The following is a 57,671-nucleotide window of genomic DNA, read 5'->3' as shown; positions in this document are numbered from 1 at the left end:
CAATGCCATTGATAATGAAGTAAGCGCCAAAGCCGATTTTAAATACCAAACAATTGATAACAAACCGGTTGTAACTACCATATTATGCTATACCGATGCAAACGGGCAACCTCTTGCTGACAAGGAGGTTGAGTATACCGTAATCAATAATCAAAAAGTGTTGGAAAGGCGCAAGGCAAAAACCGACGCCAACGGCACAGTAAGTATCAATACCGTAAACAGCGAAAAGAGCATCCTGAAGGGCGCACGCGTTTTGGCAAGCATAATAACCGCCGCCAATAAAAAGTTCAGTAAAACCTTTACTATTAAAGTGGCTTCATCGCAAAGCGATGTACAGTTTTTTGCGGAAGGTGGCAATATGGTGACGGACATTAATACGCGGGTGGCATTTAAAGCTACCGGAATTGATGGCCTGGGTGTACCTATTAAAGGGAGTGTTGTGGATAACGATGGTAAAGAGGTTACCACTTTTGAAAACCTGCATGCAGGAATGGGCAGCTTTAACCTTAAACCATTATCTGGTAAAAGCTATATAGCCAAAGTTACCTTTCCCGATGGTTCGTTAAGCAGCATTGATCTGCCGAAGGCTAAAGAAAATGGTTATGTATTGGCAGTTTATAATTCTGGAGGTGATTCTTTATTGGTACGAATAAATGCCTCGCAAACCTTGCTGCAAACAACACAGGCGGTTAACCTTGTAGTGCAAACAGGCGGCGAAATGCTGTATGCATCACAAATAAAAATAAGCAGACCTGCAACTTCGGTATGGATAGCTAAAAAAGATTTCCCTACCGGGATAGCACAATTCACCTTGTTCAATACAACCGGAGAACCCATAAACGAACGAATAGCCTTTATTCGTGCTAAAGACCGGATGGAACTTAAAATTAACACGGCTAAGGCTGCCTATAAAAATCGCGATAAAGTGGAGATGGAATTGACTGCCGCGGATAAAAACGGGCAGCCTGTAATTGGTAGTTTTTCGGTATCGGTAATTGATGAAACCAAAGTACCGGTTAACGAAGCCGCAGAAACCAGCATACTCTCAAGCCTGCTTTTATCTGCCGACATTAAAGGCTATATCGAACAACCCAATTATTATTTCACCAATGAAAGCGATGAGGTAAACAAAGCACTGGACAACCTGATGCTTACGCAAGGATACAGGCGCTTTACATGGAAAGCCTTATTGGCAGCAGGGCCGGTAAAACCGCTGTATAAAGTAGAGAAAGTGAGCAGCGATATATCGGGCCGTTTATTTACACTTACCAAAAAGCCGGTAGTTAAAGGGAAGATCACCCTGCTATCCTTAAAAACAGGTATAGTAACCGATACTACTACCGATGCCGATGGTTATTTTAATTTTGATAAACTGGTACTAACCGATAGCATTAAATTTACGGTACAAGGTCGTGGAGCGAAAAACAGTTCACTGGTGCAAATACTGATGGATAAAGTACCCGGACAATCCATCAATACCAACCCCAACATTGCCGATGTAAATACCGACATCAGCGGCAGCAGTAAAATTTACTTGGCCAGTAACAAAAAACAAATTGAGGTGCTGGAAAAACTGGGGAAGTTAAACAGGGTACAACAATTGCAGGGTGTAAGCATAAGGGCTAAGCAGGTAAATAAATCAACCTTACGCGGAATACTTTCAGTACCTGATGCTAATGCAGATCATGTTTTTGTTTTAGAAAAAGCTGAAGCATGCGCCAATTTGGGAACGTGCCTGCAAGGTCGTTTAGCCGGGGTTATGATGATGCCTCGCGCAGGTTCTAACTTCTACCCCCATTTTTATGACTCAAAGGGCATGAAATACGTGCCCATGCAAGTAATTGTTGATGGGCGCAACGTTGACTCTACAGAAGTAGCAGATATTATGGATAATAATGGGATTGAACCGGTGAACGTAATAAAGGTACTGGTTGTACGAACCAGCGTAATGACATCAGTTTTAGGCTTTCCTTCAATAATTATCATTACCAAGGGTAACAATATTCGTAACACCCATCACCCGGAATTGGCGCAGATCAGTCCGCGTGGATTTAGCCGTGCGCGTGAGTTTTATATCCCAAAATACAATCACCCTAAAACGGTTACGGAGCTCCCCGACCTGCGATCAACCATTTATTGGAATCCCGAAGTAAAAACCGGCGCCGATGGCAAAGCTAAGTTCAGCTTTTTTAATGCTGATGACCCCGGCAATTACAAAGTAATAATAGAAGGCATCAACGCCGCAGGTGAACTGGGCAGGCAGGTATATCGTTATAAGGTAGAATAATACGAACCTTCGCTCTAAATCTTATTAGCATTAAGTACAGGGTTTTGGCTGGCGTTTACCTGGTAGGTGTAAATGGAATTATCCTCTCCTACCTCAACAACGCGGTAGCCTTTATAATCGGTGCCCCAATCGCCGCCGATGTGCGAATCGAAGAAGTGCGGTAGTTTATCGGTATAGCGCACACCATCCAAAGCATGATCGTGTCCGTGGAATACAGCCTTAACATTCGGGTAGCTGTGCAGTAATGTTACTGTTTCGGGGCAATCTAAAAAGGCTTCATTTTTAAGCCACATTACCGGCGGAATATGCAGTATAACGAAAACGATCTTCTTATCGGCAAATTTATCCAGAGAAGATTTGATAAAGACGTTATCAGGGCAAACGTATTTACCTTTGGTATCGGCAGTATTGGCCAGCACAAAGCCTATATCACCTTTGTCAATCACGTATTTATCTTCATAGCCAAACACTTTTTTCCATATCGCGGCATCGGCATAATCGTGATTACCGGGGATGGTATAAAAGGGAGCTTTCAGGTGTTCGAGGTAATCGGTTTTTACTTCGGTTAACAGGTCAGGGCGGTTATGTACCAGGTCGCCGTTGATGATCACCAGGTCGAGGTGGTTTTTGGCGTGGTCGTCATTCAGCCATTTGATCATGTTACCGAAATGCTGTTTATATTCCGTTCCCGGCTGGGCATAATGCGCATCGGAAGCCAGCGCGAAGCGTAATTTCAGTTTGCCTTTAGCTGTTTTGCGGTAACTGTTATCAATTGCTGCAAAACTGTTTACCGTAGGCAACAGGCTGATGGCCGCTATGCCCGCCAAACCCGAACTGATGAATTTTCTGCGTGTGCTCATGCGTATAAAGGTAGATGAAGGTTGTTAAGCCAGTGTTAAAGGATAATTGCTTAGTTAAAGAATGTTAAAAATAAGGCATAAGTCGATAATTATTTATTATTTCATACCGCAATCAATTAAAAACTAAACTATTACACAAATACCTCCACTATGCTGCGTAATTATTTCACCCTTGCCTGGCGCAACCTCCGTAAAAACAAGGTATTCTCCCTCATCAATATTTTCGGCCTGTCGATAGGAATGGCTTTCGTGCTGGTTATCGGCGCGTATATATGGGGCGAGTTGCAGGTTAACGCCGGTGTAAACGACAAGGTGTATATTATGCAAAGCAAATGGAAACAGCCCGATATGGGGCTGGAGTTTACCAGCCTTGCCCCGCTTGGCAAAGCCTTAAAAGAGAATTACCCAAACCTTATCACCTTCTATTATCGCCACGATGGCCTTTCAACCATTATATCAAAAGGCGACAAACACTTTACCGAAGGCATACAAAACGGGACGCCTTCGCTGCTCACCATGTTTGGCTTTAAGATGTTGTATGGCGATGCCAAAACCGCGCTTAGCACACCCAACTCGGTAGTAATTACCGAAAACCAGGCCATCAAATATTTTGGACGTACGGATGTAGTAGGGCAAACGCTTACCATTAACGCGTTTAACGGCAGCAAGCAAGATTTTGCCATAACGGGCGTATTAAAAAACTTGCCTCGTAACAGCGTTACCAACTTTGGCGGCAGTATAAACGAAATATTTATGAACGAGGCGAGCTTCAAATTCTTTGGCCGTGATGCCACTTTAGATGCCTGGAACAACCCGTACATGGTAAACTATATTCAGCTGAAACCGGGTGTAAAACCGAGCGACCTGGATGCAGCCATCAATCAACTGGCCCGCACCAACGCCACGCCCGACATTCAAAAGAACCTGAAAACTTACCTGGTACAAGTGAATGATTTTTACCTGCAAGATAATAAAGGCAGCGCCCGCAAAATGATTTACACACTGGCATTCATCGCCATGTTTATTTTGCTGATGGCTATTATTAACTTCATCAATATCTCGATAGGCAACTCGGTTACCCGCTTAAAAGAAATCGGCGTACGCAAAGTAATGGGCAGTTCGCGCGTGCAGCTCATCATCCAGTTTCTTACCGAATCGGTATTGCTGTCGCTGTTCTCCTTTATCATCGCGTTGCTGATCTATCTTGTAAGCAGGCCTTTCTTTAGCACGGTGATGGGTAAAGAAATCCCGAAGATCACGGAGTTTCCGTTGTATTTCACGGTGCTGCCATTACTGATCGTACTGCTCATTGGTATACTGGCCGGCATGTACCCTGCCTTTATTTTATCGGCCCAATCATCTATAGACTCATTAAAGGGAAAATTAAAAACGGTAAAGGAAAAGGTGGTATTCCGCCATTCGCTGATCGTGGTACAGTTTGTTACCGCCATTGTGGTTTTTATAGCCGCCCTGGTGATCAATAAGCAGGTATCCTTCTTTTTTAAATCTAACCTTGGTTATGATAAGGAGCAGGTGATTACAGCGAAAGTACCGCGTGACTGGTCGCCGGAAGGTGTAAAACATATAGAAAGCATGCGGAACGAATTTGCCGCTATGCCGCAGGTGGCTGATGCTACCGTTTCTTTCGAGATACCTAACGGACAAAGCGGTAATGCCAGCAACAACCTGTACAAGGCATCGCAAGATCCTTCGCACGGCATTATGGCTACCTCCATTATAGCCGACGAGCACTATACCGGCACCTACAAAATACCGCTTATAGCAGGGCAATTCTTCGGCGCGCAAGGCGAAGGTACCGATGTTACTAAACTGGTGATCAACGAAACTGCCGCCAAAGCATTGGGCTGGCAGAACCCGGCCGACGCGCTTGGTCAGCCCGTGCGGGTACAAAATGACCCGGCCCCGTTAACCGTTGGCGGCGTGGTAAAAGATTTTCATTTTGGCTCGATGCACGAGAAGATACAGCCCATTTTGTTTTACCATGTTAAACGTTCGCCGGTGTTCCGCTACCTGTCGTTCAAACTAAGGCCGGGTAATATGGCCAACAATGTAGCGGCCCTGCAAGGCAAATGGTCGGCATTGTTTCCGGGTGCGCCTTTTGAATATGTGTTTTTAGATGACACTATTGCCAAACTATACCAGCAGGAAATGCAAATGAAAAAAGCATCGCAAGCGGCTACAGTTATCGCCCTACTGGTGGTACTGCTGGGTGTATTAAGCATTGCTACCTTAAGCATTGCACGCAGGGTAAAAGAGGTAGGCATCCGCAAGGTACTGGGCGCTTCGGCCATGCAGGTGGTTTGGCTGTTTATTAAGGAGTTTGCCATTTTGGTATTCGTTGCCAACCTGATTGCCTGGCCCGTGGCATGGTTCAGTTTAAACAGCTGGCTCACCGGTTACGCGTATCGAATCAACTTGAATGCCCTGCCGTTTTTAAGTGTAACCTTGATACTGGCTGCATTAGTAGCAGTTGTGATCACCGTTAAAACTATTAAAACAGCGTTGGATAACCCGGTGAAGAGTTTAACCCCCTAACCCCCTGAAGGGGGAACTTTTGATGTGTGGATTTTACTCTGCTTATTAATAGTGTAGTGTTTTAGGTTTGACAACTTTTTAAAAGTTGTCAAACCTGTGAAGAAGACCGGGCATGTGGTGGGACTCATCCCGTCATCGCTGCGCTCGACACCCTTCTCTGCTGCGCAAAGAAGGGATTTTGTGAGTTATACACAGCCACTTTACCCCCTCTTTTTCGCTTGCGAAAGAGAGGGTGATCCAGCGAAGCGTAGATCGGGTGAGTTAAATTATGCTACTTCCCCACCCCGCTTACCACTACCACTTTCATCTCGGTTAATTCCCCATCACGTGTGGTTTTGTTTAAGAATTTCGGTTTTAGGCGGGTTATCCAGTAGCGTTTAAAGCTTTGTATAGTTTGCATTTGCCAGCCCTTGGCTTTTAAGCCGTTGATGATTTCATCGGGGGCGTAAAAAATGAAATGACCTTTAGGAATGTTACCGCTGCCATCGGCGTTAATGGTGGTCATCGGCTCATTTAGGTAGAACTCCATGGCAAAGTAAGAATCGTCGCCGCTTTGCAATACGGGTAACTTTTGCGGGTTGTTTTTATTGATCCATAAGGCGGCTTCGGTACCGGCCTGGTATTTTAATAACGAGGGATAAAAAGCCAGGTTAAGGTATACGTTCACAATCAGCGAGATCAGTATTGTGCCGTAGCCTATACTTTCGTACCAGATAGTGCTTGCTTTTTTAGGAATGATAACGAGCGCGATCAGCAGAATCACTTCTAAAAGCATCACCAGCCAGGTGAAATCATCGGGACGGAAAAAGTATTGCAGGGCTATGATCACTAACAGCAAAAGTGATGCTACTATAATTTGTGTGATACGTACTGCCCGGATACTCTTCAATCCCTGTATGGCACATATATATTGCGCGGTTAGTATAGCGAAGAACGGAAATACGATATTGAGGTAATGCGGCAGCTGGAACTTTGATGCCGAAAACATCAGGAAAGTGATCATAGCGCCACAAATACAGATCCACTCTTGCGATTGCACATTTTTGTATCCCTTCTTAATAAAGCGGAATACGGCCACAAACAATAGTAACGACCACGGCAAAAACGCCCAAAGCGTAGTATGCACAAAAAAGAAAGGATCGCCGCTACCTTTGATGGGGCCGGTATTGAAGAACCTGCCGAACTGGCTATCCCACAAAAAGAACTTAATGCCTGATACTCCCTGACGGTCAAACACCACCTTTTCGGGATGCGCGTCGAACTGTACATACAGGCAATATATTTCGGGCAGTATAAATATGGCTACTAATACCAATGCTACCAGCCAGCGGATATGGAAAAGTTGTTTCCACTGTTTGGTAATAATAAGGTGACCGATGATAGCTCCGCCGATGGTTATAAGGGCGAATACACCTTTGGTCATTACCGCGCACCCGGCAAACAGGCAGGCCAATAGTAGATCGCGATAGTTATTGCGGGTGTATGACCTGTAATAATGATATACCGACGCAATGATGAGGCCTGTCAAATAAGGCTCGGCCCGTACGTCGTTGTCCGATAGGATGATGTGTTGCGAGGTAAGCAATATCAGCACCGCCCATTGCGCTACCTTTTCGGTATATAATTCTTTAGCCAGCAGCCAGGTGTAAACGGCAGCCATCAGCATAAATACAATACCCGATAGCTTGTAGGCCCAGGTATTGATGCCGAATATTTTAAAGAACAAAGCCGCCACCCAAAACGGAAAATGTGGTTTATCCAACCAGTCGGTACCGCGGGCGTAAATGTTCACATAATCATTACGCAGTACCATGGTTTTGGCAATGGTGGCGTACAGCGTGGCATCGGGGTTCATGAGGTGCACAAACAGTCCGCTGAAATTAATGAGGACCGCCAGCAGGATAAAAAGATACAGCCATTTATTGGCAACAGTTATTTGAGGCATATACAGCAAAGGCTTGCGGGTAAAGATAAACAGATTTTGCGGCGCTTAATAGTTTTACCATCGCTTTGAAATAACCGCCCTATTTATTTAACTTCATTTAAAATTATCTCCCCATGAAACGACGTCATTTTTTAAGGAATACCGCATTGGCAGCGGGCTCGCTTAGCTTGCTAAGTAAAAGCAGCTTTGCATCGTGGCTGGCCCAACCGGCTTACCAGTTTAAACCCTTACGTAACAATGTTGGCATATTTGCCGAGCAAGGCGGTACCATAGCCTGGCTAAGCAATAAAGAAGGTATAGCGGTTGTTGATGCCGAATTTCCGGAACCGGCCACACACCTTATTGCCGAACTAAAAAAACAAAGCGAAAAGCCTTTCGAATGGCTGATTAACACCCATCACCACGGCGACCACACCGGCGGTAACATTTCGTTTAAAGGCATTGCCCAGCACGTGGCTGCACATGCCAACTCGCTTACCAATCAAAAGAACACGGCAGTACAGCAAAAGAAAGAAGACCAGCAGCTATACCCCGATACCACTTATACCACCAAGTGGAAAGCAAAGGTTGGCGATGAAAGCATACAGGCACACTACTTTGGCGCGGGCCATACCAATGGCGATAGCTTTATCCATTTTGAACATGCCAACATAGTGCATACCGGCGATCTGGTTTTTAATCGTCGCTATCCGTATATCGACCGTACAGCAGGTGCATCGGTAAAAAGCTGGGTGCAGGTATTGGCAAAAGCGCAAAAGGAATTTAATAAGGATACCCTGTTTGTGTTCGGCCATGCTTTTGATCCTGAAAAAGTTACCGGCACCATAGCCGACCTGAAAGCCATGCAAAACTACATGGAACGCCTTATAGACTTTGTTGGCGGCGCTATCAAAGCAGGCAAAACAAAAGAAGAGATACTGGCAGCCAAAGCCATCCCCGGTGTAACCGAATGGCAGGGCGATGGTATTGAACGCAGCCTTACCGCAGCTTACGAAGAGTTGAGCGCTTAAGCAAATCCACAAAACCAATTATAAACACAATTATGATCTCTAAAATAAAGCTCCTAAGCTTTGCAGTATTACTGTTAAGCTTAGGCTTACCCGTTAAAACAATGGCTCAATCAGCGAAACCAACCATTAACCACATTGCCATTTGTGCGCAGAACCTCGAAAAAAGCACTAAGTTTTATACCGAGGTAATGCAGTTTGAAATTGTGCCCAACCCGTTTAATGATAAGGTACATCAATGGATAAAGATAGGCCCGCAGGTTAATTTGCACATTATTGAGGGCGATTGCAAAGGCAACCCGCATAACCGTAATGATCATTTGGCTTTCAGTGTAGCCTCCATGCCCGATTTTGTAAAGCACCTGGATAAGCTGAACGTTACCTACGGCGATTGGGGCGGCACCAATAAAAAGATACAGAAAAGGCCCGATGGTATTTCACAGATCTATTTTCAGGATCCGGATGGTTACTGGATAGAGGTAAACAATGCCGACAAATAGGCAAATTATTAAAGTGTACCCGCCGATGACTTGCGGTACATGGCCATAATAAGCGATACCATTTGATTATAAGTGAGCAATCCCTGCGGCTGGTTGTTCACTTTTAAAAACTTATCGTAGAACAAACTGCTGATCACTTCCAGCTTGCCCTGGTAATATTGCCAGTAAGCGCGCTCGGCTTTAAGGTCGATGATCACTGCCGGGTTTATCCTGGCCCGCAGTAGTTTAAAGGCCACCGTATCTGTAGCCCGTAACGAGTACATACACTCCTGCATCCCCTCATAATAGGCAGAGTAACGGAGCAGCCTGTCGGCCGAACGGATGCCCGCCAAAAAACCTGCGAAGTTAGCTTCATCTTCCGAACCGAAACCTGCCTGGTGCGACATTTCGTGGCAAGCCACAAAGGGGCGTACATGCAGCGGCATCTGGTAATTGAACTGTGCCTCGGCCGTAAAAGGATTATAATAACCCGATGTGCCTATATAATTCAGCAACCACGATAATGAGGATGGCTTTATTGAAGGCTTGTAGGTATAAAATTCTGCCGAAGTACGGGCCAGCGCCACAACCGCCCTGATGGAACTGCTGTATATCGAATCGTTTTGCTGCCGCAGATCGGTATGGTTTAGTCGCCCGCGGGCCGCGTTGGCACTATCTATTAATATATTGGCTACAGTTTTCAGTTCATCGGTAGAGTAAACGGTATCCTGCAATTTCAAACGCGTAGCGGCAGGCAACCGAAAATAGTTCATCCCCCAAAAAAGATAAAATATAACTATCCCGGCCTCTACCCCTATCACAATACCAGATGCCAGCATACCCCACTCTTTAAACCTGCGTTTAATAGGTAATTTGATAAGCATTACCAGCGCGTAAATAAGATAAAGGATAACAACTGCGTACAGCACATCGCCAAAACTGAAAGGGAGCAGGTTAAATACCGGGTGCAGTATTTTACAGATGAAAGGATAAAAACCTTTGGAATAATAACGTTCTACCGTTGCCGGGTAATCTGCCAGCCAGGTAAGCAAAAAAATAAACAGCCCTAATATAACCACAGTGGCTAAGCGCCATTTTATTTTTTTACCAAAACGGTTATCCATTGCGTAAATATACAATCAAAAACCATTTTACAATAGCCATAAAAAAAGCCTTCCGGTAAATACGGAAGGCTTTTTTACAATACTTTAGGTATTTATTATTTTACTGAAACCGGTACCGAAAGTTTGTCCCAGGTAAGGTTAAAACCTTTTGAGTTTACAGCGTATACCAAACGCTCGCTTTTCTCGCTTTTTTCAACCGGTTTAACGGTCACGCGTAAAGCATCTTGTTTTTCATCGTATTTGTAAGCACCCCATTGTTTAGCTACCTTGTTAAAGATGATGGTCCACTCTTTTTCACCCGGAATGGTGAAGAAGCCGTAGGTACCTGCCGGTAATACTTTACCTTCTACCTTAATATCTTTATCAGTAGTAAAAACGGTAGCCTCGTTAGCGCCTGCACGCCAAACCTGCGCGTAAGGTACCAAAGTGCCCCAAACTTTACGATCTCTTACCGATGGGCTGCCATAGTTAATGCTGATGTTAGCTTTACCTGCTTTAGCGCTAACACTATCACGCGGACTTGCCATTGGTTTTGCATCCTGAGCTTTCGCAAAGCCCGCAATTAAAAGGGCCACTATCATAAATGATAACGACTTTAACTGAAATGATTTTCTCATAATATTATTTTTATAGTTTTTTGCTGTTGCCAAAGGTATAACGAAATTTTATTTAAAGCTTATTTTATTGATTTTTTGGATGATGTATCCATAACCCTATACTTTCCTGTGTAGAAAACAGAAAATATTATCGCCAGCACAAAACTATCTATTAATGTGCGTGTTATATACTACGGAATCACATTGCAGTTAGGAATTGACCGTAAGGTTAAACAATTGTTGTGAATTTTGCCCTTGTCTGCAATAGCAGGCAGGGGTTTTATTTAAACGTGTTTTAGCAAAGGCTATTTATAAGGTTAACCTGCGGGCTGGTCGTCTTTAATTTCTTCCCAGTAAACGGTGTTTATCATCAACGCGTTTTGCGTTGCCACCTGTGCCTTTACCTTCTCCAGTTCGGCTTTGGTTTCATCGGCACCCAAAGCACTGCTTAACGAGTAGTAATAAATGCAGTAACCTGTGCTGCTATTTATAAATTTATAGTGTTTATCTGCTGCTGTTGTCATAAAACCCCGGTTTAGCATATAAACATATCAACACGTTTGGGCTAAAATGGTTTGCCCCGCGGGCGCAATGGCCTGAAAGAATCTGCCGTGAGGGCCAGGTCATCATAAGTTATGGTTTCGGGGGCTTCAAACTGCTTGGTAACAAGCGGTATTAAAATACGCACAACGCCGCCGGTAGTTTTAACCAGCGTATAACCACTATGTACAGCATGACCTTTATAGTCGCCGATGTTAGGATTAAGATGTGCAAGACGGATCAATAGTTCAACTATAGCGTAAGCGGGTAACCTTTGTTTAGGCATGGCGCAAAGATATTGCTATTAACAGGCTTAGTTTAATTACCCTTTCGTAAATGGTTTACATTTAATTAACATGGAATTAACTTAAATGGCATTTAGGTAACAATTACTTAAACAACTGTTAACATATCATGCCTACCTTTACGCAAAAAAGCGCAACATTATGTTTACCGCACTTCTTGCAGGCATTATGCCTAATTACAACAAGATCTTTTTCGATCTTTTCAACGCTGCTTCGGCAGATATGGTTGAGATGGCAAAGCTCTTGTCACAGGTGATCAATAACCCATCGGCCGATCAGCCAAAAGTGGCGTACGATGAGATCACCAAGCTTAAACAAAATGTTTATGATATTACCCACAAGGTATTTGCCGAATCGGGCAAGGCGCTTGTTTCTCCTTTTGAACGTAACGATATGTGTAACCTCTCAACAGCTATTGATGATGTTGCAGGCCGTATCAATACCGTATCGCGCAAGCTGAACTTGTATAACATTGATTATATATCTGAACCTATTGTTAAACTGGCCGGTGCTATTATTGAAACCACCCGCGAACTGGACAATGCGGTAAGGGCATTAAACAACCTATCGCACCCTGAAGCTATAATAGCCCTTTGCGATAAAATTAAACTGGCCGAATACCATGCCGATTTAATTTACAACGATGCCCTGGCTTACCTTAACGATACCGAAAAGGATGCCATACAGCTGATAAAATACAAAGAGATACTGATAGCCATGGAAACCGTTACAGATAGCTGCGAGGATGCTACCGTTGTAATAGAAACCATACTGCTTAAAAACAGCTAATTATATCAACACAAAGGTGCCGGCAATAATTAGTGCCGCGCCTATCCCCGTTTTAAGGGTAAGCTGCTCACCCAAAAAGATAATGCTGAGTACAATGGCTATGGCCACGCTCAATTTATCAACCGGTGCCACTTGCGATACTTTGCCCAGCTGCAAAGCCTTAAAATAAAATATCCACGATAAACCGGTAGCACAACCCGATAGCAGCAAAAACAACCAATTGGTTTTACTTAGCGCTGTTATACCATGGCTACTGCCTTTCACAAATACAATTGCCCAGGCCAGCAGCATTATTACTACGGTACGTATGCCTGTAGCCAAATCGGTGTCCACATTTTTGATGCCAATTTTGGCGAAAATAGCGGTTAATGCCGCAAACACGGCCGAAAGCAAAGCGTATATCCACCACATTTTTATGAATGATTAATTGTTATTTAAAAGTTAATAAAGTTTTTTAAAAAAATTCTAATAAATAGGATTTTGAGACGTTATTTATATATTTACAAATATATGACCAAAAAAACCGACTTCGTTTACTCAGAATATTCTGAGCCACACCGCATCCGGACAAAGAAAATATTAAAGGAATTTCCGCATTTACGGAACCTGATAGGCAAAAACCCCATGACCATTTTTGCGATAACAGGCCTGGTACTTTTCCAGGTAGTTATGGCCTGGTTGCTTCGCGATCAGGCTTGGTGGGCAATAGCCATAGGCGCTTACTTATTGGGCGCGTTTGCTGATCACGCCTTATTTGTAATGATACATGAGTGCGCGCACCAATTGTTATTTAAAGGCCGTGCCGCCAACAGGTGGGCAGGTATGTTTGCCAATATGCCGCAAATATTTCCGAGCTCCATATCGTTTGAGCGTTATCATATTAAACACCACTCGTTTCAGGGTATCCATGAGCTTGATGCCGATTTGCCTAACCGTTGGGAAGCAAAACTGATCAACAACTCATTTTTAGGTAAAGCCATGTGGTTGCTGTTTTACCCGGTATTTCAATTGTTCCGCCTTTCACGTTTACGCGAGATACAAAACTTTGATATCTGGATTGTGGCTAACGTAGCCGTACAGATAGCTTTTACCGCTGCTATATGGTACTTTATGAGTGGCGCAGCCGTTGGCTATTTATTTTTAAGCTTTATGTTTTCGGTAGGCTTGCATCCGCTGGGTGCCCGCTGGATACAGGAGCATTATCTTACCCATACCGAAGAGCAGGAAACTTACAGCTACTATGGTAAACTTAATGCAGTAGCATTTAACGTAGGCTTTCACAATGAGCACCACGATTTTCCGTCGATACCATGGAACAAGCTGCCGCAGATAAAAAAGGCAGCCCCTGAATATTACGAAACACTGCACTACCATACCTCATGGACCGCGTTGTTCTTCAGGTTTTTGTTCGACCGCGAAATTTCCCTGTTCAACAGGATATTGAGAAAGGATCGTGGTAAAGTGCCTTTGAAAGATATTTCACGCCCGGATATGGAAATGAAGATAACCCCGGAACAGCCAAGCGCTGTACAATAAAACAAAAAGACCCGCTGCATTACGCAGCGGGTCTTTTTTTTGCAATATACTCACCTTTTGGCGCAATTAATGTACAAAGTCACAACTAACAGGGGCATTTTGTATCATTTTGTGCAAAATAACGTGTAGCAGAATGTACCTCCCGCCACGCTACAACTTTTAGGTGTTTGGTTATATTTACCGGACATTTTTACCACATTAATCACCTGAATATGAACAAAATAGTTACACACTTAGAGGTAAGAGATTACCTCGGAGTAAACTGGCTGGTTTATCTTGTTAAGATCAGCATCAGCGGACAAAAGGGCCAGTTTGTACTGGTTAAGCACCAGGGAATGCGCATACCCGAAGGCTTAGGCAGCATGCAAAATATCCCTTACAACCAACGAACAAATTAGTATCATATTCAGCATTTCACACATCAACATGCAATAAACCAAGCTTTTGGTTGTTAGATTTGTAACAGAACACAACTTTTAGTTACAACTTAACAATAAAGCAGGCTTTGAATGTTACAGAATTAAGAAAAGAATTGAGCAGACGTAAAAAACTCAGAGTATTGTTGCCCGTAGTGCTTACTGTATTTGTAGGCGCCTATGCCAAGCATCGATATGATGTGAGCAAGTTTGAGCTGACGGGCCGCCTGCAAAGCAAACATACGGCCGAAATTTCGGGCATCACGGCATCGGGCATTAGTAAAGATATTTTTTATATACATAATGATAGCGGCGATACCAGTCGCTTTTTTGCTATTACGCCCACAGGCGAACTCAAGTCAACCATTAACTTTACCTGGAGCAAAGGCGTTGTGCACGATTGTGAAGACATAGCCACTGGTCCAGGTCCTGTAAAAGGCAAAAACTATATTTACCTGGGCGATATAGGTGATAACGGCGGCACACGCAGCCAAATTTCGGTTTACCGTATTCTGGAACTACCTACTTTTGCTACCACACCCGAAGTACATACCCAGGCTACCACCCTGCACTTAACCTATCCCGATGGGCCTAAAGATGCCGAGGCCATGATGGTTGATCCTGTTGATAAGCTATTATACATTGTAAGCAAACGCCATGATAGCGTAAGCGTTTACAGCACTCCCTTAAGTTTCAAAACTCACGATAGTGTGGTGCTGCATAAAAAGGCTACGCTGTTCTTCCCCGGTTTAAAACCATTTAAATGGATCACCGCGGGCAGTATCTCAAAGGATGGACAAAAGATACTTTTAAAAAGCTATGAAAAGGTATACTACTGGCACCGCAAACCCGGCGAAGCGATATGGCAGGCGCTGAAAAGCAAACCCCTTGAACCCGCCTACCAGGCCGAAAGACAAGGCGAAGCCATAGGCTTCACGTTGGATGGCAGCAGCTATTATACTACCAGCGAAGGTGTATTTTCACCGATATACAAGTATAAAACACCGCTTAATTAATCTCTTTTAACTACAAAGTTTATTTTTACCGCAGAGAACACTGAGATAAAAAACACGGAGTTACGGGGAGTATTTTTATTGTGTGTATAAAAGAAAAACTCCCCGTCCTCAGCGGAAGCCTCTGCTATCTCTGCGGTAAAAAACTTTAGTAAATAGTAAATGCTATTCTCAAATAACTTAGTTACGTGTCAGGTCGCCCTCGTTGGGGTTTAGTATGTATTCGAAGTTTTCGTGCCCATTATGAAATATAAACTTCAAGCGCTCTTTGGCCGCGTGGATATCAAGCGTTAGCGCGGCTATGGTTGATGGCACATTGTCTTTTATCAGTTTAAGATCGGTAATGTTGGGCATCTCAATCAATATACCCTCGGCAACGTCAGTTACCTTCCATCCCTGCAAATTTGCCCGGTTTAAAATATCAAGCCATTTCTGTTTATAAGCGCCCATAATTGTTTATATAATGTTTAGTAAACCCTATGATAAGCTATAAAGTTTTATTTTTTTAACACTTTGATAAAATGTATAAAATGACCGCCTGCTTATTTTATACTAACTTGCCAACAATTGTAACAATGTTACTGCACTAAGCGTTCGCCTGCGCGAATAAAGGTGCCCGTACAGCTTATTTTATGTCATGGTTATTTAATATTTATATAAATAGCAGCTTAAAAAAACAAGATACATTTCAAATTGTAAAGTAACGGGTATCAATGTTTAGTTTAAGTGATACATTTGCCGCATTAAATGGATACAGTAAGTAATACTCCCCCGCCGGTACAAAAGCGGAACTCCAAGCTAAAAACACGCGTAACCGGTTTTTTTGTTAACCTGTACGATGTAAGTAAATTTGTAGTACGTTTTTTTAAAGAAGCATTTGTACCCCCTTATGAGTTTAAAGAAATAATACGCCAGTGTTTTGAGGTAGGTGTGCGTTCGCTAACCCTTATTTCGTTAACAGGTTTTATTATCGGGGTTATTTTCACCAAGCAGTCGCGCCCGTCGTTAACCAACTTTGGTGCAAACTCGTGGCTGCCGTCGCTGGTTTCCATAGCGGTAATGAAAGCGTTGGCCCCGTTGGTTACCGCTATTATAGCATCAGGTAAGGTAGGTTCAAGTATCGGTGCCGAATTGGGCTCCATGCGTGTTACCGAACAAATTGACGCCATGGAAGTATCAGGTACCAAACCCTTTAAATATTTGGTTTGTACCAGGGTTATAGCCACTACGTTCACCGTGCCTTTGCTGGCCACTTATTCGGCTTTGATAGCCCTGTTGGGCGGCTACCTCAACGTATCGCAAAACGAGGGTACCAGTTTCAGCGAATTTATGGAATCGGCCTTTGAGCCTATTAACTTTATAGATATAAACGCCTCATTGGTAAAGGCCATTGTGTTTGGCTTTACTGTGGGTATGGTAGGTTGCTACCAGGGTTATAACTCAAGCAAGGGTACCGAGGGTGTGGGTAAAGCGGCTAATAACGCGGTGGTAATAGCCATGTTTTTGGTATTTATTGAAGAAGTACTTATTGTACAAATAGCCGGCTGGTTCAGATAATTATTTATGGAGAAAGCAAAAGCACAAATTAATTATGATAACCCGGTAATATCGATCAGGAACCTGGAGAAATCCTTTGGTGACTATCATGTACTGCGGGGCATCGATCTTGACCTTTTTCAGGGCGAAAACCTGGTGGTGCTTGGCCGTTCGGGTACCGGTAAATCGGTATTGATCAAATTGATATCAGGCTTACTATACCCCGACAGCGGATCAATCGATGTATTAGGTAACGATGTACTCACGCTTGATACCCGCTCCTTACAGGAGCTACGCATCAGAATAGGTTTCTCGTTTCAAAACAGCGCGCTGTATGATAGTATGACCGTGCGCAAGAACCTGGAGTTCCCGCTGGTACGTAATAAAAAGGGCATCACCCGTAAAGAGATAGATCAATCGGTAGAGAGCGTGCTTGATGCCGTTAGCCTTTCGCAAACTATTAACCAGATGCCTTCGGAGTTATCAGGCGGTCAGCGCAAGCGTATAGGTATAGCCCGTACCTTGATACTTAACCCCGAGATCATGCTGTATGATGAACCAACAGCCGGCCTCGACCCTATTACCTGTATCGAGATCAACGAACTGATCAACGAGGTACAGCAGCGTTACCATACATCGTCAATCATTATTACGCACGATCTTACCTGCGCTAAAATGACCGGCGACCGTATTGCCATGTTGCTCGACGGGCAATTTCAGCGGGTGGGTAACTTTAATGAGGTTTTTGCCACCAGCGACGAAAGGGTAAAACCATTTTACGATTACAATTTTATACAATAGAAAAGAAAAACATATACCATATATATGGATACTACAGAAAATAAGAAAGCAATTATAGTAGGTATTTTTGTTGCCATAGGCCTCGTTATATTCGTGGTGGGGGTGCTAACTCTGGGCAGTTCGCAAAAAAGCTTCGTAAAATCAATCCACGTAAGCTCACGCTTTGATGATGTTGCCGGTTTAAAAAAGGGCGGCGCTATCTGGTTTTCGGGCGTTAAGATAGGTACCATTAAAGAGATAAGCTTTACCGGTGTTTCGCAGGTAGATGTGGTGATGAATATTGATGAAGCCGTAAAACCTTACATCCACCGCAACGCTTCGGCCAAGATAGGTTCTGACGGATTGATCGGTAACAAGATCATCGTGATTGATGGCGGCAGTCCGCAGGCCCCTGTAATTGAGAACGGCGATGTATTGCAATCAGAAAAAATGCTATCAACCGATGATATGCTGAAAACCCTGCAAGAGAATAACCAAAACCTGCTGGCCATCACCAAAGATTTTAAGCAATTGAGCAGCCAGATATTACAAGGTAAAGGTACCGTTGGCGCTTTACTGGCCGATAGCACCATGGCTATTAACCTGCGTAACGCCATGCGTAACTTACAAACCACAACTGAAAGCGCTTCGCGGATGGCGGTTCAGCTGGATCATTTCAGCCAAAAAATGAATACCAAGGGCGGCCTGGCCGATAACCTGCTTACCGATACATCAACCTTTAACCGTATAAGGGCATCGGTTGCGCAATTGCAACAGGCAGCGGCCAATACCAATACTTTTACCGATAACCTTACCAAAGCAAGCAACAAGCTGAACGGTACCGATAACGTGTTAGGTATTTTATTAAACGACCGTAAAGCGGCCACACAGGTACAAACCAGTATTAACTATTTACAGTTAAGTTCGGTTAAGTTAAATGATGATTTGGAAGCCGTACAGCACAACTTCTTTTTAAGGGGCTTCTTCAAGAAAAAAGAAAAGGCTAAAGCCGACAGTATCAAAAAAGCCAACAAGCAATAAGGATTTATTTATCCTGATATAAAAGTAAACAACAAAGGCCACCTCAATTGAGATGGCCTTTGCTGTTATTGGATTGGTTGCAGATTACTCATCCGGTCTTAGCTTCGCCCGACCACCTTCTCTGCTACGCAAAGAAGGATTTTCTAATCTTTCAACTTTTTTTCCTTCACCCTCTTTGCGCTTTCGCAGAGAGGGTCGACCAGCTCAGCGTAGTCGGGGTGAGTCAATTAAGCTATTTTAAGCGACTGGTACTCGTGCTGGCGATATATTTGCTGCGATGCCTTCAGCATGTTTTCCATGCGGCGTACCAGCTTGTTGGCATAGGTTAAGTTAGTATCCAAATTATCAAGATCTGTTTCGATAGCTTTCAAATTAGTGATACGCCCCAGGGTGATGATGATCAGCTTTTCATTCTTCTCTAAAAAGGAGATGACTTTCATAAAAAATATGCTTTTCTCTTTAAGCAATTTTTCGTTCTCATCAATCATGCGGGTAAATTCGGCTTCGGTAACGTTGTTGTTTAGCTTGCCGGTTTTAACCATTTGTAACAGCTTGGTATAAGTAATGCTGATTTTGCGATAAGTTAACTGCATCTCTTCATCCACCGAGCGGATGGAGAAGCAGTGACGATATTTTTCATAATAACCAAATGCACCATTAGCATTAAGGATGCAGTTTTTATATTTATTAAAAATAAGATTCGGTTCCATAAGCAATATCTTTTTTATGCTTAGTGCCAAATATAGAACCAAAAAACTATCGCTGCAATTAATAAACTTGCCCAAACCTTGGCATATTGGCAAAATATTCCGAAAGGTTTTAGGATAATACTAATGTAACAAGAATGAGACTTAATATATTTAACCAATGTTTAAACATCTATTAGTAAAATGGTTTAGCATTTGGTACACTTGTTCATTTTGTTCACAAAAAACTACAAAAATTTCACATACTTCACGCTTATTTAATCATTGGTATAAATTATTTTCACACAATTAATAAAACTATCAACAAACTATCATCAGCGGCTAATGTTGTTAATGCAAACAATGCATCATGAGCAGCAACAATAAATATATAATACAAGCCGCGGGGCTTGGGGCGGTAGCCGGTTTACGTACCACGTTTGCACCGGCAATAGCCAGCCATTACTTAAGCAGGCACCCAAATGCTGTCATATCTAACTCGAAATTGAGCTTTATACAATCGCCCGTGGCGGCTATTATAACCAAAGTATTATCGGCCGGTGAAATTGTGGGCGATAAGCTACCCACCACTCCCGACAGAATCGCTTTTCCGCAAATCCTTGGGCGTATAGGTTCGGGCATGTTTGTTGGGGCTACCATTTACAAAGCCAATAAACAAAGTTTGCTTACCGGCGCGCTTGTAGGCGGGGCATCAGCACTGGCGGCCAGTTTCGCCGCTTTTTACCTGCGCAGGTATATCGATAAACTTCCCCATGTAAAAGATGCCGTTACCGGTGCTGTTGAAGATGTTATCGCTATTGGCAGCGGCATTGCCCTTTTAAGCAAATAGCAATAATTTGTACAAACAATCGATTATAATTGATATATTTAGCTTACCCCATCCATAAAAAAAGGGTGCTAAGTATATCTTTATAGTTTATGAAAAAATATTTACTTCTCCTTATTCTTATTTCCTCAGCGTTTATATCACGTGCGCAAAAGTATAATTTGAGCTTAAATCTTAAAAAAGGCGAAACTTACAGTACCATCAGCAAAGCCAACACAGTGATCAACCAAATGATCAATGACCAGCCTTTGGATATCAGCATGACCATTACCGGCAAAATGTCGTACAAAGTGATCGGTATAAGAGATAGTTTGTATGATATGACAGCCCAATACGATAGCCTGGGTTTTACCATGAAAATGCCTAACGGCGAACTGTCATCAAGTTCAGAAAAGATCGACAGCAGCAATATATTCGGCTTATTAATGTCGAAACTTAAAAACAAGCCTTTCAAACTCACCATGTCAAAAACCGGCAAAATATCGCAAGTAGATGGTGTTGAGAAAATGATTGACGGCCTGATAGCCGGCATGGGCAGCAAACTGAACGACGCCCAAAGAGCGCAGATGAAAAGCCAGATGAGCAACTCGTTCGGTACGGAGGCTTTCCGTACAAGCATGGAGGTGTACCTCACTATTTTCCCGGGTGCTAAGGTAGCTAAGGATGCTAAATGGGTAATTGATACCAAGCTAAAATCAACCATGGTAGCCGATGTGCATACCACCTATACGCTAAAGGATGTTACCGACCAGTACTACCTTATTGCCGGTGATGCTACTATTAAAACCGACCCTAAAACGCCGGCTGCTACCGTAAACGGTTTCCTGATAAAGTATAACATGGCGGGTACCAACCTTACAGAAATTAAGGCCGATAAAAAAACGGGCTGGATAACTGAAGCGCACGTTGTACAGAATATAAAAGGCAATAACGAAATACAAGACAACCCACAAATACCGGGCGGAATGACCATACCGATGACCATGAATACCAACATGACCATTACTGATAAATAGCCGTTTTTAGCGTTTGTACGCTTTGTTCACTTTCTGAAAAGATTTTAGCCATTGCAAATAATTGATATATTTGAAATAACAATTTGACCCCTTTAGCTAATAAAATTTTTGAACACCCGGCTACAATATAATAAAGAGACCGCTGCGCAGTTTAATTTGCAAACCATACATACCTTGTACAATAAGTACGGGGCCATGTTACTGGGTTACATTTTTGACGTAGTGAAGGACGAGCAACAGGCCGAAAAATACCTGATAGACGTTTTTAATGATGTGCCCGCTGTACTGCACGAGTTTTCGGAGCATGGCACCAATGCTTATTGCAAGCTTCAGTTAATGGCAAAAAAGCGCCTTTCGGGCTATTTTAAAACCGTTGAAGATTGCGAGGATGGCAGGCCGCGCACATCGGCAAGGCCTAATAAATATACCGACCTCATGACTGCCGAACAGCAGCTTGTTTTTTGCGGTATACATTATCAGGGTAAAAACACAGCTACCATTGCTGCCGAACTGAACACCAATGAAGAAGGTGTAAGAAGACTATTAAAAGAAGCGTTTATCATTATCAGGAACAATCGTGATCATGCAGGAATACATTAACAGCGGAATACTTGAAACCTACGTGTTAGGTTGCGCTTCTGAAGAAGAAGCCAGGGAAGTGCTGTACATGAAAGAGCAGCATCCCGAAATACGTTCGGCCTTAGAACAGCTGGAGATAGATATGGAGCGTATTGCCGAAGCAGGCGCCCTACTACCGCCTCCCGGCACCTGGAGCAAAATAGAAAAACAAATTGAAGAGATCAGCTTGCGCCAGCCTACCGAACCGGCCATCTATCGCGAACGTTATAACGACAATACGCAAACCCCACCGACGACGCCTGATTACATTAACGTGGAATCGGAATCGAGCCACATGCGCATACATAAGGTATGGCGCTGGGTTTTCGCGGCAGTGTTTGTGCTGGGTAAAATATTTTTAGGCTTCGCGATATATTATTACCTGGAGAACAGGCAAATGCAGGAGCAATTATTAGAGCTAAAAACAGAGATGAAGCAGCTGAAAAAGTAAGCCCTCTCCTCTCTCAAAAGCATAAAACAAGAAATAGCGCACCATTACGATGCGCTATTCTTGTTGATAAGGGTTTAGGTATTAAGCTTATTACTCGCTATGCGAGGTATTGGAGAAGATCAATTTTTGTCATTTCGAACGAGGAACGAGGAGAAATCTTCTGCTCCAAGCAAGTAGCAGAGATGCATGGCGAAGAAGATCTCTCCCTATGGTCGAGATGATAAGTAGTCTTCCCAACATCTGTGATTACTCGTTGTGCGAGGTATCGTTATTTGCACTTTTAGCGTTTTCGCGTTGCAGCTTCTTCAGCATATCACTGCCTATCAAAGCATCTATCATTCCGCCCGAACCGCCATCTTTACCGCTCACCAGTATTTCAGGCACCAGTTTAATGTTGTTGCTGGCTAATGCTTCGGCTACACGTACTATGGCATATTGTTCGGTACCCATGGCTTCGGTTTTCTGTTTGGTTACTTCGGCCTCGGCCAAACCAATGGCTTTTATCTTCCCGGCTTCGGCATCACCATTCACTACGGTGGCGTTAGCATCGGCAGTGGCATTCACTGTTTTCACTTCAGCATCGGCTTTGGCGTTAATCGTTTTCACTTTGGCATCCGCTTCGGCATTAATGGTTTTTGATTCGGCCTCACCTTTGGCTGATGCTACTTTTGAAGCAGCCATTTGTGTATTGATCTCTACCTGGCGGGTTGATTTTACCACCTCCGGCTGCATATCGGCACCGGCCTTGGCACTCTCAAACTCCTTACGTTCTATCTGCGCGTGGCGCTGTATTTCGTAGGTTACCTTTTCCTGTTCGGCAATTTTACGATCGGTAAGGGTTTTCATCAGGGCGGCCGGCGGCACAATGTCACCTATCAGGGTATCCACCCCTACCACGTTGTACGTGCCCAGCACTGCGCTGATGTGTTCTTTAGCATCGTTTTGCCTTTGTATACGGTTGGCCAAAAAGCCTATCACATCACTCTTTTGCGCCGAGTTACGGAAGTAGTTGGCAATGGTTGGTTCCAGCACCTGCGATACCAGGTTCTTCATTTTACCGAAACGGGCTATTACTTTAGGTGCTTCGTTTCTGGGTACGTGAATAATTTGCGACACATCCAAGTTGAAGGTAAAACCATCAGACGACCTTACAGTAATAGTACTCAGGTTCTTGTCCAGCTCGTGCGCTTCTGTACGGCTATCGGCCCAGTTGAGCACTATATTGGTGGTTGGCACTATCTCTACCGCGTGGGTATAGATGTTTACAGGGTGCTTGCCCGGGTCGAGCGGTTCTTCCCACACCCCTTTTTCGTTCCGTTTTACAATGTTACCGTGCTTAAAGCTATCGCCGCTGGTATCTTTACCTAACGGACCAACGAAGGAGTTCACCACGCCCACATAACCAATCGGGATATAGATCATATCTACCTGTTCTACCAGCACAAACCAGGGGTTGAGGTAATAGGTACCCGCCAGTATCACATCTTCCTGCAAACCTTTACGGCCACCGGCATTGATAAAGGCTATCGGATCCTGAAAGTTTTTATGCCCGGCTACCGATTCACCGGCAATTTCACCTTTATCCAGCGGTTCACCATCCAGTGTAGTGATCACCCCTACTTTGTTCTCCTGTATCTGGGTGATAGGCACGGTAACTATTTCGAACAAAAAGGTATTGATACGGTAGCTACCCGGCGTAAGAAAAGCCGCCTGCGGACCCTTTTGCCCGTTGTTGTCCAGAAAAGCAATGGCATCCTGAAACTTATCGCAGTCTACCGGTTTACCCAGCACCCGGCCGGTATCCAGCGAAGCGCCATCCTTAGCCTTTACCAACCCGAGCTTGTTTTGCTCAATAATGGTGAACGGCTGCATAAATATGGCATACTGCCATGGCCACATGCGCCAGTACAAACCCGGCGCTAAGGCCTTGGCCTGCATACCCGCTTCGCCGTTGGTGGCAATGATACGGCCGTCGGGCAGGCGCTTGCTTGATGATAAGGTGAATTTTTTAACGACCAGCCCTATTCGGTCGTCGGGGACGATCACCATCCCGAAGAAGACCCTTAATACGAATTTGTACAAAATAATAAGCACAACAAGGGGCACTACCCATAACAGGTAAAAATTTAAATCAGACATTTTTGGTTGAGATTTTTAAATACCAAGCCCTTAAGGTACGGGCCTTTAAAATAGACTTACAGCTTTATTTTGAGCACCTTAGCTGTAAAGCAGGTTAGATTTTCGGTGTGTTTTGGTTTACATTTTGCAATGATATTACACACCAAATATTGCATAGACTAAAACGATTTGCAAGAGATGGCGAAAAAATAATTAAATAATAATAACAGGATATTTTTATAATTTTCCTGTCAAAATAACATTATTAAAAATGCCTAAAAATATAATATTAGCAATTATTGGAGCCTTAGTTTTTTTGCTTTCGGCCTGCGGCGGAGGCATAAATGCCGAAAAACTGCGCGGAAAATGGAAATACATCAAAGTTTTTAAACCAAATGCTAATCCGCCGGATACGGTTTCGAGCATCGAACTGGATGAAAACAAGCCCTATATTGAGTTTTCGGGTGATGACAAACTGAAAATAATTTGGGGCAGCGAAGTACTATCGCACGGCACCTATAAAATAGAAGCCAGTAATTTACGCTATCGCGAAGAATTCGACAACGGCCAATCGCGCCAATTCCCCTTCTACGTATCAGAACTTACCGACAAAAAGATCATCTTCGAAACCGTAGGCGCCGACGGCTCACGTGTGGAAGCGGTTAAAGAGTAATTTAGACCATAGTCCATGGTCGATGGTCCATAGATAAGATTGCATTACGCTGTATACTATTGGCTATAGATCATGGTCGATGGCTCATAGTCCATAGATAAAATTGCATTACGCTGTATACTATTGGCTATAGATCATGGTCGATGATTCATAGTCCATAGATAAAATTACATTACGCTGTATACTATTGGCTATAGACCATGGACTATGGACCATCGACTATGAACTAATTAATGCCCAACAACAACCACCTCATTATCAGCGGCTATGAAGCGGTCGCGGTTGATGCGGAGGCTGGTGAAGTAAACCACAAAGGCCAGCAATGACGAACCGAATACTACGATAGCCAGCGGCAGTACCGATTTGGAATCGAACATACCAACGGCTGTTGATACCAGCGCGCCTATGCCTAATTGCAGCGCGCCCATTAATGATGATGCTGTGCCCGCGTTTTTAGCGAAGGGTGCCAATGTTAAGGCGGCTGTGTTAGGGTTGGTGATACCGATACAGCATAAAAACAAGAAGATCATCGCTACGGTACCATACAAACCGAACACATTATTCAATGCCCCTGTGAAGAACAATGCCGCGATAATAGCCTGTGCGCTTAACGATACTTTTACAATTTGCTCGCTGCGGTATTTCTTGAGCAGCAGGCTGTTCACCTGGCTCGATCCGATAAACCCTACCGACAAACCTGCGAAAATCCATCCGTAATTCTCCTTGCTTACCCCAAACACCTCCATAAACACCATCGGCGAACCCGCCACATAAGCGAACAAGCCTGAAAAAGCTAATGCTCCTGTAAAGGCGTAGGTATAAAATTGAGGTTCTTTTAACACAACCCAAAAGCCGTTAATAATGGGAATAGGTTTTAAGGACAGGTTTTTATCGGGCTGATAACTATCGGGCAAAGCAAATATCACTGCCAGTAATATCAACGCGCCCATTACAGCTAATATAATAAATACCCATTGCCAGCCTGCACCCGCCGTAACATAGCCACCTACAGTAGGCGCTATCATAGGCGAAGCACCTACTACCAGCATCAGCAAGGCGAATACCTTAGCATTATCTTTTACCGGGAACAGATCGCGTACCATGGCCATAGAGGCTACCGCGGCGGCGCAACTGCCTATGGCCTGTATAAAACGTAACAGGATTAACGCGTGCAGCGACCCCGCAAACGCGCAGCCTACCGAAGCGATCACATAAAAAGTTAAGCCGAAATATAGAGGTTTTTTGCGGCCGTATTTATCAAGCAGCGGGCCATACAGCAGTTGCCCGGCAGAAAGCCCGATAAAAAAACTCGATAGGGATAATGCCACCTCGGGCACGCTTGTGTGCATGTAAGCGGCAATGGCCGGAAAGCCCGGCAAATACATATCAATTGAAAACGGACCTAACGCTGTTAGGGTTCCTAAAATAAGTATGAGGAAAATGTATCGTTGCTTAGTCATAAAGTACTTTGTTTTGTTGCAGCGGCAGGTGGTATTGGCGGCTTAGCTTTTGCAAAGATGCCTTATTTTATTGCAACATAGCTGCACTTCGTATAAGCGTATTGTCAATTTTTGTTAGTGCGAATTATCATAATAAGTAGCGTCTTTTACAATTTTGCCTTTCGTAATAGTGAGCACGGTGCAAATGGGCAACCGCCATTTTTTACCATCGGGCAGGCTGCCGCCTGATACAAACTCCACCACTACCCTGTCGCCGGTGGCGGTGATGCTTTTAACGTCATCCTTAATATCCGGGAACATTTGCTGCATCTCTTTATACTTGGCAGCGGTTTCGGCGGGTGTTTTCTTTACATATTCTGTTCCGAATGACGGATCTAAAAACTCGGCCGTATCAGCATAAAAAGCTGCCATCTTTTTCCAGTCGTGCTGGTTAAAGGCTTCAAACATGTCTTCTGCTATAGCGATGTTTTGGGCGCTGTTTTCAAATTTGCGGCAGGCCGATAGCATCAGCATGGCAATTAATATAATTGACAGTTTTTTCATTATTGTGTTATGGCTTGTGTTAATTCTTTCCAGTTATCTTTTAGGGTAACATCCAGTTGTCCCTTACCGGTTTCGCAATAGCTTTTAAGGGTGAGCAAATGCCTTGCCCAATGAAAATTGCATACCGAAAAATATTCGCTTTGCTGCCGCCAACAGCTATGGCTAAAGTTAAGTATAACCGCGCCTTTTTTCTGCTGAATATCGAAACTTATACGGGTGTTGGTCCACTCATCATCGGGTAGCAGGCATTGCCACTCTACAAATTCATTCGGTGTCAGTTCGATGATCTTCATGGGGGTTACGCCGCTTGCACCTTCATCAAACAGGTTGATGTAACCCAGTTCGGGCCGGGCGGTAGTTTTCCTGATCCACCATTGCGACAGGCCCTCCTGCCGGGTAACAGCGTCATAAACCTTATTTGCAGAAGCTTTTATCCATACCTGATGCGTAATTGCCGCCATAGGCATGTTTTGCGTATATTGAAAATAACTTAAATTAAATAACATACGGTGCCTTTTAAGTTTAATTGCCGCTGTAAAACCACATACCATCGGCATAATATAAAATTAGCCAGGTTAAACGGATTGCGCACGGTGAAAAAATGTCAATAAAAGGGGGCAAAAAAGACAAAATATTGTAGTTTAGTTTCTTAGAATCTCATCAAGAAGGAGTTTCTAAATAAAACATTATAAAAAATACGTCATTGCGAGGCACGAAGCAATTCCAAACTATACAGAGCGGCCCTGTAAATCGGGGATTGCTTCGTCGTTCCTCCTCGCAATGACGCGGCCTTTTTAACTTTTAGTACAATTATAACCACCTATGATCAACCTCGCACTGTTATATACGCGCCAAAGCCGTCCCATTAGTGTAGCGGCCATATTAGATATTTTTGAAAGCGTTAATAATTTTAACGCTATTAAACAACTGCCCCCGGCTTTCAGTATTCAACTGCTTAACAATGGCGACACCATTACGGTACACGAGAAATACCAAACCGTAAACACTGCCGACGCCCAAAAGCCCGATGTGATACTGATACCGGCCTTTAATTCTATGGCCGACATGGAAGAGGCCGTAAGCTCAAACCATTCCTTTATCCCCTGGATACAGCAACAATGCAAGCAAGGCGCCGAAGCGGCAAGTTTTTGTACCGGCGCGTTCCTGCTGGCTGCAACCGGCTTACTTAACGGCAAAAAAGCGACTACGCACGTAATGGCCACGGGTAATTTATCGCGTGCCTTTCCTGATGTTATGGTGCAGGGTGATGATGTGCTTACCTGCGATGACGGCATTTATACCAGCGGCGGTGCCACCAACACCTTTCACCTGCTGCTTTATTTGGTAGAGAAATATTGCGGGCGCGATGCTGCCGTACAAATTGCCAAAATGTTTTCGATAGATATGGACCGCGACCGGCAGAATTACTTCGCTACCTTTTTACCCGAGAAGAACCATAACGACCCATTGGTAGCGACAGTGCAGCAACGCATGGAATCGGCCTATGCGCAGTCGGCTACCATTGAAGAGATCGTGGGCGACATACCATCGAGCCGACGCAATTTTGTACGCCGTTTTAAACATGCCACCGGCATTACCCCTATCGAATACCTGCAACGTACCCGCATTGAGGGTGCTAAAAAGCTATTGGAAAAAACCAACCAAAGCATCACCGAGATCATGTTCAATTCCGGTTATAACGACCTAAAATCGTTCCGGCAGTTGTTTAAAAAAGGTGTTGGTTTAACCCCTAAAGAATACAGGGATAAATTTCAGGCGAGCAACAACTAACCTACAAACAGCTATATATCAACAAAATAATCGCCAAAAATCATTATTGGCTTACTATTTGCATAGTTATCATTTTAAATATAATGACCTATGAAAAAGTTAGCAATATATGGCGGGTTGATCATCACATTCCTGCTTTCGGCAGGTGATTTTGCCCACGCCCAAACAAAAAAGAAGAAAGGTATTAGTCAGCAAGGTAAAGGTGCCATCATTGGCGGCGCAGCCGGCGCGGTAGCAGGTGGCCTGATAGGCCAGGATGTTAAAGGAGCCGTAATTGGCGGCGCGCTTGGCGCCGGCGGCGGTTATGTAATAGGTAACGAAAAACGCTTAAGCAAAGAAAAGAAAGAGCGTGCTTACCGCAGAAGTTTGAAGAAAAAGAAAAAGGTTAATTAAGTATAAAGTGGCTTGCGTTTGGTAAGCCTTTTTAATATTTGTCATTGCGAGGCACGAAGCAATCACGTAGCTCTGAGTGACCGCTTTGTATAGTTCGCGATTGCTTCGTGCCTCGCAATGACAATTCGGGGAATAACTCACTAATTGACTTACATACAAATACTTACGAAGTTTTAAAAACTTCGTAAGTATTAAGCGAATTTATTTCTTCCCTTCGGCAAACTCCAAACGTTGCCCGGCGCTGTGGGCGTTGAATTCGGGGGCGTACATGCTTTGTACACTGGTGATACCGGTGGCATATCTTCCGGGTTGTGCTACCCGCAATTTATACTCGAATACATAATTACCTTTTCTTAACGTGCTGATGAAAAAGTTGGTGGCTACATCCTTGCTTACCTGGTAGTAGTATAAGCCATCCTGGTATTTATATGAGGATATCGCGTCAACGGGTTCGGTACCTGCCGGGCGCATATCTTTCAGGTGGATGTAGTCAAAATCACGGTCGGCATTGAGGTATACAATTACTTTCAATATATCGCCTGTTTTGGGTTGATGTGAGGCATCAACATCTGTAAGCACATCGCCCGCATCGGTCTTTTTCAGGATGAAGTATTTGCGTTCCAGCTTTATTGCAGTGTTTGATGGCGTTATTTTATCCAGCTTTTCGGTATACTGCCAGTATAAAGCACTCCAGTTAATGGTTTTGCTGTTATTTTTGATCTCCACTTTACCCAATTCAGATTTTACCTGCTCATCAGCCCAGGCGGTTTTAATATAACCTGTACCGGCTTCTGCTTTTACATCGGGCTTTAGTTCGGTAAGCGGTTTACCGGCAATGGTGATTGTGCTTTCGGTATTATCTGCCAACAGGTTATCGCCCTTCATTAATAAGGCGTAACAGGCGGCGGCAGTGGCCTTGGTGCTTCGCCAGTTGCTTGTTTGTTTGTTACGGAGCAGCCAAACCTTCATTTCTTCCACCGCTTTCGGGTTATTGGTAGCTTCGGTAAACAGTTCGATCATCAGCGACTGCGTTTCCACAGGCGCCTGGTACCAATAATATCCCGACTGGTTCTTTGGCCAATACATGCCCAACTCATCCGACTGTTTAGCAGTTTCCAGTAATGAATTAATGATCTTTTGGCTTACATCTTTCCTGTTGTAACGGTACATGGTGAGCGCGATAAGGGCCTTCTCATATTCGCTTTGCGTTACCCATTGGCTGGCTGCCCTGTTTATATAATTCTGTAAAACCTCGCTCAGCTCGGCATCGGTTTTTACCGATGTAAAATAGCTGCGGGCATACCAGGCATGGGTTTCGAGGTTATCTACATTGCGGGTTTTATAATTTTTATCGTATTTACGAACATTCAGCTCACGGCCCTTCAACTCATTATCCATGTAAACGAGCAATTTTTCGGTGATAGATTTTAACGATTTATTGCTCTCGTCGCCCAGGTTTAACTTTTTCAGCTGACCTATACCCGCCAGGATATGCTGACTGATATAGCTATCGGCATACTCACCACCAAACCACGGGAAACCGCCGCCCGGCAGCTGCCTTTTCTCCAGCTTGCCAAGGTTTTGCGCCAACTCATAGCTCATCTTGTTAAGATCGAATAACAACGCTATCCGTTTCTTCTGCTCGCTCTCGCTGATGGCATCCTGCAACCAAGGCGATTCTTCCAGCAGTACGGATTTCAGCTCTTCATTCTTTTCCAGATTGGATAGCAGGGATTTGGAGTCGGTGGCTTTCCACCGGTCGAACACCTGCTTAATTTGCGGGTATTTGTTTACAATAACCGTAGCGAAACTATTGGCATAATACCGGCTGAAGATCTGCTCCGAACATTCGTAAGGGAACTCCATCATGTAAGGCAGCGCCTGTACCGCCGTCCACGCCGGGTTTTGGGTATACTCCAGTGTGAGTGTCTTATTTTTAAGTGTTTTGCTGCTTTGGTTGATCAGTTTATCAAATGAGAAAGCCTTTGTTTGTCCGGCCCTCACCATCATCGGCAAGCTTTCTGTAACCAACATATTGTTGGGGAGTACGGGCACGGTATTTTCTTCCCCATCGCTATAGTTGCCCCCTTGCGCGGTGAGGCGATAAGTAAGCGCATCCAATCCGGCCGGGATGATCAATTTAAAGGATACTGATTTATTAGTTGAACCGGTTACCTCAACATTTTGTTCCGCATCTTTCGGGTTAACCAGCAGATTAACGGGCTGCATTGTGAGTGCGTTAAAGAGTTGCATGTTTACCTTGCCCTTTATGGTTTGTGTAGTGATGTTAGCCAAACGCGCCGATACCGTAAGCGTATCGCCCTCACGTAAAAAGCGCGGCATATTGGCACTGATCATCAATTGTTTTTGGGTGATCACACTCGCCTCTACATAGCCGGTTTGCAGATCTTTAGTATGCGCCAATCCCCTGAACTTCCAGCGGGTAAGCGATTCGGGGATAGTGAAATCAATCAGGATCTGTCCTTTTTCATCAGTATGCAGTTGCGGGTAAAAGAAGGCTGTTTCGGCAAAGTTTTTACGGATGGTGCTGGGTTTGTAAGGCGTTGTTCGTATTTCGCGAAATACAACATTTTCAGACTTATACCCGTGTGCATGTGTTGAGGGGGCAAAATAGCCAAATCCATTATGACTTTCCCCCTCAACTGCCTGCTTAACATCTGAATTACCTACCGGCTCATCTATCCTTACATCTACACTTGGATCACCATACTGTGATTTCACACCCGGGTCTACAGATTGAAGATCATATGCTACTACAGGCGGCGGAAATCTCATCATATCGATTCTGCCAATTGATTTTAAATTCACCACTATTTTAATACCCTTTTGCGGCACTAACTTACCCTTGTAATACCCTTTCTTAGAAAACAACAATATGGTATGCGGAGGTACTTTGATCTTAAAATAGCCTAAATCATTAGTGGTAGTATATATAGCAGAACCACTTACTCTTACCTCAACGCCAGCCATTCCATTTCCAGCCCCAAAAACAACTCTCCCTATTACATCAAAACCATTTTTAACCAGCAACGCCTTACGTTTATATGCTTTTTCCAGTAATGCACTGCTTGTTCTTGTTATTGTATAGTCTTCGCTCGTTTGCCTGTAGTTGTCGTTATCGCCACCGTAATATCCATAATTATTAAGATCGAGTTCTTCGTATACACGGGTTACGGGCAAGTAAGTAAAATACTTCTTAAAACTCCCATTAGTGGTTACCAACTCTGAAGCTTCAGCTTCTCTCCATGTGTAATAAAACTGTTTATCCTCGTTATAAAACGTATCGATATCCCATTTTACCCTTGATGATATTTCATCAAGCGAGGCATCGTACAGGTTAGCCAATAGCTCGGCACCCTGCTTATCATCGGCACCGCTTATCTGTAATTTCCATTGTTCTTTTTTACCCGGGTCAAGTTTATTTCTGAAAGTAATAAATTTAATATCAAGCGGCTTATCTTCCTTTTTAACAGTAATATGAACCATATAACGATAAACCCTATTTTGATGATGCAGTAAAAACTGTACCGAAAACATGTTACCAACCAAGCCTGCCGGCACAGGTATAGTTAATTTTTCGGAATGGCCGGCCGGAAGCTTTAACCATTGCGCCGATAGGATCTTAGGCCCTTCTAAAACCTCTACCCATACCTTACATTCCTTGCCAATGCCTGCAAAGAACTCCGCCGACTGGCCGGGAGCTATCACTTGACTTACCACGTTTATCCAATCATTCTGTACCGGGGCATTCTCAGCAAGGTAATTAACATACTTAATAACCGATGCCGTATCTCCGTTGTCAGTAGCCGCGCTAAATTCAATTTTATACATTCCGGGCGGCGATGATAAAATATCCTTTAGAGATAATACACCGCCTGTGGCGCTCATCTCAATAGTTGATTCGCTTATCTTTTTTGTAATTGGCCATTGAGTCTCGTCGGCCTCATTATTATATGTAAAGTCAGGAAAATCCGTCTTATAATCAGCTTCATTTATCAAATGCTGGTCGGGTTTTTCCCATAATTTTGAAAGATAAAATACAGATGGATTTTTTAAGGCATAGATACTTACCTTCACCTTGCCATTAACATTTTCGTGATTAAGGTTTGTTAATTTAATGGTGTTTTTTTTCGCGTTAGATGCAAAAAGCAGTGTTGTTAAATTCACATCCAATATAACCGGTTTATCACCTATGGTTATTGAACTGTTGGCAGTTTGTGTTTCATTAGCCGCGTCGGTAATGCTCACATCAATATTAAAATCATAGATAATTTCAGCAGGCTTATCATTGTCGGCTTCAGCACGAAACTTCATTGAAAATTCACCCTGCTCGTTAGTAATCACTGTATCAGAGGCAATTTCTGTACCGCCATAAAAATTAGTTGAAAATCGCCTTAGTACTTCGCCTCTGAGGGGTAAAAAGCTTGGCATGCGCCGCGCCGTATACACTACTTTGGCATTTGATAAACCATAGCCCGCAAACGTAATGGCCTTGCCTGTAACCAAAACAGTATCGTTTAACTTGTAAGACTTTGTTACAGGGGTTATTTCTACACTAAAAGTTGGTCGTTTATACTCTTCTACATTAACGGATATTTTTCCATATTCGCAATTTATTGTAACTGTTCCGCTTACATTTTGAGGAATAACGAAAGAACCGGCAGCAGTACCAAATTCATTGGTTTTAAGCTTTATACCGGTAATTACCTTTGCCGCGGCTACATTATCACCCTGCTCGGTTACACTTACCTCAACATTATAATTAGGCACCACTGCATTTTTAGTACCCTCCATTTTGGTATGCAACAATTTAAAATAAACTGTTTGCCCCGGGCGATATATCTGTCTGTCGGTAAACACTATGGTACGGGGGGCGATGTTATCGTTTTGCCATGGCGCACGATAATACCAAAGCGTATTATCCTGCGTAAATAAATGATCGGCAGGAGTTTTCAGGTTGATATCAAAATTATCATTATCCTCCACATCAAAAAGGCACATTCCGTTGCCATCGGTAATGCCCAAAGCAACTACCTTTTTATTTTTCTTTTTGGTAATTATGGATACGCTTACATTTTTCAATGGTTCGCCGGTATTACGATCCTGCACCAGTATTTGCCGTTTACCATTGGGTTGGGTTCGTAAATTATAAGCAAGGCCGCTTACCTTAAACATTTGAACGTCTTTTAATTCCGCGCCTTTTGTTACGGTGTCCGCATCTGATACAATCAGGTATATTCCCCGTTTTAATGCATTAACTTTAAACTCGGCCGAGTGTGAGCGGTAATCTGCGGTAGCGGGTAAATTCAACAAAGAAGTTTGCAAAGGTTTCAGTTTATTCACCAGCTTTAGTTGCGCCTTACTCAATTCAACATGCCCGTATTTATCAAGCTTTTCAAATTGCAGTTCCTGCTCATCGTTTATTTTGTAAATATTTACTTTAGCCCGCTTTACATTACGATAGGTTATCATAGCCAGAATTGGCACTTCAGGTATATTTACATCTTCTAACGATACCGAAACATTTTGCTCTTCAATTTCATTCTTTAATGAGCCTGCGTTATTAGCAGCCATACTTTTAGGGTATGTACCTATGATTTTTTGAAGATAAGCCATACTTGTTTTAAGGCTGTCTTTGCTACTATAATAGTCAGCTATTTTATATAGGGCATCAGCACCAATATCTTTAGTTGAAGTATTTGCCGCTATATTTTTTAACGCGGCAAGGTATAGGCTGTCCTTGTCTTTAATATTTACCTTGTCAAACAAAAAAGTAAGCCTTAACAAATCCAAATCGGCTAAAGCCTCGGCGTTATTTTTTTCCAGCAGGTATGAAGTTCCCTCCTGCAAATATTTTATTCCGTAATAAAGCGTTGAAGCGGTATCTGTTGTGGTTACATTTAACTTTGTAAATGTTTTATTGTCGCTAAAAAAACGCGGATCATTTAGTGAAAAGGGCTGCTTGGGTTTTATAAGAGCCGGTTCGTCATTTAAAAAATAGCCAAACGACCTGTGTAAAAGCAAATCGTACAAAGTTGGCCGTAAATTACGTGTAGCCGAATCGCCTGCCAACACAGCATGCAAGGTATTTACAGGTGTATTTTGTAAACGCCGGGCATCGTTCAGCGAACTTGCATACAAAGCCGTAGTTTCGTTTATTAAAGTGACCATATCCCAATTTCTGAAATCAGCATCGCGCTTCTCAAGTTTGCTTCGGCCGGCAATTTTCCAGCGGTAGTCGCTATAATACTTCCAGTACATTTCGGCCAAAAGCGACTGCAGAACAGGCTTTACCGGAAAGTCGACCTGTTCAATATCCCTGTGCAGTATGTTTACGATATTGATGAGCGCATCCTCTTCTAAATAAGTTTGCATGTTAATACGATATATCACCGCTTTAACTATTTGGGCAGCGTTATTTTCCCGTCGTGCCAAGTCATCAAGCTTATTTACCTCTTTTAATGCTGATTGGGGCAGGCCAAGGTTTACCAGGGAATCGATAGTGAAAACGATATTGCTATACTTAGTTTGCGCGTTTGACAATTGATAACAAAGGCAAAAGACTAATAATATCAATATTCTTTTGAGGAGCTTAGGTGTAATATAAGGCATATTAAGCGATAAGTTGCAGGGTTGTAAATACAGGTTGTGAGCCATCGGTCTTTTCAGGATAGCGCACAATGATACAACGTTCAATAATAAACTGTAATGTGCCCGCAGGAAAATATTTTAATAATTTATTTCTCTTCCATTTGTCATAATAAAATCATAATTTAATCGTCGCCAGCTAAACTCAATTCACATTTTATCCGTTAAGCAATTATATATGATCAGAGTGTTAGTTGTATTATTCGTTTTAGTGCCTTGCTGCCTGTTGGCGCAGCCTAAAATGGTACGCGATACGGTTTACAACCCGGTTAATACTTACGGACAGCGCGATTTGATAGACATTGGTCGCGATGTGTTCAACATCCGTCCGTCAAAAGTTAAGGTTGAAGAAGAGAAGAATGTTTATTTTTCGTTTCTACCCATATCCTCAACCGTGCCGGGCGGCGGCAAGGCCTTGTTTACCTCTACCACGGCAGGTTTTTATTTAGGCAATCGCAGCACTACTTATATCTCCACTATCAACTTTACGCCGTACTTCAATTTCAGGGGGCGCTATGGTTTGCCAATCCGTTCAAACATCTGGCTTAAAAATAACGACTGGAATATACAGGGCGATACCCGCGTAATGGTTTACCCCCACTATACCTGGGGACTTGGCGGCACTAACGATAACGACGATAAAATGCTGATAGACTATAAGTACATCCGCTTTTATCAAAGTGCCCTGAAACGCATTAAGCCTTATTTTTATGCCGGGGTAGGTTATAATTTAGATTATTACGTAAATATAGAAGGGCACGACAATTCCAAACTGAAAGATTTTACCGGTTACAGATTCGGCACGGGCGACAGCAAGAACTCCTTTTCATCGGGCGCAAGCCTCAACCTATTGTACGATAGCCGCAATAACTCTATCAACCCCTTACCGGGTTGCTATGCCAACCTTATTTACCGCTTTAATACCCGTATGTTGGGAAGCATTAACCATTGGCAGTCGCTATACGTCGACATGCGCAAATACGTGTCGCTAAGCAATGGCGGCCCCAAAAATGTACTGGCCTTTTGGAGCTATTACTGGACTACTCTCTCCGGCGGAACGCCTTACCTTAATTTGCCCAGTATAGGCTGGGACCCATACCAGCGTTCGGGCAGGGGCATCAGTCAAAACCGCTTCAGGGGCGATAAGTTGATTTACTTTGAAAGTGAGTATCGCCGGGATATTACACGCAATGGTTTACTGGGCTTCGTACTGTTTGCCAGCATAAACTCGGTATCAGAACCCGGTACCAAAAGATTCGCTTACTGGAACCCTGCGGGAGGATCGGGCTTGCGGATAAAATTCAATAAAAATTCGGGTACTAATATTGGTGTTGATTATGGCATGAGCAAGGGGTACTCGGCAGTGATGGTTACACTGGGCGAGGCATTTTAAACCCATTTTGTAACAATGAGTTGACATAGCAACAAGCATTTACAGCACCCGTTAAAATAGTTAAATCCCGTTAATTGACTTATTACTGATCCCGAAAAATCATAGTGGCAAAACAAAAATACCGGAACACATTTTTTTTTGTATTTTTGTAAGCTTTATAAAAATATCCAACTAAAATTAGCCCAAACTCATGCTCCTTATTAAGGGGTAACTCACAGCAAAACAATCAAGGTAGCTTTTTCGGGCTCATTCGTTTTATTAATAATATATGATGTTGAAACGTATTTTAGTGTTAGATGACAATCAGGATATCCTTGAAATTGTACATGAAACCCTCGCTTATGAACAATTTGAAGTAAAAAGCACCGGTGTAGCATCTGATGTTATACCGATGATGAAAGATTTTGATCCGCATTTGGTAATACTTGATTATCGTGTAGCGGGCACTAATGGCGGCGAAATTTGCAGGCAAATAAAATCGCACCCCGATCATAGCGAAGTACCGGTAATCATCTTCTCGGCCTATATTAACAATACCAGCGAATTATTCGCTTACGGCTGTGATGCCATCATTAACAAACCTTTCGACTTAAACGAGCTTGTAGAAAAGGTGAATAGCCTTGTGCAATAATCTATAGCAAATTCCCTTTATTTTCACACTACCACGCTCATCAATCGGCTACTAATCAGCCGTTTGACGTCAAAGACACGAGCTATTATTGCCAAATAGTTAAAAACAAGACTATTCTTGCTCATATTTTATTAAATCTTCAACGAAAGCCCTCCTGCGCAATTAATAATTTAATAACATCGCCGCTGTTTTAACTTTTTGTCAAAAATTTTAAATTTGTGATACTACTGAGTGATTAATACAAACAACCCCTCAATTGTATTGCACAATGATATCTACAAAAAAAGACACCGCTGTAGAAACAGAACAAAAAAAGATACACTATTGCCCTAAATGCAATAGCCGTTTAATGGACAGGATTCCCCGAAGCCCGCTTGTAAAATTATTTTTGCCCTGGATGCACCTCAAAAGATACATTTGTTACAAGTGCCAGCACAAAACTTACGTTAACGATTAACAAGTAATTCATTATCGTAACTATTATTATAATTATTAATTAATAATAGTATCAAAATCTATTTTTTATTGGTTTTTGGTAATTAAGTATTTATTTGTAATAATAAATCACTTGAGCCTTGACCACCCAACCAAAAAAACCTGATTGCCCCAAATGCGGCAATCCTTACCACTATCAAATGCACCGGGGTTGGCTTTTCAAGCTGATAGCCCCAATTTATCCCATAAAGAAATACTTTTGCGCCAAATGTATGAAAGCGAGACTTGTGCGTAAAAACGGTAAAACCATCGGTTAAAGCCACCTTATAATCGCTTATTAAGCTTATCATAAAATTATTATAAACACTTGTTTAATATTTGGTACGAGTTTTGACCAATTAGCAATTGAATAGAAAAGTGGATTTAGTGCAGATAATATTAATTTATAATAAGATACAAAATAATGAGACGGATATTAGCGGTGGATGACAATAACGACATTTTAGAAGTGCTTCAGTTTATACTGGAAGATTCCGGCTATAAAGTGGATACATTGAGCGACGGCCACCACCTTTTTGATAAGATAAGCGAAAACCAACCTGATTTGATATTGCTTGATATTATGCTGGGCAATATGGATGGCCGTGAGTTATGCAGAGAGGTTAAAAGCAAATTTGAAACAAACAATATACCCGTTATATTAATTTCGGCAAGCCACGACCTGGCAGGTACGCTTTCGCAAAAAGGATCGCCTGATGCTTTTATTTCGAAACCATTCGATATTAACGTACTTTTGAATACCGTGAGGCATCATCTTGCCGCATAATCAGCTTCAAATTACTTTAAAGTTTTCCACAGGTATATAATATAAAGCAGTATTTTCGTTAAAAAATTGTTTTCCACATTTGTGAATTAGTAATGTGGATTGCATTTTTGCGGTTTAGCTATTTTAGCGCATCGTTAGTACGCACTTTATGATAAAACTTAAATATATTACCCTGCCTGTAGCAGTTTTATTTGTATTAGAATCACGTGCCCAGCAAAATCCATCGTCTCAAATCTACAAAACTTACCACACCGGGCTCGACCTGCTGAATAAAGGTAAATATGTAGCCGCGGCCGAGCAATTCAGACTGGTTGAGGATTCGAGGATAAAAACCACCACGCAATCGAAATTTGAATCAGAAGTATCTCTTATTAAAGAAGATGCCTACTATTACGAGGCTTTGTGCGCGCTTGAATTAGGCAGTGATAATGCCGAAAGCCTTTTCCTGAAGTTCAGCAAAGAACACCCGGAAAATCCGCTTACCAAAATGGCATTCTTCCAGATAGGTAAATCGTATTTTAAACAAGGCAAATATACCGAAGCCCTTACCTGGTTTGATAAGGTTGAAGCCGGTGAACTAAGCGGCCGCGACAATACCGAATACAAGTTCCGTAAAGGATACGCCTACTTCGCTACCGAAGATTATAAGAACGCGCAAGCGCTTTTCAGTGAAGTAAAAAACAAGCGTTCGCCTTATACCGAGGATGCCACTTACTACTTCGCTTACATCGCTTACCTCAATACCGATTACCATTTGGCATTGGTAAACTTTGAAAAGCTGAAAAACTCTAAAAAATTCGAGAACAGTTACCCGTACTATATTTCGGCTGTTTACTTTTTAGATAAGCGTTATGATGATGTGCTCAACTATGCCATCCCGATCATTAACCGCACCAAACAACAGCACGAAACCGAAATGCTGCGCATCATTGGCGCATCATACTTCGCTAAAAACAACTACCCTAAGGCGGTTGAATACTACACCCGTTTCCAAAGCCAGGATCAGGGTAAAACCCAAAACACGCAGGATAGCTACCAGATAGGCTACGCGCTTTACAAGGTTAATGATTATGCAAAATCGGCAACCGAGTTAAAGAAGCTGATAGGCCAGAATGATGTATACAGCCAAAACGGTAACTACATACTGGGCGATGTATTTTTGAAACTGAACGATAAGCAGGGCTCACGCAACGCTTACTTCGCTGCATCAAGGTTAAGCTTTGATAAAACATTGCAGGAAGACGCTTTGTACAACTACGCCAAGCTTTCCTACGAACTCGATTTTAACACCCAAGCATTAGAAGCTACCCGTACTTATCTTAAAAACTATCCACGCAGCAAAAGGCTGGAAGAGGTAAAGATATTATTGGGCGAAGCCTTGCTTAACTCGCATAACTACAAAGAGGCGGTTGAGATACTGGAGCCCATCCCTAATAAATCTATCAGCGCTAAAACGGCTTACCAAAAAGTGACCTATTTCCGCGGATTGGAGTTTTATAATGAGCGTGCCTTTGAAAATGCCATTGGTATATTCCTGCGGTCGTTAAACAGCGCGGTTGATCCTAAAACCACTGCCCTAACTACTTACTGGATGGCCGAGGCAATGTACGAGGTGCGTAAATACGGCGAATCGGTAGAGAACTTCGAGAAGTTTTTGGATATGCCCGAGGCAAAAGAAACCAGTGTAAGCAATTACGCTAACTATGCCTTAGCTTATGCAGCGTTCTACGGTGAGCAATATCCTAAGGCAGCCCGTTACTTCGAACGCTTTTTACAAGGCGGCGAAAAGGATGTAAATACAACTAACGACGCGGTTACCCGTTTGGGCGATAGCTATTTTGTAATGAAAAGCTATACCAATGCCTTAACTTATTATAACAGGATCATCGCGCAGCGCAGTCCGGGTGAAGATTACGCCTTGTTTCAGCGTGGTATGATACAGGGTTTACAGGGCAGCCTGGATACCAAGATCAGCACGCTGAATGATGTATTGGCCAAGTTCCCGAACTCTGATTACGCGGATGATTCATCTTTCGAGATCGCTTATACCTATTTCCTGAAAACAGATGGCGAACGCGCCAAAACCGACCTGAATGCCATGATACAAAAGTATCCGAGCAGCAGCTATGTACCGCGTGCGCTGGTAACTATTGGTTTAATTGATTACAATAACAACCAGGATGACCTGGCCGTTGAATCATTTAAAAAGGTAGTTCAGGATTATTCATCAACCGATGAAGCAAAACAGGCACTGAAACAGGTAGAGAAAATTTATACCGATAAAGGCGACGCGCAAACGTTCATCAACTACGCCGGTACTACTTCTATAGGTAACTACACCACGGCAGATCAGGAGAACATCATGATCACCGCGGCCAATAACCTGTACCTGAAAGCTGATTGGCAGGGTACCGTAAACGCGGTAAATGCTTATCTGGATAAATTCCCGGCGAAACAGATCTATGATAAACAGGCGAGGTACCTGCGTGCGCAGGCATTGGTTAACCTTGACCGCCCGCAGGAGGCTGTTGTTGATTACAACTTTATCCTGAACGACTGGACGAGCGCTTACACCGAAAAATCGCTGATCAGCATGGCTAAATTGTATATCGCCCAAAAGAAATATAATGATGCCGTGGTATTCCTGAAAAGACTGGAAACCAACTCTGAATACAAAGCCGATTACACTTACGCCCTCAATACTTTGTTGATGTGCTACGCGCAGATGGAAATGTCTGACGATGTGCTGAAATACGTAGCCTTAGTAAGGCAAAACGAGAAAACCGCGCAGGAGGACAAGTTTAAAACAGGTTTATACGCAGGTCAGGCTCACCTTCAGTTAGGTGATACAACGGCCGCCGTTAAAGAGTTTGACTATACTGTAAGCAATACCAAAACCATTGCCGCTGCCGAAGCCAAATACAACGTAGCCAATATTGAATACCTGAAAGGCAAGTACAAGGCATCGCAAAAAACATGTTTTGATTTGGTGAAAGAGTTGCCCAACTACGATTACTGGGTAGCCAAAACCTATATTCTGTTAGCTGATAACTATGTGGCTTTAAAAGATGATTTTCAGGCAAAGGCTACTTTACAGAGTGTGATAGATAATTATAAAGGTGATGATGATGTATTGCCTACTGCCAAGCAAAAGCTGGAAAAACTGAATCCGGGTAAGAAAACCACTACGACTACCGGCGCTGCCAAAAAGAAAGCGAACATTAAAGAGGATGTGCAAAAACCGGCCGGTACAGACAGTACCGCTACCCCGGATGCCACAAAACAAGATACACAGGATAACAAAGAACAATAAAAAGCGAGCAATGAAATTAAGATACAGCTATATACTATTTTCCTTACTTACGGCATTCTACTTTGTTCCTGCTGCTGCACAAGTAAAGAAGAAGGCTACTACCACTACAAAAAAGACTACCACGCCCGCATCACAATCAACAGCTAAAAAACTGGGCGACGCGGCTGCCAAAGTAGTACAGGATACAACCAAAAAAGGCGGTAATAACAATACGCCTGATAAAGGCACCAGCAGCCTGTCGGAAGAGATTGTGGTAACTACCTCATACAAACCGGTACTGGCCGACGCGGTAAAGATCCGCAGAAACCCTGACCTGGAAGATAAAAGTCCGTTCAAGGCGCCGTTGAGCTACACTACCTTAGATAAAAGACTGGACAAAGACAACGAGATACAACAGCTGGAAGCCATGAAAAGGCCGCCGGAGCAAGATTCTATCCCGAGCAATAACTACGCTAAGGTAGGTTTGGGCAGCATGAAAACCACCTTCGCCGAAGGCTACTTCGCCAATGGTAAAGATGAGGCTTTGCAGGTAGGCGGCTATGTAAAACACTTCGCCCAAAAAGGCAGCGATTTTAACAAGCAGAATGAAAGCCGCAACGAGTTAGGCGTTTTCGGTAAAACCATACTGGCCGAAAATACATTACGCGGTACCATCAACTATAAACGCAGGGCCGTAAACTTTTTCGGTTATAACCGCGATTCTGCTCTGCTCGATTTCAACCCGCTGAAACAACATTTCAGTACCTTAAGCGCCGAGGGTGAGCTAACTAAAAATTATAAAGATGTAGAGAACGAATTTACCTACGCTTTAAAACTGAACGGTTACTTATTTAACAACGCTTATAAAGCGAAAGAGAACAACGTAGTAATATCGGGTTTCCTGAACCAAACGGTTAAGCAATTTTATGCAGGTTTGGCTGCTTCGTTAGATCTGAGCACGCAAAAGGATAGCCTTTACTCGTACAACAACAGCCTGGTAAGGTTAAACCCTTACATCAAATTTCAGGGCGAAAATTATAAGATTGACGCGGGTGTAAGCATTGTGAAAGAATTTGGCGTAAGCAGCCGTTTCTTCCTGTTCCCTGCGGCCAAGCTGGAGTTTCAGGTAATACCTAAATACGTGCGTTTATTTGCCGAAGCCAAGGGCGATGTAAACAAGGCATCGTTACGCGATTTTTCTGAAACCAACCCATACATCGGTGAAAATATCGCCATTAAAAACTCGGTTGATCAGTTTGATGTGAGCGTAGGTTTAAAAGGTACGCTGGCACCGGGCTTAGGCTTTAAGGCTACCTTCTTCCGTAACAGCATTAAGGATATGGCCTTGTTTGTTAACAATTTCGACCGTGCACTTGGTTACAACAACAAGTTTGGTGTTATTTATGATGACGGCCGTTCGCGCGTTAGCGGTTTCAATGGCGAATTGGATTTTAAAGCTACCGACGACCTGAGCATATTTGGCCGCGTGGAGTTTAAAGACTTTAAAATGGCCAGCGAAGCGCAAGCCTGGAACATGCCTAAGTTTAAACTGACTGCCGGTACGGTTATCCGTATCAGCAATAAGGTGAACATTAACGGTTCAATGCTGATCCGTGGTAATACTTACGACAGGTTCCTGACCGACGCTACCGGCGCGCCGCTGGCTCAACAGGCTCCAATATCGATAAAATCGTTTGTTGACCTTAACGGCGGTGTGGAGTATAAAGCCACCAAGCAGCTTTCGGTATTTGTACAGGTGAACAACTTGCTGAGCAACACTAATCCTACATGGTTATATTATAATAACTACGGATTTAATATCTTTGGCGGCGTTGGATATGCCTTTTAGTTTTTTGAAGTTTTATAATTAAACGTACTTTTGCCAGAATGGATGTAGCCTATTATTTAAGCGAAATACTGGGGCAACAGGGCGAAGTGAACGTGCCCGGGTTGGGCTCTTTTACGCAGGTACGTATAAACGGCTACTATAACGAGCAGGAGAACACCTTTTATCCGCCGCATAACGAGTTGCAGCTTAAACAGCAGGCAACACAGGATGTGGCAGATGATACGCTGGCCTTATATATAGCCGGCAAAAAGAATATATCGCTTTCGTCGTCAAAGTTTTTTACTGATAAGTACATTGATGCTTTAAAGCAGGAAGCATTAAACGGCGAAGCGCCCATAGGTAACCTTGGCTGGTTACGTGCAGGGCAATCGGGCTTTTTGTTCAGGGCTAAAAATAACGCGGGTAATGATCCTGCTTTTTTAGGCCTGCCCGCTTTACAACTGCGTAAAGTAAACGAGCAGCCTGAACCGGCGCAACCTATTCCGGATATTTCTTCAACACCTATAACACCGCAGCAGGTACAGGTAACTGAACCCGAAGCAACTGTACAGGCAGAAGAAGGACTACCTGTTTACGAGGAAAAGAAACCAATGAGCGCCTTGCTGATCACCGCGATAGTGATCGGTATTTTGTTATTGATATTTGGTGGTATATATATGTATAAACCATCGTTATTTACAGGCGAGCAAAAGCAGCAGGTGGTAACACAAACACCCGCGCAGCCGGAGCAGCCTATAGCTGTAGATACCATTAGCGCGGATAGTTCAGTAACGGATACCCCTGCACAGGTGGTAAACAAACCGGTTGATAGCGTGGCAAAAACAGCAACGCCGCCTAAAACCGCAACACCTGCGGCAAAGGATACAGCAAAAAAGACACCGGCGGTTAAACCACAGGCAGCAGCAGCCGTCATACCAAAAAATGACACCTTAAACCGCAAGCATTACGAGATAATGGGCGGCGCGTTTAAAACGCAGGATAAGGCCGAACAGATAATGGCCAATTACCGTAAAATGGGCTTAAAGCCAAGGATATTGCAACATGCCGGCGGTAAATTATTTAAGATAACATTAGGCACTTACTTTACTGCCGAAGAAGCTGATAAGGGTTTAGAAGCCATTATTAAAGGCACTAAAGTGAAAGAGAAAGAAATATATATACAAACCTATAATTCCAAACAATGAGTTTATTATTAGCACAGATAACAGATACAGCAAACAAACTGGTAGATACAGCCAACCGTGCCGCGCAGCAACTGCCTGTAGTGCCTGCGGAAGAACTGCGCTTTGGCGACCTGCTGATAAAAGGTGGCTGGGTGATGATACCAATTGGAATTTTAGCGGTATTGGGTCTGGTGATCTTTTTCGAACGTTTCTTTACCATTCGTAAGGCATCAAAAGATGAATCTAACTTAATGGTACAGGTACGGTCGAGCATTATATCGGGCAACCTGCAATCGGCTATCGCTATTTGCCGCAACAGCAATTCGCCACTGGGCCGTATGCTGCAAAAAGGTTTATTACGTATTGGTCGCCCAATAAAAGATATTGAAGGCGCTATCGAAAACGTAGGCAAGCTTGAAGTATCAAAACTGGAAAAAAACATAGGCATCATCGGTATAGTTGCCGGTATTGCGCCCATGTTTGGTTTCCTGGGTACCATCGCGGGTGTAATCAAGATCTTTTATGATATATCAAAAACCGATAACATCAGCATGGGTGTTATATCAGGTGGTTTATATGTTAAGATGGTTACTTCGGCTGCCGGTTTATTTGTGGGTATCGTAGCTTATATTTGTTATCATATATTGAATATGATGGTTGATAAGGTGATATTGAAACTGGAAACCGACGCAATTGAATTTATTGACCTGTTAGAAGAACCCAGCAAATGAATTTAAGAAAAAGACATAGAGGTGCATCTGCCGAGGTACATACTTCGGCCATGAACGATATCATGTTTTTCCTGCTGCTTTTCTTCCTTATCGCGTCAACGGTAACCAACCCTAACGTGATCAAGCTGGTACTGCCTAAGTCGTCATCAGGCCAATCGGTATCAAAAAAGACGGTGACGGTATCAATAACCAAAGATCTGCGTTATTATGTAGATAAGCAGGAAATAACTATTGATCAACTGGAAGGCATCCTGCTGCAAAAGAAAACTTTGGCAACAGAATTGACCATTGTTTTACATGTAGACGAAACCGTAGCCATACAAGATGTGGTACAGGTAATGGATATAGCACAAAAACAGAACATAAAACTGGTACTGGCAACAAAACCGAAGGCCTAAGTAAGGGTACTTGATACCCGGTACTAATTACTTGATACTAAAAACAGATGGATTACCGCGAAGAAAATAACTATCCAAAGGCGTTCCTGGCAACAGGGATCATACTTGCTGTGGTTATTGCCATGAGTTATTTTATCGTTTTTCACAATTTACCAAAAGAGGAAGACGGCACAGGCGGTATACTGGTAAACTACGGCACGGTTGATGAAGGTATGGGCGATGATTACATGAGCACCGAAGAACCTTCAGTAGCCGAAAAGGCCAACAAATCAAAACCCGATAAAGTTACCCCCGAGCCACCTACCGAAGAAAAGGTACAGGCCGAGAACAGCGATAAAGAGGTAGTTACCCAAAATAACGAGGATGCCCCGGAAGTAGTAGCTAACACTAAAAAGCCGAGCACTACCGTTGCTACCCAGCCTACCAAAGCCGAAAGCAAACCAACCGTTAACCAAAACGCCCTGTATTCGGGTAAAAAGAATAACGGTACAGGCGAGGGCGATGGTACCGGCAGCACCCCGGGTAATCAGGGTAAAAAAACAGGTACTACCCTTACCGATAATTACGACGGTACAGGATCGGGCAATGGCGGTAACCTAAGCGAAATGCCGCAGCGTAACTTTGTGAGTCGCCCATCGGTTGATGATGGTAACAGGCAAAGCGGTAAAGTAGTATTGGATATCCAGGTGGATAAAGAAGGTAATGTAACCAAAGCAGAGGCTGGTCGTGGTACTACGATATCTGACTATGCGCTTATTCAAAAATGTATAAACGCGGTAAAACGTTCAAAAATTAACGCTTCAGAAACAGCTGCCGATACACAAACAGGTAAAGTTGTTTTCGTATTCAAGTTGAACTAAACTATAAAGCTTAACAAGATATAAAAAAGCTGTGCTTACATAAGGCGCAGCTTTTTTGTTTGCGGGGTGATGGAAGGCAAATAAAAAAGACGCGGCGTCAACACTTATCTTAAATAATTACAGCAAGCTTTCTTACTTTTGGGCATCAGATGCAGGTCATCTTCACAGTAAAATGAACTACCAGGATACGCTCCAATACCTATATAATCAGCTGCCCATGTTTACACGCCTGGGAGCCGCTGCCATTAAAAACGACCTGAGCAACACGCTTGCGCTGTGCAAAATTTTAGATGATCCGCAGCATAAATTTAAAAGCATACACATTGCCGGCACCAACGGCAAGGGCTCCAGCTCGCACATGCTGGCGGCCATACTGCAAACCGCGGGTTATAAAACCGGATTGTATACCTCACCTCATTTAAAAGACTTTCGCGAACGGATCCGTATTAACGGGCAAATGATATCCGAACAAACGGTGATCGACTTCGCGGCTAACTATAAGGCAGATTTTGAACGCATAGAACCCTCATTTTTTGAAATGACGGTGGCCCTGGCCTTTGATGTTTTCACAATGGAAAAAGTGGATATAGCCGTGGTTGAAGTTGGCCTGGGTGGGAGGCTGGATTCTACCAATGTGATCACTCCCCTGCTCTCGTTAATCACCAATATAGGCTGGGACCATATGAATATCCTGGGTGATACGCTACCGAAGATAGCGGCCGAAAAAGCTGGTATCATCAAGCCCAACATCCCGGTGATCATCAGTGAGCAGCAACCGGAAACAAGAGCCGTATTTGTGGATAAGGCTAAAGCCGAGAATGCCCCGATCACATTTGCATCCGAACTGTGGGATGTAGAGGAAGAAACAGCGCCTGTATCTGGCTACCATGCTTTTAAAAACCTTATAGTAAGCCATAAAACGGAAGACAAAGGCTACCAGTTACGGGTTGACCTGACAGGAAGCTATCAGCTTAAAAATATAAAAGGGGTGTTAACCGCTGTAGATGAATTGCGCAGGCAAGGATTTGTCATCACCGCCCAACACATACAAACCGCACTGCAACAGGTGAAATCCCTTACCGGTTTACATGGCCGCTGGGAAGTATTAAGCACCGAACCGTTTACTATATGCGATACCGGCCATAACCCAAACGGTATAGAGGAAGTGCTGAAAAACATTGCAGATATTAGCTATAATAAGCTCCACTTTGTAATAGGCATGGTGAACGATAAGGACATTACCAAAGTACTGGCAATGCTGCCGAAAGATGCCATCTACTACTTTTGCAAACCGGACATTCCGCGTGGACTGGATGCAGAAACTTTGCAGCAAAACGCGAAAGATTTCAACTTGCAGGGCGAGCATTACTCTTCTGTAAACGCGGCACTAAAAGCAGCCCAATCACAGGCTGGTACTAACGACCTGGTGTTTGTGGGAGGCAGCACCTTTGTAGTGGCCGAGGTGGTGTAAGACCACTCTTTTATTTCACAGCGATGTGACATTATCTTTTTACGAATAATCAGCGCGAAACTTTATTTTTACCGCCAAACCAACACACTGTTTATGACATATCAGCCCTCACCTACCCGGTACCAAAATATGGAATACCGTCGCTGCGGAAACAGCGGCATCAAGCTTCCGGCAATTTCGCTGGGACTGTGGCACAATTTCGGCCATGTAGATGTTTCTGATAATTTTCAGAAGATACTGCACCTTGCCTTTGATAGCGGCATTACCCACTTCGATCTGGCCAACAATTACGGCCCGCCTCCGGGATCGGCCGAAGAGAATTTTGGTCGCATCCTGAAAGAGGATTTCCGTGGTTACCGCGATGAAATGATCATTTCGAGCAAGGCGGGTTATACCATGTGGGATGGTCCTTACGGGGATTGGGGCTCTAAAAAATATTTGGTTGCCAGTTTGGATCAAAGCCTGAAACGAATGGGATTAGATTACGTAGATATTTTCTACCATCACCGCCCAGACCCTGAAACACCGCTGGAAGAAACTATGGCGGCATTAGACCTTATTGTTCGCCAGGGAAAAGCGTTGTATGCAGGCATCTCCAACTATCCGGCCGAAGAAGCAGCGAGAGCCATCAGTATATTAAAAGAACTGGGCACGCCATGCCTTATCCATCAGCCTAAATACTCTATGTTTGAGCGCTGGGTTGAAGGCGGATTATTAGATGTACTGGAAAAAGAAGGCGTAGGCTGTATCCCGTTCTCGCCATTGGCGCAGGGCTTGCTCACCAACAAATACCTGCACGGCATCCCCGAAGATTCAAGGGCAGCCAAATCAAGCGGCCACTTACAAACCGATCAGGTAACGCCTGAACGTATCAACCAGATCAAAGCATTGAATGACATAGCGGTGCAACGTAACCAGTCGTTAGCCCAAATGGCCCTGGCCTGGTTGCTGAAAGATAACCGCGTAACAACCGTACTAATAGGCGCCAGTAAACCCGCACAACTTGCCGACTCACTAAAGGCGTTGGATAATATTCAGTTTAGTACCGAAGAATTAAGCAAGATCGAGGAGATTTTGAAATAAAGTTAAACTGATTAAAAACCAGTGTCATTGCGAGGCACGAAGCAATCGCGAACTACACAGAACGGTCATGCAAAGCTACGAGATTGCTCGTGTTAAAAACTGTCATTCTGAACGCAGTGAAGAATCTTCTTCGCTATGCTTATCTGCGATAGATGCTTCGTTCCTCAGCATGACAGTGGAAAGTGGATGTGAGCCGTCGTCATTTTATCTTCAAAGTCCAAAAAGAAGTAAATTCTCGCAATGACAAATAGTATATAAAACAAAAAGGGCGGCCCATAGCAGGCCGCCCTTCTTGTTTTATCAAAGAGTTATAATTAATAACCCGGGTTCTGTGTAAGCTTGGCATTGAGCGCGCGCTGCTGCTGCGGTATGGCAAACAGTTCGCGTGTTTTAGCAGTGGGTTGATGATCCCACCATGACGCGGTCGTAAACTTACCGAAACGAATCAGGTCGTCTCTGCGGTAACCTTCAAATATAAATTCGCGGCCACGCTCTGCTAACAATTCATCCATGGTTAGGGTAGATGGCGTATAAGCGGCATCAGCCCAGTCGGCAGTGGTGTAAGCTCGTTTTTTACAATCGTTGATCAGCTTAACAGCTTCGGCATTGGCGCTGTTACCATTTTTACGCATAATCGCTTCCGCTTTCGCGAAGTAGATCCACGTTAGGCGATACAGGTTCCAATCGGTATTGTTATAGTTAGGATCTATGGCAGGTACGCCGTTGGGGCCGGCTATCTGGTTACCTAATTTATACTTATTGAAACGCACACCGCTGTTCTCTTCACCATCGCTCATGGTTGATGGTAAGCTATTAGGATCGGTACCGTTATCTTCAGCCTGTTTGTTTCTGCGGATGTTATCGACAAATACCAATGGCTTACCATCGTATTCGTTACCACCGGTTGCAATAACAGGCTCTTGATTATCAAAGCGCAGTTGCGGGCCTTCAAGTATCCATTCGGTTTTACGTTTATCCTTATCATCAAACGTAGTGTAAACGCCCGGTACTACCACTACCCCATCGTTACCGTTACGGCTACCGCCATAAATAAGATTTTGCTGAAAGTGGAAGAACTCACCCGTCCACGACGGCTGAAAATTCGCCCTTTGAAACTCATAGGCTATTGAGAATATAGTTTCTTTCGACAAATCATTGTTCGGTTTAAACTGATCGGTAATGCCTGTATCCAATGCCATTGGGCCGTTCAAGCCACCTGCTTCGTTATTGATCAGCTTATTAGCAGCGGCAATACAATCATCCCAACGTTGGGTACCTGTCCACACTTCGGCATTCAGGTACAATTCTACCAGCATGGCATAACCACCCGCCTGCGACATACGGCCAAGCATACCACGCGACAGTACAGGTGCTTTATCAATATTATCCTTTATCTCCTTTTCAATAAAATCAAACACCTCTTTACGGGTAGAATTTGGCGGATACTGATCTGTCGATACCGGTTCAGACGGCGATTCCGTCACGATCGGGATGTTACCGAACAGGTCCATCAGCTTCAGGTAATGGTAAGCACGCAGCAATTTTAATTCGGCAACGTACTGATCTTTTTCCTCCTGCGTAAGGCCTATAGCAGCGGCATCGCGGGCGTCTATATTCTGGATAGGCACATTACATAAACCTATACCCCAGTACATCAACACCCAGGTATTGTTCAGGCCACCCTCGTCATTAGTCCAGGTATGGTAATGCAGCCTTTTCCACTTACCGCCATCCTCACCGTGTCGGCCTTTGGTTGGCCACGCCAGCTGATCTGCCGATAATTCGCTCGGCCTCCACCAGCCATCCTGACCGGATGGGGTTGCCCATGCATTGGCGTGGGTATATGGCCTCAACACAGCCGAAATAATCTCGTTCTTGTTATTGTAAAACTTATCGCTGTTCAGCGTATCATAAGTAGTTTCGTCAAGCTTGGTACACGCGCCTATACTTAATATGGCGGCCACCCCGGCTATATATTTTAATGATCTCATTTTAGTTTTCATGTTCGGTAGTGATTAAAATCCAAGGTTTAAGCCTAATAAGAAAGTACGTGTGCTTGGGTACGGGCCGCGACCGTCAATACCCGGGCCAAGGCCTGTATCAGTAACCAAATCAGGATCGTTACCTGTGTATTTTGTAAACGTTGCCAGGTTTTGACCTGTAGCGTATACCCTCAGTGCCCTTACAAACTTGTTCTTGATCTTAAAGTTATAACCAAAAGTTATCTCATCAATTTTAACAAACGAACCGCTTTCCAGGTAATAATCCGAATACATGTAGGTATCGTTTATCTGCGCGTATTTAGTAAACGCGGTTTCCAGCAAGTTGGTTTTACCTACCTTGTTACCGTAAGATATCGCCGTGGTGTTCAGGATGTCATAATCAAACTTACCACGCAGAAATATTCTCAGGTCGAAGTTTTTGTATTTGAAAGTATTGGTCCATGAGGCGTAATACTTAGGAATACCGTTACCAATAGGCGCGTAATCGGTTTCGTTACGATCAAAGGAGTTATTAATTTGATCGTTAGGTACTTTTGAACCGTCACGTTTGTAAAACAACCATTTGCCATCATCGGTAAAACCGGCGAAGCGTTTACCCCAAAATTCGCCCAGGTTACCACCTTCGTAAGTACGGATGGCATTACCTAACGCGCCAAACCCACCTATATCGCCAAAGGTTTTATATTCAACCTTGAAGATATCGTTTGAGTATGAGTCGAGTTTATTTTGAGCTGTACTGGCGGTAATATCCATACTCCAGTTAAAGTCTTTCTTTTTTACAGCCGCGAAACTTACCGCAAGCTCAATACCTTTTGAGGAGATACTACCCACGTTGGCATAAATATTATCGCGCACATAAGGTGGTTGTGGTGTGGTGTAAGTATCTAACAGATCCTGCGTTTTACGCTGGAACAGGTCGAGTGATCCACTGATACGGTTATTAAACAAGGTGAAATCGGCACCGATGTTAAGCTCCTTCTTTTTCTCGTAACGCAGATCAGGGTTAGGGTTACGATCCGGTCCGTAAGTTTCGCGGTACTGGCCATCAGGATACAGGTAGATACCACCCGTACCTAAAGTTACCAGCGATGCGTAATTGCTGAACCCGGAGTTACCTGTAATACCATAACCAACACGTAGTTTCAGATTATTTACAAAGGTTACATTCTTCATGAAATCCTCTTTGCTGATGGTCCAGCCTGCTGATGCCGCCGGGAAATATCCCCATTTGTGGTTGGCACCAAACCTGGACGAACCCTCACGGCGCAAAACGAATTGTGCCATATACTTCTCGTTAAACGAGTAGTTGATACGACCGAAGAACGCGATCAGCTTATCATCATTTTTAAAGCTGGAAATACCGGCCTTACCTGCACCCAACTGGTTACCTGCACCCAGGTTATTATCCTCAAACAAATCATTAAGGAAACCATAATTGTTAGCCGCGAAGCCTTCATTTTGGTTGTAACGGTAGCTATAACCCAAAATACCCGTGAAGTTATGATTACCAACAGTGCGGGTATAATTAATGGTTGGCTCAACAGCAAAGTTTTGGCTCAGCTGGGTTACCCTTTCGGCATAACCGCCATTTTTGTACACATCGTTTTCGATAGAGAACTCACTGTTCAGGTCGCGGTAGATGGCATCGATATAGCTGTTCCGTTGGTATGATGTAAAGATGGAAGCCTTTAAACCTTTGATAACCTCCAACTCTACTTTACCATCGGCCGATGAGGTTTGCTGCTGCCTTTTATATTTTTCCTGATTTAAACGGGCAACCTGGTTGGTACTTGTTTGCTCAAAATAATAGCTGCCATCGGGGTTGTAATTTGATAGCGTAGGGTTTTTGCTCAGCTGATCTTCCCAGCCGCCGCCGCCCAGCAGGTTGGCATTGTTGTAGTTGGTTGCCAAATTTACCTGCGCGGTAAGGCGGTCATCTAACCCTTTCTGGTTAATGCTTAAGCGAACGGTATATTCACTTCTGCCGTTTTGCTTGGCAATACCTTGCAAATCGCGATAGTTGATACTCGCGCGATAGCTGGTTTTGCTTGAACCACCCTGCATAGAAAGGTTATGGTTTTGCGAGAGGTTGCTTTTATTCACCAGGTCGTTAAAAAAATCTGACGTATGGCCGTAATCGGTCGCGTCCAATTCTCCGGAGTTGATCTTATCGCGAAACTCTGATGCGGTTAAAAAATCGGGCTTGCGGGTAACATACTCCTTGCGGAAATAGCTTGAATAGTTAAACTGGGCAGGGCCCTCTTTAGCTTTTTTGGTGGTGATTAAAATTACACCCGCGTTGGCGCTGGTACCGTAAATGGCTGCGCCCGAACCATCTTTCAAAACGTCTATAGATTCGATATCGTCCTGCTGTAACAGATCGAGGTTACCGCCCGGTATTCCATCGATTACAATAAGCGGACTGGCACTGCCGGTAATGGTAGTAATACCCCGTAGCTGGATACCCACGCCCGAGTTGGGGTTTGAACCGCCGCTGCGGGTAATTTGCAAACCCGCAATTTTACCCTGTATCAGATCGAGCGGGTTACGCGAGCCGCTTTGCCTGAAATCGGAAGTATCGGCATGGCCTGTAGCCGAGGTAATTTCCCCCTTCTTTTGCGAACCATAACCAACCACTACCACTTCGTTAAGATTTTTTGACTGTTCCGCGAGGCTGATGTTAATGGTGGTTTGCGCGCCAACAAGTACTTCTTTGGTAGTGTAGCCTATTGATGATATCACCAGCACGGCGTTAGCATCGGGCACAGTGATGGCAAATTTACCGTTAATATCAGTAGCCACGCCCGTGGTTAAACCTTTTACCTTAATGGTAGCACCAATAACAGGTTCTTTAGTTTGATCAATAACGGTACCAGATACCTGCTTGCCCTGCGCATAAACTTGCGTGGTAACTAACTGGCATATAAATAAGAAAAAGACAATGGAAAATGCCTTTAAGTGAGGGCTTGGTTTTAACGTACCATTTTTACAGCGCTTTGGTACATGCGCCGGGATAAAACTGCTTTTCATAAAAAAATCGATAATAGGTGAACAACGCATATCAGAAATGATATACCAATAGTTTTAATTGGGGCAGCTAACCTAAAGCTAATTTTTTAAACTGCAAAAACACTTTTACGCCAAAAGTATCTCCAAGATTAATAGAAAGAACATTTTTAGATAAATTATTTCCTTTAGTGATATTCTATGATTTAAAAAGAAGCAATTTAACTTTCTCATACACAATACATAACAAAACTAAAAATATAGTTATAATGATAAAATAACACCATAAATTATGTATCAAAAAAATTACAATAAAATCAAAATTTCGGCCTATTTACCGTTTTAGCAAATGAGTATCCGGCTACTGTAAGATAAATTAGTGTTAAATAAATACCATAAAAACAAAATTTAACCTATAGAAAGGTAGGCCGCCTTAAACAGGAGGTTTAAAGTGGCCGCAAATAGGTCAAATGCGTTAATTAATGTTAAATACAGCAAGGATATTTGCATGGCAATCATGCAGTTAATAATTTCATGGCACAATTGATGCTTGTTATGAAACCCGTTATAAAAAGATATATTTTTTGCATACTGATAGCTATGCTGCTGTGGGCTTTTACCACATCGGCACAAACCTTTGAGGTGCCCGATTATAAGATAGAAAGCAAAGAAGATTACGCCAAATACAACGATGATATTATTAAAGCGACCGACTGGCTGCAACAAACCGAGTGGACAAAAGAAGTTGTAAAACAATCAAATGCCACCAAGTTTATATTTGATTGGATAGAGGGCAGTCCTTCGGTTACTGTTAGCATCAGCAAACCGTTGATGGACCTTACCGATAAGAACCCTAAGCTGCTGATGACCTTCATGTCATTCTATGTTAAATACACCTTACAACACAAGGCCGAGCCTGACAATAACAAAGCCAATGTATACGCTATAAAAGCGCTCATCAGTAAATATAAAATTGAACCTACCCATAAAAAAGACAGCGATGTAGAAAAACTGCTGAAGCTTGATGCCGAAAACAAATTGGATGCCTGGGTAACTACCGATTTTGTTAAATCCTGATGTGATGATCAGATACTAAAAGAGCGGCAATTTATTCAATTGCCGCTCTTTTTATTAAGCTGTTTCCTTTTTCTTTTTGGCACTTTGGCGCCTTCTTTACGGGCTTCTGACAGGCCTATGGCCACGGCTTGCTTTTTACTGGTCACTTTTTTACCACTACCGCTTTTCAGTTTGCCTTCCTTCATTTCGTGCATGGTTTCCTCCACCTTTTCCTGCGCTTTTTCTGAATACTTTGCCATAACATTTTTCATTTAAGTAGATGATGTACAGCATGCAATTCTCCTGCCAAAAAATACGCTACCCTACCTTTTCAAGCCCATCAATATCTGTAGAGTTGATGAGTTTAAGATGCCGTGTGATCTTCTCTACCGGCCAATTCCACCAGGCTATTTTGAGCAGGCGGCCGATGCTTTCATCATTAAAGCGTTTGCGGATCAGCTTTGCCGGGTTACCGCCCACAATGGCATAGTCGGGCACATCGCGGGTAACTACCGAACCCGTGGCTATAACAGCGCCGTGGCCAATTTTAACGCCCGGCATTATGGTAGCTTCATGGCCTATCCATACGTCGTTACCTACTACCGTGTCGCCTTTGTAGGGATATTTAGCGGCATCAACACCTTCGTTGATCTTTTCCCAGCCATTACCAAATATGGCGAAGGGATAGGTAGAAATCGGGCTGATCTCGTGGTTAGCCCCATTCATGATGAACTTCGCGCCGGAGGCAATGGCGCAAAACTTACCGATGATGAGTTTATCGCCAACAAAATCGAAGTGGTAAAGCACATTATTATTTTCAAAACCGAGCGGATCGGTAAGATCATCGTAATAGGTAAAATCGCCCACCTCAATATTAGGCCGGGTAATGATATTTTTGAGATATACCAGTTTAGTGTACTGCTCCATGGGATGCAGTGCGTTAGGGTTTGGTCCGTTTTGCATAACAAAAAAGGGAATTAATAAGGGATGGATAAAAAGATTGATTGATCAGAAAGGCCCGCAATCCGACACTGTTACACAAGATATTTAAGCAAATACGCGGCAGGCCGTTATATTACCATCGGAGTAAAGTTTTAGCTTTTAAAGCGTTACAAAATTAAGTAAATTAGTAACACACTGCAAATTATCCCTATCTTCCCGAAACATATACCCCGCGGTGATGTTACATCAACTCAACTACTTTATGAAATAAAATTTACATGCCTGCTAAGAAAATAATCGCCCCTTTTTACGAAAGATTAGCCCTTGTATTGATAGGCCTCATCGCTTTAAGCTACCTGGTAATTTTAGGTAAGGAACTGCTGGATCCGCTGTTGTTTGGTTTCCTGTTCGCTGTACTGCTATTACCCGTTTGCAATTTCTTTGAACGCAAATGCAA

Annotated in this window: 50 protein-coding genes (2 of these 50 running past the window's edge); 31 read left to right on the top strand and 19 right to left on the bottom strand. The window is 43.4% G+C overall.

Annotated features, from left to right (window positions below):
* On the top strand, window positions 1–2,287 hold the 3' portion of the coding sequence (locus AC07NA_RS21215) for a carboxypeptidase-like regulatory domain-containing protein (protein ID WP_494899560.1). Its footprint begins 449 nt before the window's first position; only the last 2,287 of its 2,736 coding nucleotides appear in the window; its start codon lies beyond the left edge, outside the window; its stop codon occupies window positions 2,285–2,287.
* Window positions 2,288–2,301: 14 nt separating this feature from the next.
* Here the strand turns inward: AC07NA_RS21215 and AC07NA_RS21210 are convergent, their stop codons facing one another.
* Window positions 2,302–3,147: a metallophosphoesterase family protein gene (locus AC07NA_RS21210; protein ID WP_494899558.1), complete on the bottom strand. Its 846-nt coding sequence runs from the start codon at window positions 3,145–3,147 to the stop codon at window positions 2,302–2,304.
* A 150-nt stretch (window positions 3,148–3,297) separates the two neighbouring features.
* Between AC07NA_RS21210 and AC07NA_RS21205 the strand changes: the two genes are divergently transcribed.
* Complete coding sequence (locus AC07NA_RS21205) at window positions 3,298–5,703, top strand: ABC transporter permease (protein ID WP_494899556.1); 2,406 nt, start codon at window positions 3,298–3,300, stop codon at window positions 5,701–5,703.
* A 271-nt stretch (window positions 5,704–5,974) separates the two neighbouring features.
* Here the strand turns inward: AC07NA_RS21205 and AC07NA_RS21200 are convergent, their stop codons facing one another.
* Window positions 5,975–7,648: an ArnT family glycosyltransferase gene (locus tag AC07NA_RS21200; RefSeq protein WP_494899554.1), complete on the bottom strand. Its 1,674-nt coding sequence runs from the start codon at window positions 7,646–7,648 to the stop codon at window positions 5,975–5,977.
* Between the two features lie 113 nt (window positions 7,649–7,761).
* Here AC07NA_RS21200 and AC07NA_RS21195 point away from each other — a divergent pair, with 113 nt between their 5' ends.
* Both AC07NA_RS21195 and AC07NA_RS21190 read left to right on the top strand, forming a co-directional pair.
* Window positions 7,762–8,658: an MBL fold metallo-hydrolase gene (locus AC07NA_RS21195; RefSeq protein WP_494899552.1), complete on the top strand. Its 897-nt coding sequence runs from the start codon at window positions 7,762–7,764 to the stop codon at window positions 8,656–8,658.
* Between the two features lie 32 nt (window positions 8,659–8,690).
* Window positions 8,691–9,155 carry a VOC family protein gene (locus AC07NA_RS21190; RefSeq protein ID WP_494899550.1) on the top strand — a complete coding sequence of 155 codons (465 nt, stop codon included), beginning with the start codon at window positions 8,691–8,693 and terminating at the stop codon, window positions 9,153–9,155.
* Between the two features lie 8 nt (window positions 9,156–9,163).
* Here the strand turns inward: AC07NA_RS21190 and AC07NA_RS21185 are convergent, their stop codons facing one another.
* From AC07NA_RS21185 to AC07NA_RS21170, 4 genes are all read right to left on the bottom strand, one after another.
* Entirely contained in the window at window positions 9,164–10,258 is a 1,095-nt protein-coding gene (locus AC07NA_RS21185; protein ID WP_494899549.1) for a DUF3810 domain-containing protein, read from the bottom strand.
* Between the two features lie 95 nt (window positions 10,259–10,353).
* Window positions 10,354–10,875 (bottom strand): DUF2911 domain-containing protein, encoded by a 522-nt coding sequence (locus AC07NA_RS21180; RefSeq protein ID WP_494899548.1) that lies wholly within the window; start codon window positions 10,873–10,875, stop codon window positions 10,354–10,356.
* Between the two features lie 296 nt (window positions 10,876–11,171).
* On the bottom strand, window positions 11,172–11,378 hold the full coding sequence (locus AC07NA_RS21175; RefSeq protein ID WP_494899546.1) for a hypothetical protein: 207 nt from the start codon (window positions 11,376–11,378) through the stop codon (window positions 11,172–11,174).
* Between the two features lie 41 nt (window positions 11,379–11,419).
* Entirely contained in the window at window positions 11,420–11,680 is a 261-nt protein-coding gene (locus AC07NA_RS21170; protein WP_345213204.1) for a hypothetical protein, read from the bottom strand.
* A 160-nt stretch (window positions 11,681–11,840) separates the two neighbouring features.
* On the opposite strand from AC07NA_RS21170, the gene AC07NA_RS21165 reads away from it, so the two are divergent.
* Window positions 11,841–12,488 carry a DUF47 domain-containing protein gene (locus AC07NA_RS21165; protein ID WP_345213205.1) on the top strand — a complete coding sequence of 216 codons (648 nt, stop codon included), beginning with the start codon at window positions 11,841–11,843 and terminating at the stop codon, window positions 12,486–12,488.
* On the opposite strand, the gene AC07NA_RS21160 is transcribed toward AC07NA_RS21165, so the two are convergent.
* The gene (locus AC07NA_RS21160; protein WP_494899545.1) at window positions 12,489–12,899 is read right to left on the bottom strand and encodes an EamA family transporter; all 411 of its coding nucleotides are present in this window, start codon (window positions 12,897–12,899) and stop codon (window positions 12,489–12,491) included.
* A gap of 99 nt (window positions 12,900–12,998) precedes the next feature.
* Between AC07NA_RS21160 and AC07NA_RS21155 the strand changes: the two genes are divergently transcribed.
* The 3 genes from AC07NA_RS21155 (at window position 12,999) to AC07NA_RS21145 (ending at window position 15,456) form a co-directional block, all read left to right on the top strand.
* Window positions 12,999–14,024, top strand: a complete 1,026-nt coding sequence (locus tag AC07NA_RS21155; RefSeq protein WP_494899544.1) for a fatty acid desaturase — start codon at window positions 12,999–13,001, stop codon at window positions 14,022–14,024.
* 212 nt (window positions 14,025–14,236) lie between these two features.
* Entirely contained in the window at window positions 14,237–14,422 is a 186-nt protein-coding gene (locus tag AC07NA_RS21150) for a hypothetical protein (RefSeq protein ID WP_345213208.1), read from the top strand.
* A 134-nt stretch (window positions 14,423–14,556) separates the two neighbouring features.
* Window positions 14,557–15,456, top strand: a complete 900-nt coding sequence (locus AC07NA_RS21145) for a hypothetical protein (protein WP_494899542.1) — start codon at window positions 14,557–14,559, stop codon at window positions 15,454–15,456.
* 177 nt (window positions 15,457–15,633) lie between these two features.
* On the opposite strand, the gene AC07NA_RS21140 is transcribed toward AC07NA_RS21145, so the two are convergent.
* Entirely contained in the window at window positions 15,634–15,903 is a 270-nt protein-coding gene (locus AC07NA_RS21140; RefSeq protein WP_345213210.1) for a hypothetical protein, read from the bottom strand.
* 297 nt (window positions 15,904–16,200) lie between these two features.
* On the opposite strand from AC07NA_RS21140, the gene AC07NA_RS21135 reads away from it, so the two are divergent.
* The 3 genes from AC07NA_RS21135 to AC07NA_RS21125 are packed head-to-tail and all read left to right on the top strand — an operon-like array spanning window position 16,201 to window position 18,810.
* Window positions 16,201–17,010: an MlaE family ABC transporter permease gene (locus AC07NA_RS21135; RefSeq protein WP_345213211.1), complete on the top strand. Its 810-nt coding sequence runs from the start codon at window positions 16,201–16,203 to the stop codon at window positions 17,008–17,010.
* Window positions 17,011–17,016: 6 nt separating this feature from the next.
* Window positions 17,017–17,790 (top strand): ABC transporter ATP-binding protein, encoded by a 774-nt coding sequence (locus AC07NA_RS21130; RefSeq protein ID WP_345213212.1) that lies wholly within the window; start codon window positions 17,017–17,019, stop codon window positions 17,788–17,790.
* A gap of 24 nt (window positions 17,791–17,814) precedes the next feature.
* Window positions 17,815–18,810, top strand: coding sequence for an MlaD family protein (locus AC07NA_RS21125; protein ID WP_345213213.1), 996 nt, complete (start codon window positions 17,815–17,817; stop codon window positions 18,808–18,810).
* Between the two features lie 227 nt (window positions 18,811–19,037).
* Here the strand turns inward: AC07NA_RS21125 and AC07NA_RS21120 are convergent, their stop codons facing one another.
* Window positions 19,038–19,520 carry a hypothetical protein gene (locus AC07NA_RS21120; protein ID WP_494899540.1) on the bottom strand — a complete coding sequence of 161 codons (483 nt, stop codon included), beginning with the start codon at window positions 19,518–19,520 and terminating at the stop codon, window positions 19,038–19,040.
* A 346-nt stretch (window positions 19,521–19,866) separates the two neighbouring features.
* Between AC07NA_RS21120 and AC07NA_RS21115 the strand changes: the two genes are divergently transcribed.
* From AC07NA_RS21115 to AC07NA_RS21100, 4 genes are all read left to right on the top strand, one after another.
* Window positions 19,867–20,346: a DUF4126 family protein gene (locus AC07NA_RS21115; RefSeq protein ID WP_494899538.1), complete on the top strand. Its 480-nt coding sequence runs from the start codon at window positions 19,867–19,869 to the stop codon at window positions 20,344–20,346.
* 158 nt (window positions 20,347–20,504) lie between these two features.
* Complete coding sequence (locus AC07NA_RS21110) at window positions 20,505–21,359, top strand: DUF6263 family protein (protein WP_494899536.1); 855 nt, start codon at window positions 20,505–20,507, stop codon at window positions 21,357–21,359.
* A gap of 108 nt (window positions 21,360–21,467) precedes the next feature.
* On the top strand, window positions 21,468–21,959 hold the full coding sequence (locus AC07NA_RS21105) for a sigma-70 RNA polymerase sigma factor region 4 domain-containing protein (protein WP_494899534.1): 492 nt from the start codon (window positions 21,468–21,470) through the stop codon (window positions 21,957–21,959).
* Window positions 21,943–22,428 carry a hypothetical protein gene (locus AC07NA_RS21100; RefSeq protein WP_494899533.1) on the top strand — a complete coding sequence of 162 codons (486 nt, stop codon included), beginning with the start codon at window positions 21,943–21,945 and terminating at the stop codon, window positions 22,426–22,428. The genes AC07NA_RS21105 and AC07NA_RS21100 overlap by 17 nt, the downstream gene beginning before the upstream one ends.
* A gap of 246 nt (window positions 22,429–22,674) precedes the next feature.
* Here the strand turns inward: AC07NA_RS21100 and AC07NA_RS21095 are convergent, their stop codons facing one another.
* Window positions 22,675–24,567, bottom strand: coding sequence for an SPFH domain-containing protein (locus AC07NA_RS21095; protein ID WP_494899531.1), 1,893 nt, complete (start codon window positions 24,565–24,567; stop codon window positions 22,675–22,677).
* A 250-nt stretch (window positions 24,568–24,817) separates the two neighbouring features.
* On the opposite strand from AC07NA_RS21095, the gene AC07NA_RS21090 reads away from it, so the two are divergent.
* A complete protein-coding gene (locus AC07NA_RS21090) occupies window positions 24,818–25,219 on the top strand; it encodes a hypothetical protein (RefSeq protein WP_494899529.1) in 402 nt (133 codons plus the stop codon).
* Between the two features lie 230 nt (window positions 25,220–25,449).
* Here AC07NA_RS21090 and AC07NA_RS21085 read toward each other — a convergent pair whose 3' ends face one another.
* From AC07NA_RS21085 to AC07NA_RS21075, 3 genes are all read right to left on the bottom strand, one after another.
* Window positions 25,450–26,679, bottom strand: a complete 1,230-nt coding sequence (locus AC07NA_RS21085; protein ID WP_494899527.1) for a multidrug effflux MFS transporter — start codon at window positions 26,677–26,679, stop codon at window positions 25,450–25,452.
* Between the two features lie 114 nt (window positions 26,680–26,793).
* Window positions 26,794–27,222: a nuclear transport factor 2 family protein gene (locus AC07NA_RS21080; protein ID WP_494899526.1), complete on the bottom strand. Its 429-nt coding sequence runs from the start codon at window positions 27,220–27,222 to the stop codon at window positions 26,794–26,796.
* Entirely contained in the window at window positions 27,222–27,728 is a 507-nt protein-coding gene (locus AC07NA_RS21075) for an SRPBCC family protein (RefSeq protein ID WP_494899525.1), read from the bottom strand. Before AC07NA_RS21075 ends, AC07NA_RS21080 begins: the two co-directional genes overlap by 1 nt.
* Window positions 27,729–28,044: 316 nt before the next feature.
* Between AC07NA_RS21075 and AC07NA_RS21070 the strand changes: the two genes are divergently transcribed.
* Window positions 28,045–29,013: a GlxA family transcriptional regulator gene (locus AC07NA_RS21070; protein ID WP_494899524.1), complete on the top strand. Its 969-nt coding sequence runs from the start codon at window positions 28,045–28,047 to the stop codon at window positions 29,011–29,013.
* A 90-nt stretch (window positions 29,014–29,103) separates the two neighbouring features.
* Complete coding sequence (locus AC07NA_RS21065) at window positions 29,104–29,406, top strand: YMGG-like glycine zipper-containing protein (protein WP_345213225.1); 303 nt, start codon at window positions 29,104–29,106, stop codon at window positions 29,404–29,406.
* Between the two features lie 201 nt (window positions 29,407–29,607).
* Here the strand turns inward: AC07NA_RS21065 and AC07NA_RS21060 are convergent, their stop codons facing one another.
* A complete protein-coding gene (locus AC07NA_RS21060; protein WP_494899522.1) occupies window positions 29,608–36,039 on the bottom strand; it encodes an alpha-2-macroglobulin family protein in 6,432 nt (2,143 codons plus the stop codon).
* Between the two features lie 214 nt (window positions 36,040–36,253).
* Between AC07NA_RS21060 and AC07NA_RS21055 the strand changes: the two genes are divergently transcribed.
* Both AC07NA_RS21055 and AC07NA_RS21050 read left to right on the top strand, forming a co-directional pair.
* The gene (locus tag AC07NA_RS21055; RefSeq protein ID WP_494899520.1) at window positions 36,254–37,468 is read left to right on the top strand and encodes a BamA/TamA family outer membrane protein; all 1,215 of its coding nucleotides are present in this window, start codon (window positions 36,254–36,256) and stop codon (window positions 37,466–37,468) included.
* A gap of 268 nt (window positions 37,469–37,736) precedes the next feature.
* Complete coding sequence (locus AC07NA_RS21050; protein WP_345213228.1) at window positions 37,737–38,099, top strand: response regulator transcription factor; 363 nt, start codon at window positions 37,737–37,739, stop codon at window positions 38,097–38,099.
* A 539-nt stretch (window positions 38,100–38,638) separates the two neighbouring features.
* Here AC07NA_RS21050 and AC07NA_RS21045 read toward each other — a convergent pair.
* Window positions 38,639–38,884: a hypothetical protein gene (locus AC07NA_RS21045; RefSeq protein WP_494899519.1), complete on the bottom strand. Its 246-nt coding sequence runs from the start codon at window positions 38,882–38,884 to the stop codon at window positions 38,639–38,641.
* 113 nt (window positions 38,885–38,997) lie between these two features.
* Between AC07NA_RS21045 and AC07NA_RS21040 the strand changes: the two genes are divergently transcribed.
* The 9 genes from AC07NA_RS21040 to mgrA all read left to right on the top strand — a co-directional run bounded on the left by AC07NA_RS21040 (window position 38,998) and on the right by mgrA (window position 50,207).
* Window positions 38,998–39,360, top strand: coding sequence for a response regulator (locus tag AC07NA_RS21040; RefSeq protein ID WP_345213230.1), 363 nt, complete (start codon window positions 38,998–39,000; stop codon window positions 39,358–39,360).
* Between the two features lie 148 nt (window positions 39,361–39,508).
* Entirely contained in the window at window positions 39,509–42,673 is a 3,165-nt protein-coding gene (locus tag AC07NA_RS21035; RefSeq protein WP_494899517.1) for a tetratricopeptide repeat protein, read from the top strand.
* Between the two features lie 10 nt (window positions 42,674–42,683).
* Complete coding sequence (locus AC07NA_RS21030) at window positions 42,684–44,501, top strand: hypothetical protein (protein ID WP_494899515.1); 1,818 nt, start codon at window positions 42,684–42,686, stop codon at window positions 44,499–44,501.
* Window positions 44,502–44,539: 38 nt separating this feature from the next.
* Window positions 44,540–45,685 carry an HU domain-containing protein gene (locus tag AC07NA_RS21025; protein ID WP_494899513.1) on the top strand — a complete coding sequence of 382 codons (1,146 nt, stop codon included), beginning with the start codon at window positions 44,540–44,542 and terminating at the stop codon, window positions 45,683–45,685.
* Window positions 45,682–46,395 (top strand): MotA/TolQ/ExbB proton channel family protein, encoded by a 714-nt coding sequence (locus tag AC07NA_RS21020; RefSeq protein WP_345213234.1) that lies wholly within the window; start codon window positions 45,682–45,684, stop codon window positions 46,393–46,395. The genes AC07NA_RS21025 and AC07NA_RS21020 overlap by 4 nt, the downstream gene beginning before the upstream one ends.
* Window positions 46,392–46,793 carry an ExbD/TolR family protein gene (locus tag AC07NA_RS21015; RefSeq protein WP_494899508.1) on the top strand — a complete coding sequence of 134 codons (402 nt, stop codon included), beginning with the start codon at window positions 46,392–46,394 and terminating at the stop codon, window positions 46,791–46,793. Before AC07NA_RS21020 ends, AC07NA_RS21015 begins: the two co-directional genes overlap by 4 nt.
* Window positions 46,794–46,840: 47 nt before the next feature.
* Window positions 46,841–47,653 (top strand): energy transducer TonB family protein, encoded by an 813-nt coding sequence (locus AC07NA_RS21010; protein ID WP_494899506.1) that lies wholly within the window; start codon window positions 46,841–46,843, stop codon window positions 47,651–47,653.
* 172 nt (window positions 47,654–47,825) lie between these two features.
* Window positions 47,826–49,124: a bifunctional folylpolyglutamate synthase/dihydrofolate synthase gene (locus AC07NA_RS21005; RefSeq protein WP_494899504.1), complete on the top strand. Its 1,299-nt coding sequence runs from the start codon at window positions 47,826–47,828 to the stop codon at window positions 49,122–49,124.
* A gap of 93 nt (window positions 49,125–49,217) precedes the next feature.
* On the top strand, window positions 49,218–50,207 hold the full coding sequence (mgrA, locus tag AC07NA_RS21000) for an L-glyceraldehyde 3-phosphate reductase (protein WP_494899502.1): 990 nt from the start codon (window positions 49,218–49,220) through the stop codon (window positions 50,205–50,207).
* A 314-nt stretch (window positions 50,208–50,521) separates the two neighbouring features.
* On the opposite strand, the gene AC07NA_RS20995 is transcribed toward mgrA, so the two are convergent.
* Together AC07NA_RS20995 and AC07NA_RS20990 are read right to left on the bottom strand one after the other, a co-directional pair.
* Complete coding sequence (locus AC07NA_RS20995; RefSeq protein WP_494899500.1) at window positions 50,522–52,198, bottom strand: RagB/SusD family nutrient uptake outer membrane protein; 1,677 nt, start codon at window positions 52,196–52,198, stop codon at window positions 50,522–50,524.
* A gap of 24 nt (window positions 52,199–52,222) precedes the next feature.
* Window positions 52,223–55,240, bottom strand: coding sequence for a SusC/RagA family TonB-linked outer membrane protein (locus AC07NA_RS20990; RefSeq protein WP_494899498.1), 3,018 nt, complete (start codon window positions 55,238–55,240; stop codon window positions 52,223–52,225).
* 531 nt (window positions 55,241–55,771) lie between these two features.
* Between AC07NA_RS20990 and AC07NA_RS20985 the strand changes: the two genes are divergently transcribed.
* A complete protein-coding gene (locus AC07NA_RS20985; protein ID WP_494899497.1) occupies window positions 55,772–56,293 on the top strand; it encodes a hypothetical protein in 522 nt (173 codons plus the stop codon).
* A gap of 35 nt (window positions 56,294–56,328) precedes the next feature.
* Here AC07NA_RS20985 and AC07NA_RS20980 read toward each other — a convergent pair whose 3' ends face one another.
* Together AC07NA_RS20980 and AC07NA_RS20975 are read right to left on the bottom strand one after the other, a co-directional pair.
* Window positions 56,329–56,532 carry a DUF6496 domain-containing protein gene (locus AC07NA_RS20980; protein WP_494899495.1) on the bottom strand — a complete coding sequence of 68 codons (204 nt, stop codon included), beginning with the start codon at window positions 56,530–56,532 and terminating at the stop codon, window positions 56,329–56,331.
* Window positions 56,533–56,590: 58 nt separating this feature from the next.
* Window positions 56,591–57,235, bottom strand: coding sequence for a CatB-related O-acetyltransferase (locus AC07NA_RS20975; RefSeq protein ID WP_494899493.1), 645 nt, complete (start codon window positions 57,233–57,235; stop codon window positions 56,591–56,593).
* Between the two features lie 257 nt (window positions 57,236–57,492).
* Between AC07NA_RS20975 and AC07NA_RS20970 the strand changes: the two genes are divergently transcribed.
* A protein-coding gene (locus tag AC07NA_RS20970) for an AI-2E family transporter (RefSeq protein ID WP_494899492.1) crosses the window boundary here: on the top strand, window positions 57,493–57,671 show its 5' portion. 916 nt of this gene lie beyond the right edge of the window; 179 of the gene's 1,095 nt are visible here — the first part of the coding sequence; its start codon is at window positions 57,493–57,495; its stop codon lies beyond the right edge, outside the window.

The sequence above is a fragment of the Mucilaginibacter sp. GW821-FHT07G05 genome, from assembly GCF_059418565.1.
The sequence above is the reverse complement of the archived record's forward strand: the minus strand, read 5'-3'. Positions and strand labels throughout refer to the sequence as shown.

Coding starts and splice junctions, on each gene's coding strand:
- AC07NA_RS21125 (WP_345213213.1), top strand. CDS start 17,815: ATGGATACTACAGAAAATAAGAAAGCAATTATAGTAGGTATTTTTGTT.
- AC07NA_RS21115 (WP_494899538.1), top strand. CDS start 19,867: ATGAGCAGCAACAATAAATATATAATACAAGCCGCGGGGCTTGGGGCG.
- AC07NA_RS21195 (WP_494899552.1), top strand. CDS start 7,762: ATGAAACGACGTCATTTTTTAAGGAATACCGCATTGGCAGCGGGCTCG.
- AC07NA_RS21200 (WP_494899554.1), bottom strand. CDS start 7,648: ATGCCTCAAATAACTGTTGCCAATAAATGGCTGTATCTTTTTATCCTG.
- AC07NA_RS21005 (WP_494899504.1), top strand. CDS start 47,826: ATGAACTACCAGGATACGCTCCAATACCTATATAATCAGCTGCCCATG.
- AC07NA_RS21010 (WP_494899506.1), top strand. CDS start 46,841: ATGGATTACCGCGAAGAAAATAACTATCCAAAGGCGTTCCTGGCAACA.
- AC07NA_RS21075 (WP_494899525.1), bottom strand. CDS start 27,728: ATGTTATTTAATTTAAGTTATTTTCAATATACGCAAAACATGCCTATG.
- AC07NA_RS21090 (WP_494899529.1), top strand. CDS start 24,818: ATGCCTAAAAATATAATATTAGCAATTATTGGAGCCTTAGTTTTTTTG.
- AC07NA_RS21185 (WP_494899549.1), bottom strand. CDS start 10,258: ATGGATAACCGTTTTGGTAAAAAAATAAAATGGCGCTTAGCCACTGTG.
- AC07NA_RS21140 (WP_345213210.1), bottom strand. CDS start 15,903: ATGGGCGCTTATAAACAGAAATGGCTTGATATTTTAAACCGGGCAAAT.
- AC07NA_RS20975 (WP_494899493.1), bottom strand. CDS start 57,235: ATGCAAAACGGACCAAACCCTAACGCACTGCATCCCATGGAGCAGTAC.
- AC07NA_RS21085 (WP_494899527.1), bottom strand. CDS start 26,679: ATGACTAAGCAACGATACATTTTCCTCATACTTATTTTAGGAACCCTA.
- AC07NA_RS21180 (WP_494899548.1), bottom strand. CDS start 10,875: ATGAGAAAATCATTTCAGTTAAAGTCGTTATCATTTATGATAGTGGCC.
- AC07NA_RS21035 (WP_494899517.1), top strand. CDS start 39,509: ATGATAAAACTTAAATATATTACCCTGCCTGTAGCAGTTTTATTTGTA.
- AC07NA_RS21030 (WP_494899515.1), top strand. CDS start 42,684: ATGAAATTAAGATACAGCTATATACTATTTTCCTTACTTACGGCATTC.
- AC07NA_RS20980 (WP_494899495.1), bottom strand. CDS start 56,532: ATGGCAAAGTATTCAGAAAAAGCGCAGGAAAAGGTGGAGGAAACCATG.
- AC07NA_RS21020 (WP_345213234.1), top strand. CDS start 45,682: ATGAGTTTATTATTAGCACAGATAACAGATACAGCAAACAAACTGGTA.
- AC07NA_RS21175 (WP_494899546.1), bottom strand. CDS start 11,378: ATGACAACAGCAGCAGATAAACACTATAAATTTATAAATAGCAGCACA.
- AC07NA_RS21050 (WP_345213228.1), top strand. CDS start 37,737: ATGATGTTGAAACGTATTTTAGTGTTAGATGACAATCAGGATATCCTT.
- AC07NA_RS20990 (WP_494899498.1), bottom strand. CDS start 55,240: ATGAAAAGCAGTTTTATCCCGGCGCATGTACCAAAGCGCTGTAAAAAT.
- AC07NA_RS21160 (WP_494899545.1), bottom strand. CDS start 12,899: ATGTGGTGGATATACGCTTTGCTTTCGGCCGTGTTTGCGGCATTAACC.
- AC07NA_RS21040 (WP_345213230.1), top strand. CDS start 38,998: ATGAGACGGATATTAGCGGTGGATGACAATAACGACATTTTAGAAGTG.
- AC07NA_RS20985 (WP_494899497.1), top strand. CDS start 55,772: ATGAAACCCGTTATAAAAAGATATATTTTTTGCATACTGATAGCTATG.
- AC07NA_RS21190 (WP_494899550.1), top strand. CDS start 8,691: ATGATCTCTAAAATAAAGCTCCTAAGCTTTGCAGTATTACTGTTAAGC.
- AC07NA_RS21025 (WP_494899513.1), top strand. CDS start 44,540: ATGGATGTAGCCTATTATTTAAGCGAAATACTGGGGCAACAGGGCGAA.
- AC07NA_RS21155 (WP_494899544.1), top strand. CDS start 12,999: ATGACCAAAAAAACCGACTTCGTTTACTCAGAATATTCTGAGCCACAC.
- AC07NA_RS20995 (WP_494899500.1), bottom strand. CDS start 52,198: ATGAGATCATTAAAATATATAGCCGGGGTGGCCGCCATATTAAGTATA.
- AC07NA_RS21095 (WP_494899531.1), bottom strand. CDS start 24,567: ATGTCTGATTTAAATTTTTACCTGTTATGGGTAGTGCCCCTTGTTGTG.
- AC07NA_RS21080 (WP_494899526.1), bottom strand. CDS start 27,222: ATGAAAAAACTGTCAATTATATTAATTGCCATGCTGATGCTATCGGCC.
- AC07NA_RS21205 (WP_494899556.1), top strand. CDS start 3,298: ATGCTGCGTAATTATTTCACCCTTGCCTGGCGCAACCTCCGTAAAAAC.
- AC07NA_RS21150 (WP_345213208.1), top strand. CDS start 14,237: ATGAACAAAATAGTTACACACTTAGAGGTAAGAGATTACCTCGGAGTA.
- AC07NA_RS21165 (WP_345213205.1), top strand. CDS start 11,841: ATGTTTACCGCACTTCTTGCAGGCATTATGCCTAATTACAACAAGATC.
- AC07NA_RS21015 (WP_494899508.1), top strand. CDS start 46,392: ATGAATTTAAGAAAAAGACATAGAGGTGCATCTGCCGAGGTACATACT.
- AC07NA_RS21120 (WP_494899540.1), bottom strand. CDS start 19,520: ATGGAACCGAATCTTATTTTTAATAAATATAAAAACTGCATCCTTAAT.
- AC07NA_RS21210 (WP_494899558.1), bottom strand. CDS start 3,147: ATGAGCACACGCAGAAAATTCATCAGTTCGGGTTTGGCGGGCATAGCG.
- AC07NA_RS21055 (WP_494899520.1), top strand. CDS start 36,254: ATGATCAGAGTGTTAGTTGTATTATTCGTTTTAGTGCCTTGCTGCCTG.
- AC07NA_RS21170 (WP_345213204.1), bottom strand. CDS start 11,680: ATGCCTAAACAAAGGTTACCCGCTTACGCTATAGTTGAACTATTGATC.
- AC07NA_RS21065 (WP_345213225.1), top strand. CDS start 29,104: ATGAAAAAGTTAGCAATATATGGCGGGTTGATCATCACATTCCTGCTT.
- AC07NA_RS21060 (WP_494899522.1), bottom strand. CDS start 36,039: ATGCCTTATATTACACCTAAGCTCCTCAAAAGAATATTGATATTATTA.
- AC07NA_RS21045 (WP_494899519.1), bottom strand. CDS start 38,884: ATGATAAGCTTAATAAGCGATTATAAGGTGGCTTTAACCGATGGTTTT.
- AC07NA_RS21130 (WP_345213212.1), top strand. CDS start 17,017: ATGGAGAAAGCAAAAGCACAAATTAATTATGATAACCCGGTAATATCG.
- AC07NA_RS21070 (WP_494899524.1), top strand. CDS start 28,045: ATGATCAACCTCGCACTGTTATATACGCGCCAAAGCCGTCCCATTAGT.
- AC07NA_RS21135 (WP_345213211.1), top strand. CDS start 16,201: ATGGATACAGTAAGTAATACTCCCCCGCCGGTACAAAAGCGGAACTCC.
- AC07NA_RS21100 (WP_494899533.1), top strand. CDS start 21,943: ATGCAGGAATACATTAACAGCGGAATACTTGAAACCTACGTGTTAGGT.
- mgrA (WP_494899502.1), top strand. CDS start 49,218: ATGACATATCAGCCCTCACCTACCCGGTACCAAAATATGGAATACCGT.